The sequence below is a fragment of the Solimonas soli DSM 21787 genome (assembly GCF_000474945.1).
Taxonomy (GTDB): domain Bacteria; phylum Pseudomonadota; class Gammaproteobacteria; order Nevskiales; family Nevskiaceae; genus Solimonas; species Solimonas soli.
Genome location: NZ_KI440836.1, coordinates 400,612 through 457,137, shown reverse-complemented (window position 1 = coordinate 457,137; position 56,526 = coordinate 400,612). Strand labels below are relative to the sequence as shown.

The 56,526-nt window shown below is 70.5% G+C and carries 51 protein-coding genes (1 of these 51 only partly in view); 31 read left to right on the top strand and 20 right to left on the bottom strand.

Features of this window, described 5'->3' with window-relative positions; genetic code table 11:
* Both K344_RS0114240 and K344_RS0114235 read left to right on the top strand, forming a co-directional pair.
* A protein-coding gene (locus tag K344_RS0114240; protein WP_051362245.1) for an adenosylcobalamin-dependent ribonucleoside-diphosphate reductase crosses the window boundary here: on the top strand, window positions 1–1,172 show its 3' portion. It extends 934 nt beyond the left edge of the window; only the last 1,172 of its 2,106 coding nucleotides appear in the window; the start codon falls outside the window, past its left edge; its stop codon occupies window positions 1,170–1,172.
* Window positions 1,173–1,174: 2 nt separating this feature from the next.
* Window positions 1,175–1,921, top strand: coding sequence for a hypothetical protein (locus K344_RS0114235; RefSeq protein WP_028081226.1), 747 nt, complete (start codon window positions 1,175–1,177; stop codon window positions 1,919–1,921).
* 96 nt (window positions 1,922–2,017) lie between these two features.
* Here the strand turns inward: K344_RS0114235 and K344_RS0114230 are convergent, their stop codons facing one another.
* On the bottom strand, window positions 2,018–2,623 hold the full coding sequence (locus K344_RS0114230; protein ID WP_028081225.1) for an OmpW/AlkL family protein: 606 nt from the start codon (window positions 2,621–2,623) through the stop codon (window positions 2,018–2,020).
* A gap of 176 nt (window positions 2,624–2,799) precedes the next feature.
* Between K344_RS0114230 and hemN the strand changes: the two genes are divergently transcribed.
* The 16 genes from hemN (at window position 2,800) to K344_RS0114150 (ending at window position 15,735) form a co-directional block, all read left to right on the top strand.
* A complete protein-coding gene (gene hemN / locus K344_RS0114225) occupies window positions 2,800–4,203 on the top strand; it encodes an oxygen-independent coproporphyrinogen III oxidase (protein WP_051362244.1) in 1,404 nt (467 codons plus the stop codon).
* Between the two features lie 93 nt (window positions 4,204–4,296).
* Window positions 4,297–5,730, top strand: coding sequence for a cytochrome-c oxidase, cbb3-type subunit I (ccoN, locus tag K344_RS0114220; protein WP_028081223.1), 1,434 nt, complete (start codon window positions 4,297–4,299; stop codon window positions 5,728–5,730).
* Entirely contained in the window at window positions 5,727–6,359 is a 633-nt protein-coding gene (ccoO, locus tag K344_RS0114215) for a cytochrome-c oxidase, cbb3-type subunit II (protein WP_028081222.1), read from the top strand. The genes ccoN and ccoO overlap by 4 nt, the downstream gene beginning before the upstream one ends.
* The gene (locus tag K344_RS21855; RefSeq protein WP_051362243.1) at window positions 6,356–6,628 is read left to right on the top strand and encodes a cbb3-type cytochrome oxidase subunit 3; all 273 of its coding nucleotides are present in this window, start codon (window positions 6,356–6,358) and stop codon (window positions 6,626–6,628) included. Before ccoO ends, K344_RS21855 begins: the two co-directional genes overlap by 4 nt.
* Window positions 6,625–7,524, top strand: a complete 900-nt coding sequence (gene ccoP / locus K344_RS0114205; RefSeq protein WP_028081221.1) for a cytochrome-c oxidase, cbb3-type subunit III — start codon at window positions 6,625–6,627, stop codon at window positions 7,522–7,524. The genes K344_RS21855 and ccoP overlap by 4 nt, the downstream gene beginning before the upstream one ends.
* Window positions 7,521–7,829 (top strand): hypothetical protein, encoded by a 309-nt coding sequence (locus K344_RS0114200; RefSeq protein WP_028081220.1) that lies wholly within the window; start codon window positions 7,521–7,523, stop codon window positions 7,827–7,829. The genes ccoP and K344_RS0114200 overlap by 4 nt, the downstream gene beginning before the upstream one ends.
* Entirely contained in the window at window positions 7,816–9,315 is a 1,500-nt protein-coding gene (gene ccoG, locus K344_RS0114195; RefSeq protein ID WP_028081219.1) for a cytochrome c oxidase accessory protein CcoG, read from the top strand. Before K344_RS0114200 ends, ccoG begins: the two co-directional genes overlap by 14 nt.
* Window positions 9,316–9,317: 2 nt before the next feature.
* Window positions 9,318–9,476 carry a hypothetical protein gene (locus tag K344_RS24125; protein ID WP_157622945.1) on the top strand — a complete coding sequence of 53 codons (159 nt, stop codon included), beginning with the start codon at window positions 9,318–9,320 and terminating at the stop codon, window positions 9,474–9,476.
* A gap of 19 nt (window positions 9,477–9,495) precedes the next feature.
* Complete coding sequence (locus K344_RS21850) at window positions 9,496–9,744, top strand: hypothetical protein (protein ID WP_051362242.1); 249 nt, start codon at window positions 9,496–9,498, stop codon at window positions 9,742–9,744.
* On the top strand, window positions 9,744–11,948 hold the full coding sequence (locus tag K344_RS21845; protein ID WP_051362241.1) for a heavy metal translocating P-type ATPase: 2,205 nt from the start codon (window positions 9,744–9,746) through the stop codon (window positions 11,946–11,948). The genes K344_RS21850 and K344_RS21845 overlap by 1 nt, the downstream gene beginning before the upstream one ends.
* Window positions 11,949–11,952: 4 nt before the next feature.
* Window positions 11,953–12,087, top strand: coding sequence for a cbb3-type cytochrome oxidase assembly protein CcoS (ccoS, locus tag K344_RS24120; RefSeq protein ID WP_157622943.1), 135 nt, complete (start codon window positions 11,953–11,955; stop codon window positions 12,085–12,087).
* A 62-nt stretch (window positions 12,088–12,149) separates the two neighbouring features.
* Window positions 12,150–12,491, top strand: coding sequence for a TraR/DksA family transcriptional regulator (locus tag K344_RS0114170; RefSeq protein ID WP_043114503.1), 342 nt, complete (start codon window positions 12,150–12,152; stop codon window positions 12,489–12,491).
* Window position 12,492: 1 nt separating this feature from the next.
* Entirely contained in the window at window positions 12,493–13,128 is a 636-nt protein-coding gene (locus K344_RS0114165; RefSeq protein WP_028081218.1) for a sulfite exporter TauE/SafE family protein, read from the top strand.
* Window positions 13,125–13,562, top strand: a complete 438-nt coding sequence (locus tag K344_RS23135; protein ID WP_051362239.1) for a thioredoxin family protein — start codon at window positions 13,125–13,127, stop codon at window positions 13,560–13,562. Before K344_RS0114165 ends, K344_RS23135 begins: the two co-directional genes overlap by 4 nt.
* 61 nt (window positions 13,563–13,623) lie before the next feature.
* Window positions 13,624–15,111 (top strand): PAS domain-containing sensor histidine kinase, encoded by a 1,488-nt coding sequence (locus K344_RS0114155; RefSeq protein ID WP_169729301.1) that lies wholly within the window; start codon window positions 13,624–13,626, stop codon window positions 15,109–15,111.
* Window positions 15,112–15,129: 18 nt separating this feature from the next.
* On the top strand, window positions 15,130–15,735 hold the full coding sequence (locus K344_RS0114150) for a response regulator transcription factor (protein WP_028081216.1): 606 nt from the start codon (window positions 15,130–15,132) through the stop codon (window positions 15,733–15,735).
* A 10-nt stretch (window positions 15,736–15,745) separates the two neighbouring features.
* Here K344_RS0114150 and K344_RS0114145 read toward each other — a convergent pair whose 3' ends face one another.
* The 8 genes from K344_RS0114145 to K344_RS0114110 all read right to left on the bottom strand — a co-directional run bounded on the left by K344_RS0114145 (window position 15,746) and on the right by K344_RS0114110 (window position 22,443).
* Complete coding sequence (locus K344_RS0114145; protein WP_028081215.1) at window positions 15,746–16,495, bottom strand: Crp/Fnr family transcriptional regulator; 750 nt, start codon at window positions 16,493–16,495, stop codon at window positions 15,746–15,748.
* A gap of 332 nt (window positions 16,496–16,827) precedes the next feature.
* Window positions 16,828–17,787 carry a universal stress protein gene (locus tag K344_RS21835; protein WP_051362238.1) on the bottom strand — a complete coding sequence of 320 codons (960 nt, stop codon included), beginning with the start codon at window positions 17,785–17,787 and terminating at the stop codon, window positions 16,828–16,830.
* Window positions 17,788–17,897: 110 nt separating this feature from the next.
* A complete protein-coding gene (locus K344_RS0114135; protein ID WP_028081214.1) occupies window positions 17,898–18,653 on the bottom strand; it encodes an SDR family oxidoreductase in 756 nt (251 codons plus the stop codon).
* A 137-nt stretch (window positions 18,654–18,790) separates the two neighbouring features.
* Entirely contained in the window at window positions 18,791–19,147 is a 357-nt protein-coding gene (locus K344_RS24485; protein ID WP_051362237.1) for a BON domain-containing protein, read from the bottom strand.
* A 52-nt stretch (window positions 19,148–19,199) separates the two neighbouring features.
* A complete protein-coding gene (locus tag K344_RS21825) occupies window positions 19,200–20,648 on the bottom strand; it encodes a chloride channel protein (protein ID WP_051362236.1) in 1,449 nt (482 codons plus the stop codon).
* A gap of 30 nt (window positions 20,649–20,678) precedes the next feature.
* Window positions 20,679–20,993, bottom strand: coding sequence for a pyrimidine/purine nucleoside phosphorylase (gene ppnP, locus K344_RS0114120; RefSeq protein ID WP_028081213.1), 315 nt, complete (start codon window positions 20,991–20,993; stop codon window positions 20,679–20,681).
* Window positions 20,993–21,166, bottom strand: a complete 174-nt coding sequence (locus tag K344_RS0114115) for a rubredoxin (protein WP_028081212.1) — start codon at window positions 21,164–21,166, stop codon at window positions 20,993–20,995. The genes ppnP and K344_RS0114115 overlap by 1 nt, the downstream gene beginning before the upstream one ends.
* A gap of 101 nt (window positions 21,167–21,267) precedes the next feature.
* Complete coding sequence (locus K344_RS0114110) at window positions 21,268–22,443, bottom strand: alkane 1-monooxygenase (protein ID WP_028081211.1); 1,176 nt, start codon at window positions 22,441–22,443, stop codon at window positions 21,268–21,270.
* Window positions 22,444–22,833: 390 nt separating this feature from the next.
* On the opposite strand from K344_RS0114110, the gene metH reads away from it, so the two are divergent.
* Together metH and K344_RS24480 are read left to right on the top strand one after the other, a co-directional pair.
* On the top strand, window positions 22,834–26,637 hold the full coding sequence (metH, locus tag K344_RS0114105) for a methionine synthase (protein WP_028081210.1): 3,804 nt from the start codon (window positions 22,834–22,836) through the stop codon (window positions 26,635–26,637).
* A gap of 73 nt (window positions 26,638–26,710) precedes the next feature.
* Window positions 26,711–27,505 carry a hypothetical protein gene (locus tag K344_RS24480; protein ID WP_028081209.1) on the top strand — a complete coding sequence of 265 codons (795 nt, stop codon included), beginning with the start codon at window positions 26,711–26,713 and terminating at the stop codon, window positions 27,503–27,505.
* Between the two features lie 67 nt (window positions 27,506–27,572).
* Here the strand turns inward: K344_RS24480 and K344_RS0114095 are convergent, their stop codons facing one another.
* Window positions 27,573–28,055: an FKBP-type peptidyl-prolyl cis-trans isomerase gene (locus K344_RS0114095; RefSeq protein WP_028081208.1), complete on the bottom strand. Its 483-nt coding sequence runs from the start codon at window positions 28,053–28,055 to the stop codon at window positions 27,573–27,575.
* A 285-nt stretch (window positions 28,056–28,340) separates the two neighbouring features.
* Here K344_RS0114095 and K344_RS0114090 point away from each other — a divergent pair, with 285 nt between their 5' ends.
* From K344_RS0114090 to K344_RS0114080, 3 genes are read left to right on the top strand one after another with little or no spacing between them, the layout of a single operon-like run.
* Entirely contained in the window at window positions 28,341–28,670 is a 330-nt protein-coding gene (locus K344_RS0114090) for a hypothetical protein (RefSeq protein WP_043114501.1), read from the top strand.
* Window positions 28,671–28,711: 41 nt separating this feature from the next.
* Window positions 28,712–30,169, top strand: coding sequence for a M20/M25/M40 family metallo-hydrolase (locus K344_RS21820; RefSeq protein WP_043114499.1), 1,458 nt, complete (start codon window positions 28,712–28,714; stop codon window positions 30,167–30,169).
* On the top strand, window positions 30,166–30,432 hold the full coding sequence (locus K344_RS0114080; protein ID WP_028081206.1) for a DUF167 domain-containing protein: 267 nt from the start codon (window positions 30,166–30,168) through the stop codon (window positions 30,430–30,432). The genes K344_RS21820 and K344_RS0114080 overlap by 4 nt, the downstream gene beginning before the upstream one ends.
* Window positions 30,433–30,452: 20 nt before the next feature.
* Here the strand turns inward: K344_RS0114080 and K344_RS21815 are convergent, their stop codons facing one another.
* The 3 genes from K344_RS21815 to K344_RS24850 all read right to left on the bottom strand — a co-directional run bounded on the left by K344_RS21815 (window position 30,453) and on the right by K344_RS24850 (window position 33,643).
* On the bottom strand, window positions 30,453–31,226 hold the full coding sequence (locus K344_RS21815) for a polysaccharide lyase family 7 protein (RefSeq protein ID WP_051362235.1): 774 nt from the start codon (window positions 31,224–31,226) through the stop codon (window positions 30,453–30,455).
* Window positions 31,227–31,815: 589 nt separating this feature from the next.
* Window positions 31,816–33,426 (bottom strand): OpgD/OpgG family glucan biosynthesis protein, encoded by a 1,611-nt coding sequence (locus K344_RS0114070; protein ID WP_028081205.1) that lies wholly within the window; start codon window positions 33,424–33,426, stop codon window positions 31,816–31,818.
* 91 nt (window positions 33,427–33,517) lie between these two features.
* Window positions 33,518–33,643: a hypothetical protein gene (locus tag K344_RS24850; RefSeq protein WP_281169460.1), complete on the bottom strand. Its 126-nt coding sequence runs from the start codon at window positions 33,641–33,643 to the stop codon at window positions 33,518–33,520.
* 356 nt (window positions 33,644–33,999) lie between these two features.
* On the opposite strand from K344_RS24850, the gene ttcA reads away from it, so the two are divergent.
* Both ttcA and K344_RS0114055 read left to right on the top strand, forming a co-directional pair.
* Window positions 34,000–34,899: a tRNA 2-thiocytidine(32) synthetase TtcA gene (ttcA, locus tag K344_RS0114060; RefSeq protein WP_043114497.1), complete on the top strand. Its 900-nt coding sequence runs from the start codon at window positions 34,000–34,002 to the stop codon at window positions 34,897–34,899.
* Window positions 34,896–35,915, top strand: a complete 1,020-nt coding sequence (locus tag K344_RS0114055) for a TraB/GumN family protein (protein WP_028081203.1) — start codon at window positions 34,896–34,898, stop codon at window positions 35,913–35,915. The genes ttcA and K344_RS0114055 overlap by 4 nt, the downstream gene beginning before the upstream one ends.
* Here the strand turns inward: K344_RS0114055 and K344_RS0114050 are convergent.
* Together K344_RS0114050 and K344_RS0114045 are read right to left on the bottom strand one after the other, a co-directional pair.
* On the bottom strand, window positions 35,902–36,873 hold the full coding sequence (locus K344_RS0114050) for a DMT family transporter (protein WP_028081202.1): 972 nt from the start codon (window positions 36,871–36,873) through the stop codon (window positions 35,902–35,904). The two genes, K344_RS0114055 and K344_RS0114050, sit on opposite strands and share 14 nt — an antisense overlap.
* A gap of 128 nt (window positions 36,874–37,001) precedes the next feature.
* Window positions 37,002–37,793 carry a glutathione S-transferase family protein gene (locus K344_RS0114045; RefSeq protein ID WP_028081201.1) on the bottom strand — a complete coding sequence of 264 codons (792 nt, stop codon included), beginning with the start codon at window positions 37,791–37,793 and terminating at the stop codon, window positions 37,002–37,004.
* Window positions 37,794–37,917: 124 nt separating this feature from the next.
* Between K344_RS0114045 and K344_RS0114040 the strand changes: the two genes are divergently transcribed.
* Window positions 37,918–39,660, top strand: a complete 1,743-nt coding sequence (locus K344_RS0114040) for an autotransporter assembly complex protein TamA (protein ID WP_043114495.1) — start codon at window positions 37,918–37,920, stop codon at window positions 39,658–39,660.
* Between the two features lie 10 nt (window positions 39,661–39,670).
* Window positions 39,671–43,081, top strand: coding sequence for a translocation/assembly module TamB domain-containing protein (locus tag K344_RS0114035; protein WP_028081199.1), 3,411 nt, complete (start codon window positions 39,671–39,673; stop codon window positions 43,079–43,081).
* 2 nt (window positions 43,082–43,083) lie between these two features.
* Here the strand turns inward: K344_RS0114035 and K344_RS0114030 are convergent, their stop codons facing one another.
* A complete protein-coding gene (locus K344_RS0114030) occupies window positions 43,084–43,263 on the bottom strand; it encodes a hypothetical protein (protein ID WP_028081198.1) in 180 nt (59 codons plus the stop codon).
* A 140-nt stretch (window positions 43,264–43,403) separates the two neighbouring features.
* Here K344_RS0114030 and K344_RS0114025 point away from each other — a divergent pair, with 140 nt between their 5' ends.
* Window positions 43,404–44,861, top strand: coding sequence for an aminotransferase-like domain-containing protein (locus K344_RS0114025; RefSeq protein ID WP_028081197.1), 1,458 nt, complete (start codon window positions 43,404–43,406; stop codon window positions 44,859–44,861).
* Between the two features lie 6 nt (window positions 44,862–44,867).
* Here the strand turns inward: K344_RS0114025 and K344_RS0114020 are convergent, their stop codons facing one another.
* A complete protein-coding gene (locus K344_RS0114020; protein WP_028081196.1) occupies window positions 44,868–45,545 on the bottom strand; it encodes an alpha/beta hydrolase in 678 nt (225 codons plus the stop codon).
* Between the two features lie 89 nt (window positions 45,546–45,634).
* On the opposite strand from K344_RS0114020, the gene lptM reads away from it, so the two are divergent.
* From lptM to polA, 3 genes are read left to right on the top strand one after another with little or no spacing between them, the layout of a single operon-like run.
* Complete coding sequence (gene lptM, locus K344_RS0114015) at window positions 45,635–45,928, top strand: LPS translocon maturation chaperone LptM (RefSeq protein ID WP_028081195.1); 294 nt, start codon at window positions 45,635–45,637, stop codon at window positions 45,926–45,928.
* 25 nt (window positions 45,929–45,953) lie between these two features.
* Window positions 45,954–47,201, top strand: a complete 1,248-nt coding sequence (gene lysA / locus K344_RS0114010) for a diaminopimelate decarboxylase (RefSeq protein ID WP_028081194.1) — start codon at window positions 45,954–45,956, stop codon at window positions 47,199–47,201.
* A 10-nt stretch (window positions 47,202–47,211) separates the two neighbouring features.
* Window positions 47,212–50,022, top strand: a complete 2,811-nt coding sequence (gene polA, locus K344_RS0114005) for a DNA polymerase I (RefSeq protein ID WP_028081193.1) — start codon at window positions 47,212–47,214, stop codon at window positions 50,020–50,022.
* A 532-nt stretch (window positions 50,023–50,554) separates the two neighbouring features.
* Here the strand turns inward: polA and K344_RS0114000 are convergent.
* The 3 genes from K344_RS0114000 to K344_RS0113990 are packed head-to-tail and all read right to left on the bottom strand — an operon-like array spanning window position 50,555 to window position 56,288.
* Complete coding sequence (locus K344_RS0114000; RefSeq protein ID WP_211234548.1) at window positions 50,555–53,665, bottom strand: efflux RND transporter permease subunit; 3,111 nt, start codon at window positions 53,663–53,665, stop codon at window positions 50,555–50,557.
* Window positions 53,662–54,756 (bottom strand): efflux RND transporter periplasmic adaptor subunit, encoded by a 1,095-nt coding sequence (locus K344_RS21810; RefSeq protein WP_051362234.1) that lies wholly within the window; start codon window positions 54,754–54,756, stop codon window positions 53,662–53,664. Before K344_RS21810 ends, K344_RS0114000 begins: the two co-directional genes overlap by 4 nt.
* Window positions 54,753–56,288, bottom strand: a complete 1,536-nt coding sequence (locus tag K344_RS0113990) for an efflux transporter outer membrane subunit (protein WP_028081191.1) — start codon at window positions 56,286–56,288, stop codon at window positions 54,753–54,755. Before K344_RS0113990 ends, K344_RS21810 begins: the two co-directional genes overlap by 4 nt.
* Between the last annotated feature and the right edge of the window lie 238 nt (window positions 56,289–56,526).

Below are 56,526 nucleotides of genomic sequence, written 5' to 3'. Positions count from 1 at the left end.
CCAATCCTTGTGGCGAACAGCCCTTGCCGCCGCACGGCGCCTGCCTGCTCGGGTCCGTCAACCTCGCCGCCTTCGTGCGCAAGCCGTTCACCGCACAGGCGCACTTCGACTTCGAGCATTACGCGAAGGTGGTGCGCGTGTTCGCGCGCCTGCTCGACAACGTCTGCGAGATCAGCGGCCTGCCGCTGCCCGAGCAGCGTGCCGAGATCGCCCGCAAGCGCCGTCACGGCATGGGCTACTTCGGGCTCGGCTCGTCGCTCACCATGCTCGGCCACGTCTACGGCGACACGCCGTCGCTGGCCTTCACCACGGCGGTCACGCAGACGCTGGCACTGGAGAACTGGCGCGCGGCGCTGGCGATCGCGCGCGAGAAGGGGCCGGCACCGGCGCTGCGCGAAGACATCGAACTGACGCCGCGCCACCTCGCGCAGAACCCGGCGCTGGCGCGCGACGGCCACAAGGCCGGCGAGCGGCTGCCGGCGCGCCTGCTGCACGCGCGCTACGCGCCGCACCTGCAGGCGATCGCCACGCTCGACGCCGCGCTGATCGACGATCTCGCGCAGGTCGGCGCGCGCTACACGCACGCCACGTCGATCGCGCCGACCGGCACCATGGCCGCGTCGGTCGGCAACAACGCCAGCAACGGCATCGAACCGTCGTTCGCGCACAGCTACGTGCGCAACATGATCGTGCCCGGCGAGAAGGCCAAGCGCGCCGTGCGCATGGAGTCGTATGAGCTGCTCGCCTACCGCGCGCTGGTCGACGCGAATGTCGATGCCGAACGGTTGCCGCGCGCGTTTGCGGCGGCCGGAGAGATCGCGCCGCAAGCGCACATCGCCGTGCAGGCGGCGGCGCAGGCCTGGATCGACTCGTCGATCTCCAAGACCATCAACGTGCCTTCGGACATCGGCTTCGATGCCTTCAAGGATCTCTATCTGCACGCCGTCGCCCAGGGCCTGAAGGGCTGCACTACCTTCCGCTTCAATCCCGAGGTGCACCAGGGCGTGCTGGTGCGCGAGGCCGACCTGGCGGCGACGACCTACGAATTCCAGCTCGCCGACGGCAGCCGCGTGCAGCTGCCGGGCGACGCGCTCGTCGAATACGAAGGCGGGCGCTACAGCGCCGCCAATCTCTACGACGCCCTCAAGGAAGGGTTCTACGGGAAGCTCTAGCCATGGCCGAAGAAAAAGCCCCGGTGCAAATCGCGCAGAAGATCGTCGGCTGGTCGGTGCGGCACAAGGCGCCGGCCAACGACGCCGCCGCCGACGTCGATCCGCGCACGCTGCGCATCGAGCGGCGCGAGGAAGGCAGCTGGGAATCGGTGACGACCAAGATCAACCTGACCTCGTCGAGCGGCAGCAAGACGCTCTACTTCGTCATCGGCTTCGGCGTGGTCTGCGGGCGCCAGAACGGCGAGCGCGTCTGCATCGAGCGGCCGCTGGAATTCTTCGTGCCGGCCGGACAGACCGCCGCCGAGCATCAATGGGTGTCGGCGACCATGCGCACGCTCTCGCTCGCCGCGCGCGGCGGCTTCCTCGTCAAGGCGCTCGCCGATCTGCGCAAGGTGTCCTGGGACCGCGGCCCGGTGTGGTACGGCAAGAGCCGCAGCGGCAAGGGCATGGTGCACGATTCCGAAGTCGCGGCCATCGCCTGGGCGATCGAGCAGGAACTCTACAAGCGCGGCTATCTCGACGAAAGCGGCGACGAGCGCCCGCTCGCCGAGCTGATCGCGCAGTACGCGAGAACCCGCCGCTACCGCGACACGCTGCCGCTCGACAATCCGAGCGCCGCCGCGGCACCCGACGCCGCGCCGCACACGCCGTTCACCCTCGCCGAGCGCTGCCCGCAATGCCGCGGCGAGATGGCGATGAAGGACGGCTGCCCGACCTGCCTGGATTGCGGCTATTCGAAGTGCGGCTGAGGCTCGACGTCGGCTTCCGCGCCGTGGCGTCGCCGCTGCGGCGCGCGACGGCATGCGGCGCAGGCGGCGTTGCGGACGCCGCCTGCGTCGTGATCCTCAGAAGCGATAGCCGACGCTGATGCCGTAGCCGAGCGGATCGATCGCGACGTCGCCGATCGATTCGCCGTTGACCTTCGCCTTGGTGTCGATGTCGAAGTAGCGCACGTCGGCGACCACGCTCCAGCGCGGCGCGACATCGACGGCGAGGCCGACCACGCCGGCGAGGCCGAAGGAATCGTCGAGCTCGAGCTTGGCGCCTTCCAGCGCGCCGCGCGTTTTCTCGTCGAAGAACATCGTGTAGTTGAGGCCGGCGCCGATGAACGGATGCACGGTCTGGCTGACGTTCGGATACCAGACGAGCGACAGCGTCGGCGGCAGGTGGCGCGTGCTGGCGACCTTGTCGCCGCCGTCCTTGAGCTTGATGTCGTGCTTGAACGGCACGGCGACGAGCAGGTCGACGGCGAGCTGCGGCGTCACGAAGTAGTCGACGCTGCCGGTGAGGCTGAAGGCGCCGTCGACGCTGACGACGTCGCTGTTGTCGCTCTTGGGATCGACGTAATGCCCGCCGACGCGCACCGCCCACGGCGTCTCGGCGGCGGTGGCGACGGTGGAGGCGAGCAGCGCGGCGCAGGCGGCGGCGACGGCGGTCAGTGTTCTGTTCATGCTGGTTTGCTCCTTTGCAGTGTGGGCGCAGTCTTCATGTCGACGCCATGCACCGCATTGACGCGCATCAGTGCGATATCGGGCATTGCCGCGTACGCGCGCCGTGCTTGATCGCGATCAAGGCGCCGGCTTGAACACGCTTCGAGAATCGCGGCGTTTTCCCACCGGACGCCGTCATGAAACCCGTTCCAGATTCCCGCCGCGATGCCGATCTCGACGCGGAACTGATCTATCGCTACGGCGGCTCGCTGCCGCGCTACACCTCGTATCCGACCGCGCTGCAGTTCACGCCGTCGTTCGGCGTGGCGGCCCTGCGCGAGGCGCTCGACCGCCGGCGCGCGGATCCCGCGGCGCGTCCGCCGTCGCTCTATGTGCACGTGCCGTTCTGCGCGAATCCCTGCTTCTACTGCGCCTGCACGCGCGTCATCACGCGGCAGCGCGAGATCGTCGAGCGTTACGCCGAGCGGCTGCTGCGCGAAGCCGTGCTGTGGGGCGCCTTGTGGGACGGCCTGCCGCGCGGCGTGCGCCAGCTGCACTTCGGCGGCGGCACACCGACCTCGTTCGACGATACGCAGCTGGCGCGGGTGATGACGGCGCTCGACCGGCAGTTCGGCTTCGATGCCGGCGAGGCGCGCGAGTTTTCCGTGGAGGTCGATCCGCGCACGGTGGACGCGGAACGCCTGCAGGTGCTCGCCCGGCTCGGCTTCAACCGCATCAGCTTCGGCGTGCAGGATCTCGACGCGCGCGTGCAGGCGGCGATCAACCGTGAACAGCCGGCGGCGCTGAGCGCGGCGGCGATCGACGCGGCGCGCGCGGCCGGCTTCCGCTCGGTCTCGGTCGATCTGATCTACGGTCTGCCGCTGCAGACGCCGGAGTCCTTCGCGCGCACGCTCGCCGAAGTGGCGGCGATGCAGCCGGACCGCATCGCCGTCTACGCCTACGCGCATCTGCCCGCGCAGTTCGGCGCGCAGCGGCAGATCCGCCCGGAGCAGCTGCCGAACGCGGCGGCGCGCCTGGCGCTGTTCAGGCGCGCCGTCGAGGTGTTCGGCGCGGCCGGCTACCGGCGCATCGGCATGGACCATTTCGCGCTGCCCGGCGACGAGCTGGCGCGCGCCCTCGACGACGGCACGCTGCAGCGCAATTTCCAGGGCTATTCGACGCAGGCCGGCCAGGACCTGATCGGCCTCGGCATGAGCGCGATCAGCCGCATCGGCGACTGCTACGCGCAGAACAGCAAGCAGCTCGACCGCTACATCGCCTGCATCGACGACGGCGTGCTGCCGACCGAGCGCGGCCTGCGGCTCGACGCCGACGATCTCCTGCGCCGCGACGTGATCGATCGCGTGATGTGCGGCGGCGTGGTCGACGCGGAGGCGATCTCCGGCGCCCACGGCGTCGAGCTGTGGGCCTATTTCGCGGACTGTCTGCCGCAGCTGCTCGACTTCGAGCGCGACGGCCTGCTGCGCGTCGACGCCGACGGCCTCACCGTGACGCCGCGCGGCCGGCCGCTGGTGCGCAACATCGCCCGCGTCTTCGACCGCTACGCCAGCGGGCCGGCGCGCCACTCGTCGGCGATCTGAGTGCGCAGGCACACAGATTGACGGCGATCAATGCCGCCCCCCGCGCCGTCCCCGACACTGCCGCGGCAATTCGTATTAAAGGGATAACCCGAGATGAGTACAACGCTCGCTGTCACGCCGCAGTACCACGACGAGGTCGTGCGGCGCTTCACGGTGATGACCGTGGTCTGGGGACTGGTCGGCATGACGGTGGGCGTGTTCATCGCCGCCGAACTGCTGTGGCCGCTCCTCAACTTCGACATTCCCTGGCTGACCTACAGCCGCCTGCGCCCGCTGCACACCAATGCGGTGATCTTCGCGTTCGGCGGCTCCGGGCTGATCGCCACGTCCTACTGGGTCGTGCAGCGCACCTGCCGCGCGCCGCTGTTCCTGCCCAAGCTCGCCATGTTCACCTTCTGGGGCTGGCAGGCGGTGATCGTCGCCGCGGCGATCACGCTGCCGCTGGGCATCACCCAGGGCAAGGAATACGCCGAGCTGGAATGGCCGATCGACCTGCTGATCGCCGTCGTCTGGGTCGCCTACGCGGTGGTGTTCTTCGGCACCATCGCCAAGCGCACGGTGAGCCACATCTACGTCGCCAACTGGTTCTACGGTTCGTTCATCATCGCCGTGGCGGTGCTGCACATCGTCAACAGCGCGGCGATCCCGATCTCGCTGACCAAGTCGTACTCGGCCTACGGCGGCGCCGTCGACGCCATGGTGCAGTGGTGGTACGGCCATAACGCGGTCGGCTTTTTCCTCACCGCCGGCTTCCTCGGCATGATGTATTACTTCGTGCCGAAGCAGGCCGGCCGGCCGATCTACTCCTACCGCCTCTCGGTCGTGCACTTCTGGGCGCTGATCAGCGTCTACATGTGGGCCGGCCCGCACCATCTGCACTACACGGCGCTGCCGGACTGGGTGCAGTCGCTCGGCATGGTGTTCTCGCTGATCCTGCTGGCGCCGAGCTGGGGCGGCATGATCAACGGCATCATGACGCTGTCGGGCGCCTGGCATAAGTTGCGCGAGGACCCGATCCTCAAGTTCCTGATCGTCTCGCTGTCGTTCTACGGCATGTCGACCTTCGAAGGTCCGATGATGTCGATCAAGACCGTCAACGCGCTGTCGCACTACACCGACTGGACCATCGGCCACGTGCACAGCGGTGCGCTCGGCTGGGTGGCGATGATCACCTTCGGCTCGGTCTACGCACTGATTCCGAAGCTGTGGAACAAGCCGGCGATGTACAGCGTGCCGGCCATCAACCTGCACTTCTGGCTGGCGACCATCGGCACCGTGCTCTACATCGTCGCCATGTGGATCGCCGGCGTCATGCAGGGCCTGATGTGGCGCGCCACCGAGGCCGACGGCTCGCTGACCTACAGCTTCATCGAGAGCCTGAAAGCGACGTATCCCTTCTACGCGATGCGCCTCGCCGGCGGCCTGATCTTCCTGGCGGGCATGGTGATCATGGTCTGGAACACCTGGAAAACCATCATGTCGCCGACGGTCGCGAGCGTCGGCGTCACCGCGGAGGCGCACGCATGAACCACGAAAAGATCGAGAAGAACGTCGGCCTGCTCGCCGTGCTCACGGCGGTCGCCATCAGCTTCGGCGGTTTCGTCGAGATCGTGCCGCTGATGTCGGAACAGGCCAAGACGCAGCCGGCCGCCGGCATGAAGACGCGCACGCCGCTCGAAGTCGCCGGCCGCGACATCTACATCCGCGAGGGCTGCTACAACTGCCACTCGCAGATGGTGCGCTCGCTCGCCGAGGAGGTGCTGCGCTACGGCCCGGCCGCTCAGGCCGCCGAATCGGTCTGGGACCATCCGTTCCAGTGGGGCAGCAAGCGCACCGGCCCCGACCTGTCGCGCGTCGGCGGCCGCTACTCGGACGACTGGCACCGCATCCACCTGATGAACCCGCGCGACGTGGTGCCGGAATCGAACATGCCGGGCTACCCCTGGCTTGCCGAACAGGCGCTCGACGGCGCCGACGTGCAGGCCGAGATGCGCGCGCTGTCGCGCGTCGGCGTGCCGTTCAGCGAGGCCGACATCGCCGCCGCGCCGCAGGCCGTCGCCGGCAAGACCAGGCTGGAGGCGCTGATCGCCTTCCTGCAATCCCTCAAGGCGCCGGTGCCGCCGGCCGCCGCTTCCACACAAGGAGATGCGTCATGATCAGCGGCATCATCACCGCGGCGCTCCTGCTGTCCTTCCTCGGCATCGCGGCCTGGGCGTACTCGGCGCGCAACCGCGAGCGCTTCGCCGACGCCGCTTCACTGCCCTTGACGGACGAAACGCCCGCAGGGCGGCCATCGTCCCTCGCCCGCGTAGCGGGAGAGAGGCGGACGGCGCGCGGACGCAGGCGGTGGGGCGAGGGGGACGACGTGCCGCTCGGCGTCGAATCCGCCTGCTGCCCGCCGGCGCGGCAGGGAGAGCGCTCATGAGCGGCCTCGATCTCGTCTGGCACTGGACCGTCATCGTCATCACGGTCGCCTCGATCGTCGGCGCGCTGTGGCTGCTGTTCGCCAACGCGCGCGGCAAGCCCGGCGAAGCCGACACCGGCCACGTCTGGGACGACGACCTGCGCGAGTACAACAATCCGCTGCCGCGCTGGTGGCTGAACCTGTTCGTCATCACCATCGTCTTCGGCGTCGGCTACTTCGCGCTCTATCCGGGGCTCGGCAACTTCGCCGGGCGTCTCGGCTGGACCTCGCAGCAGCAGATGCAGCAGAGCCTCGATGGCTACCGCGCGCAGCGTGACCACCAGTTCGCGGCCTTCCACGAGCGCGATGTGGCGACGCTGGCCGGCGATCCGGCGGCGCGTGCCGCCGGCCGCAGCGTGTTCCTCAACAACTGCGCCGGCTGCCACGGCGCCGATGCCAAGGGCGCGCTCGGTTTTCCGAACCTCACCGACAAGGACTGGCTGTACGGCGGCACGCCGGAAGCGATCGTTGCCTCGGTCACCTTCGGTCGCAACGGCACCATGCCGCCGTTCAACGGCGCGATCGACGCCGCGACGGTGAAGGCGCTGGTGCGCTACGTCGGCCACTGGAACGATCCGGCGCTCGACGCGGCGACGCGCGAGCAGGCGCAGAAGCAGTTCGCGATCACCTGCGCCGCCTGCCACGGCCCGGACGGCCACGGCAACCCGGCGCTCGGCTCGGCCAATCTCACCGACGACATCTGGCTGCACGGCGGCAGCAGCGAGCGCATCCGCGAGACCATCCTGTTCGGCCGCAAGAGCGCGATGCCGGCGCACGAGAAGATCCTGACCGCGGACGAGATCAAGGTCGTCTCCGCCTACGTGTACAGCCTGTCGCAGAACGGGACACAGCCTTGAGCGAGCCGCACGAGCACGGCCCCGAGGACGCCGCGGCGATCGTCGCCGCGGCGCGGCGGCGCGCGCTCGGCGGCAGCCGCGAGTTCCGCCAGATCAGCGCCGTGCTGTGGGCTTCGTTCCTCGGCGCCACGGCCTCGCTCTGCACCCTGCTGCTGCTGCCCGGCGAAGGCTGGCTGCCGCTCAACACGCCGCCGAAGCTGGCGATCGGCTTCATCGTGCTGTGGCTGCTGGCGCTGATTCCGGCGCTGATCGCCGCCGTGCTGGCGGCGCCGTCCGTGGCGGAGGACGACGATGGCACACGGTGAGCGCGGCGCGCCGGCGGAGCAGCCGGTCCTGCTCTATCAGTCGTCGGGCAAGATCTACCCGCGCGACGTGCACGGCCGCTACGCGCGCCTGCGCGTGGCGGCGATGCTGGCGCTGCTCGGCCTGTTCTACGGCCTGCCGTGGCTGCGCTTCGGCGGCACGCCGCTGGTGCTGTTCGACCTGCCGGCGCGCCGCTTCCACGTCTTCGGCCTCACCATCGTGCCGCAGGATTTCTATCTGCTCGCGGCGCTGCTGCTGGCCGCCGCGCTGACGCTGTTCTTCTTCACCACGCTGGCCGGCCGCCTGTGGTGCGGCTACGCCTGCCCGCAGACGGTGTGGACCGAAGCGTTCCTGTGGATCGAGCGCCTGTTCGAGGGCGACCGCCACATCCGCATGAAGCTCGACCGCGGGCCGTGGGACGCCAACAAGCTGCTGCGCAAGGGCGGCAAGCATCTGGCGTGGGCGGCGTTCGCGCTGTTCACCGGCTTCAGCTTCGTCGCCTACTTCGTGCCGACCACGACCCTGATCGACGAGATCGCGCACGGCGCGCTGTCCGGCTGGTCGCTGTTCTGGGTGCTGTTCTACGCCTTCGCGACCTGGGGCAACGCCGGCTTCATGCGCGAACAGGTCTGCAAGTACATGTGCCCGTATGCGCGCTTCCAGAGCGCGATGTTCGATCGCGACACGCTGATCATCGCCTATGACGAGAAGCGCGGCGAACCGCGCAAGAGCGTGTTCAGGAAGCTCCTGCAGCAGCGCGCGCCGAGCGCCGCCGCGGTGCTGGCCGGCGAGCGCGCCGAGCACGAGTTCGACGCTGCGACGCTCAAGCAGGGCGACTGCATCGACTGCTCGCTGTGCGTGCAGGCCTGCCCGGTCGGCATCGACATCCGCAAGGGCCTGCAGTACGAATGCATCGCCTGCGCCGCCTGCATCGACGCCTGCAACGAAGTGATGGACCAGGTGCACAGGCCGCGCGGCCTGATCCGCTACAGCAGCGCCCGCCACGACGCCGGCGGCCGGTTCCATATCGTGCGCGGCCGCGCGCTCGGCTACGGCGCCGTGTGGCTCGCGGTGCTGATCGCCACGGCGACGCTGATCGTCACGCGCAGCCCCTTCGATCTCGACGTGGTGCGCGACCGCAAGCAGCTCTATCGCGAGCTCGCCGACGGCAGCATCGAGAACGTCTACGCGGTCAAGCTCTCCAACAAGCAGGAGCGCGAGCGCCGCTACGCGATCCGCGCCGAGTTCATCGACGGCACGCCGGCCAGCGTCGAGCCGGACCGCTTCAGCGCCGGCCCCGGCCAGCACGTGTCGATGACGGTCGCCGCGCGCGCACACGGCGCGCATCCGAGCGTCGCCCGGCTGCGCTTCACGGTGACCGCCGACGACGGTCCCGGTACGCGGCGCAGCCGCACCGCCACTTTCCTGTCGGACGGTCGTGAACACGACGCCGACGCCGACGAGCCTCACGAACACCCCGGAGACTGACCATGGAACGCGCACAAGCCTCACGCTTCGGCATCGAATTCTTTCTGCTCATCGCCCTGCCGCTCGCGGTCATCATCGCCGGCGCGGCGACCATGACGCTGGCCTACAACGGCGGCTTCACGCCGTTGCCGGAGAGCCAGCACCTCGTCAATCCGCGCTGAGCGCGGTGCAGGCATCGCCATGTCCACGCCGGATGCCGCGCGTCGCTACAGCGGCCCGAGCCTGGCCCTGCACTGGCTGACCTTGCTGCTGCTCGCCGCGGTCTACACGTGCGGCGAGTTGCGCGAGGACTATCCGGAGGGCAGCGACATGCGCCGGCTGCTGAAGACCCGGCACTTCATGCTCGGCCTCGGCGTGCTCGTGCCCGGCCTGCCGCGGCTCGCCCTGCGCCGCATGCCGTCGGCGCGCCGCCGGGACGGAGCGCGCTGATGACGTCGGCCGCCGCCGACTGGTCGGTCTACGACCGCCCGGAGCTGCGCGACAGCGTCAGCGCGATGGCCGGCGACGGCCTGCGCGAGGTGCTGCTCGGCATCGACGGCATGCATTGCGCGTCGTGCGCCGCCAGCATCGAGCGCGCGCTGGCGCCGCTCGCCGCCCAGGTGCAGATCGACGTCGCCGCGCGCACCGCGCAGCTGCGCTTCGATCCGCGGCAGAGTTCACTGTCGGCGCTGCTCGGCGCCATCGAGGCGGCCGGCTTCAAGCCCAGGGTGTTCGCGCAGGACGCGTCGCTGAACCGCGACCGCCGCGCCGCGCGCGAGGAGCTGGCGCGCATCGGCGTCGCCGTGCTGTGCGCGATGCAGGTCATGATGCTGGCCTGGCCCACTTACGGCCGCGAGGCGAGCGGCATCATGGCGCCGATGCTGGCGCTGCTGCGCTGGACGCAATGGCTGTTGGCGACGCCGGGCGTGCTCTACGCCGGCTGGCCGTTCTTCGTCCATGCCGCGCGCTCGCTGCGCGCGCGCCGCGTCGACATGGACGTGCCGATCGCCGTGTCGCTGGCGATCGCCTACGGGGTCTCCGCCTGGCGCGTGCTGGCCGGCGGCGGCGAGCTGTATTTCGACTCGGCGACCATGTTCGTCATGCTGCTGTCCGGCGCGCGCTGGCTCGAAGGCCGCTCGCGCGGCGTCGCCACCGGCCATCTGCGGCGCCTGCTCGGCGCGCGCAAGCTGACCGCGACCCGCGTCGGCGCGGCCGGCGACGAAACCGTCGCGCTCGCGCAGATCGCGCGCGACGACATCCTCAGGATCGCGCCCGGCGAGGCGGTGCCGGTCGACGGCCGCCTGCTCGACGACGACGCCGAGCTCGACGAAGCGCTGCTCAGCGGCGAGGCACGGCCGGTGCAACGCCACGCCGGCGCGACGCTGCTCGCCGGCAGCCTCAACGTCGGCGCGACGGCGATCCGCGTGCGCGCCGAGGCGCTCGGTCACGACACCTGGCTGGCGCAGATCACCGCCGTGCTCAACCGCGCGGCGCGCGAACGCCCGCCATTCCAGCAGACCCTCGACCGCATCGCCGGCGTGTTCTCGCTGCTGATCCTCGGGCTCGCCGCGCTGACGGCCGCGCTGTGGTGGCCGCTGAGTCCCGAGCACGCCCTGTCGGCGGCGCTCGCCGTGCTGGTCGCCAGCTGCCCGTGCGCGCTGTCGCTGGCCGGGCCCCTGGCCTTCGCCGCCGGCAGCGGCCGCCTTGCCCGCCTCGGCGTGCTGGTGGCACGGCCGCGCGTGCTCGGCCGGCTCGCCGCCGTCGACACCGTGATCTTCGACAAGACCGGCACGCTGACGCGCATGCAGCCGGTGGTGGAGGACACCGAGCTGCTGGGCGGCGCGCGCGCCGGCGACAGCGCCGCGCGCTGCCTGGCGATCGCCGCCGCGCTCGAACGACCCTTCACGCATCCCATCGCCCTGGCCTTTCGCGCCTACGACCGGCAGTTGCCGGTCGCCGCCCTGCACAGCGTCGCCGGGCGCGGCATCAGCGGCCGCGTCGAGGACGTCGCCTACAGCATCGGCGCCGACGACGGCATGCTGGCGCCGCTCGCCGATCCGGCCGCGACCGCCATCGTGCTGCGTCGCGACGGCCGGCCCCTGGCGCGCTTCGCGCTGCGCGCGCCGGCGCGCGAGGACGCCGTCGCCGCGGTCGCCGCGCTGCGCGAGCAGGGCTGCGACGTGCAGCTGCTGACCGGCGACGCCGAAGCCCCGGCGCGGGCGCTGGCGCAGGCGGTCGGCATCGATCACCTGCGCGCGCGCATGAGCCCGCAGGGCAAGCTCGCGCATCTGCGCCAGCTGCAGGGCACCGGACACGTGGTGATGGCGGTCGGCGACGGCATCAACGACGCACCGCTGCTGGCCGGCGCCGACGTCGCCTGCGCGATGCCGCAGGGCGCGGCGCTGGCGCAGGCGCAGGCCGATCTGCTGCTGGTCGGCGATTCGCTGCGGCCGCTGACCGCGGCGCCGGCGCTGGCGCGCGTCATCCGCCGCCGCATCGTGCAGAACATCGCCTGGGCACTGGCCTACAACGCCTTCGTGCTGCCGCTGGCCATGGGCGGCGTGCTGCTGCCGTGGATGGCGGCGCTCGGCATGTCGCTGTCCTCGCTGCTCGTGGTGTTGAACGCGCTGCGCCTGCCGCGCGTGGAGGGATGAGGTCATGGAAATCCTGTACCTGATGATTCCGCTCGGCGTGGTGCTGGTCGCCGCCGCCGGCGCGGCGCTGATCTGGGCGGTGCGCGACGGCCAGTACGACGATCTCGACGGCGTCGCGCGGCGCATGCCCGACGACTGACGCAGATCAAGGCGCGCGGGGGGGCGCGCGGCGACACTGCCAGCATGGAGGCATTGTTTCCCATGTGCACATCGACCCGGATTCCCGACCCCCGCGCCCGCCTGCTGGCCTTGCGCGCCGACTACGCGGCGCGCCTCGAACGTCTCGAACGTGACGGCGCGCACCGCGACGCGCCGCTGCCGGCCGGCTTCGCCGAACAGGCGGTCGCCACCGAGAACGACGAAACGCTGACCGCGCTCGCCGACGCGGCGCGCGCCATCCTCGGGCAGATCGACCACGCGCTGCAGCGCCTCGACGCCGGCCTCTGGGGGCTTTGCGAACAATGCGGCGAGCGCATCGCCGAGGCGCGCCTGCGGCATCTCCCGGAAGCGACGCGCTGCCAGCACTGCGCAGGCAAGGCCTGAGATGCTGGAACTCGGCGTACCCGGCATGCTGGCCGCGGGCCTGGCGCTGTCGCCGCACTGCAGCCTGATGTGCGGCGCCGTGCAACGCCTGGCGCTGCCGCCGTCGCGGCGTTCGCTGTGGCGCGCGCTGCTGCCGCTGCACGCCGGCCGTGTCGCCGGTTACGCATCGTTCGGCGCGCTGGCCGGCGGCAGCGGACCGCTGCTGACGCGCGCGCTGCCGTCGCCGGCGCTCGGACTCGGCCTGCAGCTGGCCGGCGCCGCGCTGCTCATCGTCTTCGGCATCCGCCAGCTGCGGCGCCGCGTGCCGGCCTGCTGCGGGCCGAAGCCGGCGCCCGGCGTCGCCCGGCAGTTCGTCGCCGGCCTCGGCTGGGCGCTGCTGCCCTGCGCGCAGCTCTACTTCGCGCTGTCGGCCGCCGCGCTCGCCGGTTCGGCGCGGCACGGCGGCGCGCTGCTCGCCGCGTTCGCGATCGGCGGCAGCCCCTTGCTGGCGGCCAGCGGCTACAGCTTCGCCGGCATGGATCGCCTGCGCCAGGCGCCGGGCCTGGCGGCCGCGCTGATGATCGGCGTCGGCCTCGTCGGCTTCGTCGCCTCGGCGCTGTTGCCGCTGCTGCATCCCGCCTGGTGCCTGCCGCGATGAGCGCGCTCAAGCCGGCGGACCCCTGCCTGGCCTGCGCGGCCACCGATGCCGCACCGCTCACCGAGCGCTGCGAGCGCTGCGGGGCCGAGGCGCCCGCCGTGCCGCCGTTCGCCCTGCGCGCCGACAACTTCGTCGCCGAGCTGCGTGCGACGGCGGTGACCATCGCCCTCTACCGCTCCGACGACTGCGCGCCCTGCCGCAAGCTCGCGCCGGTCTTCGACCAGGCGGCGGCCTGCCGGCGCCATCTGCGCTTCGCGGTCTGCGACGTCGACGCCGATCCGCTGCTCGCCGAGGCCCAGCACATCGCCAACCTGCCGACGATCGTCGTCTATGCCGGCGGCCGCGAGCGGGCGCGGATCAGCGGCACCATGCGCCTGTCGGCGCTGCTCGACTGGATCGCCTTCCAGACCGATGCGCTGGTCGCCGCCCGCTGACGGCGCGGCGCCGCCGGGCGTTAAGATGCGCCGGTCCGGTCCGCCGAGTTTCGGGACGTTCATGGCGTCATACCCTTCCATTGCCGACGATCCGCTGCGCGCCCTGCTCGACGCGGCGGTCGACGCCATCGTGCTGATCGACGCGCAGGGGCTCGTGGTCGGCTTCAACCGCTCGGCCGAGCAGCTGTTCGGCTACCGCGCGGCCGAAGTGCACGGCTGCAACGTCAGCATGCTGATGCCGCAGCCGTACCGCGGCGAGCACGATGCCTACATCGACCGCTACGCGCACACCGGCGAACGCCGCATCATCGGCATCGGCCGCGAGGTGGTGGCGCAGCGCAAGGACGGCAGCACCTTCCCGATCGATCTTTCGGTCGGCGAGTTCAGCAACGCCGGCGTGCGCGGCTACGTCGGCATCCTGCGCGACATCTCCGAGCGCAAGCGTCACGAGGCCATGCTGCGGCAGAACGGCGAGGAGCTGCGCCGCATTTTCGAGTACGCGCCGACGGCGATGACGACGACCGACCTCGAAGGCCACATCCTGCGCGCCAACCGCGCCTGCGCCGAGCTGCTCGGCTGCCGCATCGAGGAGCTGGTCGGCAAGCGCCACAGCGATCTGGTGCACGCCGAGGATCGGCCGCGGCTGCTCGCCGCCTACGCGCAACTGCGCGAGGAGGGCGGCGAGTTCCGCCAGGAATTCCGCTATCCGCGCCGCGACGGCACCGAGATGCAGGCGCTGCTCTACAGCGCGGCGGTCGCCGACGACGGCCGGCAGCAGATGATCATCAGCGAGCTCGTCGACCGCAGCGCGCTGCTGGCCGCCAACCGCGAGGCGGAGGCGCTGCGCGGCAGGCTGACGCACGCGGCGCGCGTCGGCCAGCTCGGCGAGATGGTCAGCGGCATCGCGCACGAGGTGAACCAGCCGCTGACGGCGATCGCCAACTACGCGCATGCCTGCCGGCGCCTGCTGCAGTCCGGCGACGCGACGCCGGCCGACCTGATCGCGCCGCTCGAGAAGATCGCCACGCAGGCCGAACGTGCCGGGCAGGTGATCCGCGGCCTGCGCACGCTGGCGCGCCGCGGCGAGACGCCGCGCCAGACCCTGCAGGTCAACCAGCTGGTGCGCGAGGTGCTGCCGCTGATCGAGTTCGACGCGCGCCAGGCCGGCATCCGCCTGCGCATGCAGCTCGCCACCGGCCTGCCGCCGGTGCATTGCGACGAGGTGCAGATCCAGCAGGTGGTGCTCAACCTGGTGCGCAACGCGGTCGAGGCCATGAACGGCGCGCGCAGCAGCGATGTCATCGACATCGTCACCTCGACGCAAGAGCCGCGCTTCGTCGAGATCGTGGTCATGGACAGCGGCCCCGGCATCGCGCCGGAAGCGGCGGACCGCCTGTTCGAGCCGTTCTACACCACCAAGCCGCAGGGCATGGGCCTGGGCCTGTCGATCTGCCAGTCGATCGCCATCGCCCATGGCGGCGAACTAAGCTATTACGTCAACGAACGCGCCGGCGCCACCTTTGCTCTGCGCCTGCCGCGCCTCGACTGAGGTGGAGCGGGGGGATTCATGAGCGATGGCCTGGTCTACATCCTCGACGACGAGGAGGCGGTCTGCGACAGCGTGACGCTGCTGCTCAAGAGCGTGCGCCTGCCGGCCCGCAGCTTCAGCGATCCCGACGCCTTTCTTGCCGACTGGCGCGCCGACTGGCGCGGCTGCCTGCTGCTCGACGTGCGCATGCCGCGCATGAGCGGCCTCGACGTGCAGCGCCTGCTCCGCGAGCGCGGCAACCGCCTGCCGATCATCTTCATGACCGGCCACGGCGACGTGCCGATGGCGGTCGAGGCGATGCGCGCCGGCGCCTTCGACTTCCTGCAGAAGCCGTTTCACGACGAGGATCTGCTCAGCCGCGTGCGGCGTGCGCTGAGCAGCGACGCCAAGCAGGCCGAGGCCGGCCGCCAGCGCGCCGACATCGAGCGGCGCTATGCCGCGCTGACGCCGCGCGAGCGCGAGATCGCGCAGCGCCTCGTCGACGGCCACGCCAACAAGGTGATCGCCATCGAGCTCGGCCTGTCGGAGCGCACGGTGGAACTGCATCGCGCGCACATCATGCAGAAGATGGACGTGCGCGCGCTCGGCCCGCTGGTGCAGATGCTGCTGTCGCTGCGCGGCTGACCGCCGGGCCTCAGGCGGCGCGCGCCATCTTGTCGGCGGCCGGCCGGTCCTGCGCGCAGCGCCGCAGCGCCTCGGCGTCGAGAACCTGCACCGAAGCACCGTCGCAGACGATCACGCCATCCAGCTGCAGGCGCGTGAACATGCGCGACACGGTTTCCGTGGCCAGGCCCAGGAAGCGGCCGAGATCGACGCGCGTCATCGGCAGCGTGAAGCGGTCGATCTGCGTGCCGAACAGGCGCTGGCGGCGCTGCAGCTGGGCGAGCAGGAAGCCGGCGATGCGCGACGGCGCCGAACGCCGTTCGTTCTGCAGGCGTTCGTGCAGGCGCTCGAACTCGTGGCCGAGATCGTCGTAGAGATGTTCGGCGACACGCTCCGACTGCTGCATTTCCGCGCGCAGCACGTCGAGCGGCAGGCGGCAGACGCGCGTCGTGCACAGCGCCACGGCCTCGGTGCCGCGCACCTTCTGGCCGATCTCGTCGAGGCCGATGGCGTCGCCCGGCAGACGGAAGGCGACGATCTCCTCGTCGCCCTGCAGGGAATGGCGCCGTGACTTCAGGGCGCCGCTCTGCACGATGTAGACCGCGTTGGCGTTGTCGCCGATGCGATGCAGGCTCTGCCCGCGCTGCAGCGTCAGCACGCCGATCACGCCGGCGTCGGCATGGTGCTCGGCTTCCTGCAGGGCGGCGCCCAGGCAGCCGCCGTGGCGCAGGCAATTGCGGCAGGGATCCGCGCTGCCGGCGTGGTCAATGTCTTGCGTCATGGCGGTTTCTCCCGAACCTCGAATGTGCAGCTAAGGTAGGCTCGGGGCCGCTCGCCGCCCATACGGAATTCCGCGTACAGCTCTTGCGGCAACTACGTGGGCGCCTGTCGCCTGCCAGGGGTCTGTTGCCGTGATGAGCGTCGCCGTGACCGGGATCGTTTCGGCCCGGCGCAAGGCACGCGGCGCGCCATGTGCGCGATGTGCATGAACGGCGAGAGACGCCGCGCTGGGCCCAAAATGGTCCGGCCCTCGGAAAGTCGCCCGGCGGCTTGCCCTTGGACGGGGACCCGGTGCCGGACGGCTTCACGCCCACGCGCAACGCGTCAACGGGCCTAGGCCGCCTCGCGCATCGCGGCGGCGCGGCGGGCGGCGATCGCGTCGCGCAGCGCCCGCTCCGTTGCGTCCGGCTTGATGACCAGCACGCTGCAGCTCAGCTCGTCGAGCACGGCCGCCGCGGTGCTGCCGAACAGCAGCCGTTCCAAGCCGCTGTGCTGCGCCGCGCCGAGCACCAGCAGATCGGCGTCGCACTGCCGCGCGAAGCGCGCCAGCGCCGCGGCCGGCGGTCCGCCGAGGAAGTGGCGACGTTCGGGCGGCACGCCGTGCGCGTCGGCGAGCGCCGTGAAGGCATCGAGATGCGTCTCGCGCAAGGTCTCGTACAGCTCCTGCGTGACCATCACCGCGGGATCGGCGGCGGCCGCCGCCGGCAGCGCGAAGGCGTAGGCCAGGTGCAGGCGCGCCTGCGTCGCATAGGCGAGGCCGAGCGCGTGGTCGAACAGCTTGTTGTTCAGCGCATCGTCGGCGCCGCGCAGGGCGTCGGCGGCGACGATGACGCGGCGCGGCGTGATCTGCTCGCTGTGCACCAGCAGCAGCGGGACCGGACACTCGCGCAACAGCTGCCAGTCCAGCGCGTGCATCAGCACGCGGCGCAGGCCGCTGCGCATCTCGACGTCCTTGACGACCAGCGCGGCGCCGGATTCGACGACGTGCGCGAGGATTTCGTCGAGCGCGTGCCGGCTCCACACCGCCTCGGTCGTCACCTCGATGCCGTCGGCGCGCAGGTCGGCGGCCTGCCCGGCGAGCCAGTCGCGGCGCTGGCGCAGGAAGGTGTCGCGCAGCCCGCGCTGGTCCTCGGCGCGCAGGCGCGCGACCAGATCGAGCGTCGCGCTGTGGTCGAACACGGCAATGTGCAGCGCCGCGCCGGTGGCGCGCGCCAGGACCGCCGCCTGGCGCAGGGCCGGCGAGCGCTGCAGGTCCGGTCGGGCGATCAGGAGGATGCGTTCATACGGTTTCATGGCGGACGCGGCGACAGGCAGGGACGCCGCAGCATCGCCAGCGCGGCGCGGCCCCGCCATGACCCGGATCAATGCCCTGCGGCGGCCGATGTCCGCCGGAAAAGGTCCGCTCAGAAATGCGCGAGGTAGCCGCCGTCGACCGCGAGCGTCTGGCCGGTGATGTAGGAGGCCGCCGGCGAGGCGAGGAAGACCACCGCGCCGGCGATCTCCCGCGGCTCGCCCCAGCGACCGAACGAGGTGCGTCGCGCCAGCCAGCCGGCGACGCCGGCGTCGGCCACCATCGCGGCATTCGCCTCGGTGGCGAAATAGCCGGGCGCGACGGCGTTGACGCCGATGCCGCGCGGGCCGAGTTCGGCGGCGAGCGCGCGCGTCAGCGCGTCGAGCCCGCCCTTGGCGGCGGTATAGGCGGCGTCGCCGCCGCGCGCGATCGGTCCGGCGATCGACGTGATGTTGACGATGCGGCCGCCGCTGCGCATCAGTGCCGCCGCGCAGCGCGCGAGATGGAAGGGCGCGACCAGGTCGATCTCGAGCAGCCGGCGCAGCGCGGCCGCATCGAGCGCGTCGAGGGCGCGGCGGTCGCGCGCGCTGGCGTTGTTGACGAGGACGTCGAGGCGGCCGTGCCGCTCGGCGACGCCGCGCAGGGCGCCTTCGGCGGCGGCTTCGTCATCGAGCGCGAAGACCAGGGGCGCCGCCGAGCCGCCTTCGGCCACGATCGCCCGCACCGCCGCGTCGACGCGCGCACGGTCACGGCCGTGCACGCAGACCTGCGCGCCGGCCCGCGCCAGGGCCAGCGCGATCTGCAGGCCGAGCCCGCGCGAAGCGCCGGTCACGACGGCGACGCGATCGCGCAACGAGAAATCGGACATGCGTGCACCGGCGGACGGGGGCCGCCATCGTAGCGGCTGCGCGCGGCGGGCAAAAATCAGGCGGCCGCCGATGCCGACGGCCGCCTCAGGGCTCCGGTGAAGGAGCGGGGCAAGGGTGCCGTTTCGAGTGCCCGGTTTCAGGCCTCGAGCTGGTCGTCCTTGACGGCGCGCACGCCGGCGACCCGGCGCGCCAGCTCGACGGCGCGGTAGACGCGCGTCGGCGAGCTGACGTGGCCGCTGAGCATGACCACGCCGTTGACCGTGGTGACGCCGATCGTCTCGTCCTGCAGGCGATGATCCTGCGCGAGCAGCGCGACGACGCGCTCGGTGATCGCCATGTCCTCGGCGCTCGAACGCGGCAGCGGGTGGGTATAGAACGTGCCGGGTCGCACGTAGACGGTGTCCGGATGGGCCCGGAGGTCCCCGGCCTGCGCGCCGGCGCACAGCAGCAGGGCGGCGGCGGCCAGCAGGCTGGCGGCGTGCGGAATCTTCATACGTCCTCCTCGCGCAGTGGCGGCGCCCCGATGCGGGCGCCCCTGCGAGCTCTTACGGGCCGCCGTCGATTCTGGATGCGCGACCCGTATCGCCGCTGAACGCCGAGGGCGTATCGCCGGAAGACGCAGCCTCGCCGGCGGGCGGCGCCGGCACGGCTGTTGCCGCCGCCGAGGCGGTATCTGCCTCCTGCGCATGCGCGGCCGGAGCCGGCGCGCGCTCGCCGGGGGGCGCCAGCAGATCGCCCATCAGGGCCTGGTACAGCGAGTTGCGCCAGACCAGCCTGGCGGTGCCGGCGCCGAGCAGCGCGGCGCCCATCAGCGGCAGGATCATCTTCTGGCCCAGCGTCATCTCGGCGACGATCACCGCCGCCGTCAGCGGCGCCTGCGTGGCGCCGGCGAAGTACGCCGCCATGGTCAGCAGGACGATGGCGGCGGCCGGCGCGAAGTCCACGCAGCGTGCGATGTCGGCGCCGAGCCCGGCACCGATCGCCAGCGAGGGCGAGAAGATGCCGCCGGGAATGCCGCTGACGTAGGACAGCCAGGTCGCCGCCGCCTTGAGCAGCGGAAACCAGGCCGACAGCGCGTCGGGCGCGCCGAGCAGCGCGCGCGTCTCGCCGTAGCCGCTGCCGTAGGTGGCGCCGCCGGCGACCAGCCCGATCAGGCCGACGAGCAGCCCGCACAGCAGCGCCCAGCGCAGGCCGATGCGCTGCAGGTAATGTCGCGCGGCGCGCGTGCCGGCGAACAGGAAGCGGCTGAACAGGCCGCCGCAGAGCCCGCCGGCGAGGCCGCAGATCAGCACCGCGCGCCACTGCGAAAGATGCGTGACGTGGGTGTCGACGATGCCGAGATAGACGCGGTCGCCGAGCACGGCGATCGCCACCATGGCGGCGATGATGACCAGCATCAGCAGGGTGCCGCTGGCCTTTTCCTCGAGGCTCGAGGCGAGCTCCTCGAACGCGAAGACGATGCCGGCGATCGGCGTGTTGAACGCCGCGGCGATGCCGGCCGCACCGCCGGCGAGGATCAGGCTGCGCTGCACGCGCGGGCTGTAGCGCGCGCCGGCGAGATTGGCGATCGCCGCGCCGATCTGCACGGTCGGCCCCTCACGGCCGACCGAGGCGCCGCAGAGAATGGCGATCACCGTCAGCAGCGGTTTCAGCAGCGCGACCGGCAGGGCCAGCATGCGGCGTCGCAGTTCGGCGTCGTGGTGCCGCAGCACGGCGAGCACCTGCGGAATGCCGCTGCCGGCGGCGCTCGGCACGAAGCGGCGCGTGAAGCCGACGATGGCGACGAGGCCGATCGGCACGGTGAGCAGCGACAGCAGCGGCAGCCACTGCGTCGCCTCGACGATGCGCGCGTGCGCCCAGTCGGCGCCGCGCGCGAACAGCGCGGCGATCAGGCCGATCGCCGCTGCCGCCGTCCAGTAGCGCACGCGTGGCCGCCACAGCAGCCAGTTGCGCGCCAGATGCCTCCGCCAGCCTGCCAGCCTGCCGGCGTTCACCGCGAGCGTTCCGACTCGCGGCGCATGGCGTCAGCCGAAGTGGCAGACGTAGTGCAGGGTTTCGAGCGTTTCAATGTCGAACGACGAGTTGCCGGGCGCGTCGAAGCTCTGGCCGCCGCGGTACTCGTTCCAGTCCTGATGGCCGGCCAGGCGCACGCGGCAGCGGCCGTCGAGCAGCTCCATGCGCTCCGGCGCGCCGGTGCCGAAGTTGAGGGTCGACGGCAGGATCACGCCGACCGATTTCTTGGTGCCGTCGGCGAACAGCACGGTGTGGCTGACGCACTTGCCGTCGAAATAGACGTTGGCCTTCTTGACGACCGAAACAGCGTCGAATTGCGTGCTCATCAGTCGGTCTCGACCATCTCGAAGTCGGCCTTGGACGCGCCGCAATCCGGACAGCTCCAGTCGGCCGGCACGTCGGCCCAGCGCGTGCCCGGCGGGATGCCGTCGTTCGGCGCACCGAGTTCTTCGTCATAGACCCAGTCGCAGATCACGCAGCGCCACTTCTTGAACGGCATAACTCTCTCGCTAGCTTCGGTTGCTGGTTGCACAAAAAAAGGCGGCGCATCTTAGCCGATGCGCCGCCCTCGATCAGGGTGTTAACGCGACGGACGAGCCGCTATGCCACGGCTCCGCCGCGGCGTTGCGGCGCATACCGGGCGATCACGGCGTCGCGGATCTCCGGCTTGATGTTGGCCCGGCTCATGTCGCCTTCGTAGTGCGCGACGACCCGGGGGTTCATGATTTTAAACCACAGCGGCGGCAGGTAGGCGAGCAGGATCATGCCGGCGTAGCCCGTCGGCAGCTGCGGCGCCTCGTCGAAGTGGCGCAGCGACTGGTAGGAGCGCGTCGGATTGGCGTGGTGATCCGAGTGCCGCTGCAGCTGGTAGAGGAACACATTGGTGACGATCTGGTTGCTGTTCCACGAATGCCGCGGCTGGCAGCGCTCGTAGCTGCCGTCGGCGCGCCGCTCGCGCATGAGGCCGTAGTGCTCGAGGTAGTTGACGACCTCCAGCAGCGAGGCGCCGACGAAGGCCTGCAGCAGCAGGAACGGCAGCACCTGCCCGCCCAGCCAGGCCGCCAGGCCGCCGAACAGCACGACCGTCATCGCCCAGGCATTGAGGTTGTTGTTCTGCAGCGACCATACCGGCTTGCCGTTGCGCCGCAGGCGCCGGGCCTCGATCTCCCAGGCCGACTTCAGGCTGCCGACCATGGTGCGCGGCAGGAAGGCCCAGAAGCTCTCGCCGAAGCGCGAACTGGCCGGATCCTCCGGCGTCGCCACGCGCACGTGGTGGCCGCGGTTGTGCTCGACGAAGAAATGGCCGTAGGCGGTCGGCGCGAGCGCGATCTTGGCGAGCCACTGCTCGAGCTTGTCGGTCTTGTGGCCGAGTTCGTGGCCGGTGTTGATCGACACGCCGGTGACCATGGCGATGGTCATTGCCAGGCCGACGATGTGGTACCAGGGCAGGCCGCCGTTGGCCGCCATCCATGCGCCCCAGATCACCGACACGTATTCGCAGGCGACGGCGAGATACACCGCCCAGCGGTAGTAGCGCTCCTTCTCGAGCGAGGGCACGCGCGCCTCGGGCGGATTGTTGGTGTCGGAGCCGACCAGCAGATCGGCGAGCGGAATCAGGCCGTAGACCACCATCGGGCCGAGCCACCACCAGCCGCCCCAGCCGGTCGCCTGGTACAGCACGCCGGCGATCGGCACCAGCAGCATGATGATGCCGCCGAGCGGCCACAGGTAGCGCTTGTTGTCGCGCCACGCCGGTGCGAGGCTGGCTGTATGCATGGTTCTCTCCTCATACGGTTCGGTTCGGTCACGGCAAGGTGACGGAGGCGAAATTATCCGATCGTTTAATTAAAGTCAAAAGGTCGGCGACGGGCGGTCGCGGCGCGGCCGGGCAAGGCCGGAAAAAGGCGGCGGGAAAAAGAAAGGACCAGATCGAAGACCTGGCCCTCAGTAACCCGGAAAGGTTGGGGAAATCCGGGTTGGGGGAACCGTGCCGGCGTCGGCAAACGCCGGCATCGGTAACTTACGGGCGCGGCGGACGCGATGGCGCCCGCACGGGATGCGAGGTCCTTGCCGGCGGACGAACGGCTACGGCGGCCGCTTACGATCCGTTCATCCGCATAAGCAGATATACTCGGCCGCTTCCTCCGCCGCGATCCGTCCGCCGCCATGTCGTCGCATCCCGCCGCCGCTTCCGTTGCCGATTCACTGACCGCCGCGCTCGGTCGCCGCATCCTCGTGCTCGACGGCGCGATGGGCACGATGATCCAGCGCCACAAGCTGGAAGAGGCCGACTACCGCGGCACACGCTTCGCCGATTGGCCGCGCGATCTCAAGGGCAACAACGATCTGCTGGTGCTGACGCAGCCGGACATCATTCGCGAGATTCACGCCCAGTACCTGGCGGCCGGCGCCGACATCATCGAGACCAACACCTTCAACGCGCAGCGCATCTCGATGGCCGATTACGGCATGGAGGCGCTCAGCCACGAGATCAACGTCGCCGCCGCGAAGCTCGCGCGCGCCGCCGCCGACGCGGCCGCGACGCCGCAGCGGCCGCGCTTCGTCGCCGGCGCGCTCGGCCCGACCAATCGCACGGCCAGCATCTCGCCCGACGTCAACGACCCGGGCAAGCGCAATGTCAGCTACGACGAACTGGTCGACGCCTATCTCGAACAAGTGCGCGGCCTGGCGCTCGGCGGCGTCGATCTGCTGCTGATCGAGACGATCTTCGACACGCTCAACGCCAAGGCCGCGATCTTCGCCTGCGAGAAGTTCTTCGACGAAAGCGGCACGCGCCTGCCGGTCATCATTTCCGGGACGATCACCGACGCCTCCGGGCGCACGCTGTCCGGCCAGGTCGTCGAGGCGTTCTGGAATTCGCTGCGTCACGCGCGGCCGCTGGCGATCGGCCTGAACTGCGCGCTCGGCGGCAAGGACATGCGCCCGTACATCGCCGAGCTGTCGCAGCTCGCCGACACCTTCATCTCCTGCTACCCGAACGCCGGCCTGCCGAACGCCTTCGGCGAATACGACGAGCGCCCCGAGGACACCGCCGCGATCGTCGGCGAGTTCGCGCGCGCCGGGCTGGTGAACATCGTCGGTGGCTGTTGCGGCACCACGCCGCCGCACATCGCGGCGATCGCCGAGGCCGTCGCCAGCGTCGCGCCGCGCACGGTGCCGGTCGCCGAACCGATCGCGCGTCTCGCCGGCCTGGAGCCGCTGAACCTCACGCGCGCGATCAATTTCTGCAATGTCGGCGAGCGCACCAACGTCACCGGCTCGGCGAAGTTCCGCGAGCTGATCAAGGCCGGCGATTACGCGCCGGCGCTGGCGATCGCGCGCCAGCAGGTCGAAGCCGGCGCGCAGGTCATCGACGTCAACATGGACGAGGGCATGCTCGACGGCGTCGCGGCGATGACCACGTTCCTCAACCTGATCGCCTCCGAGCCGGACATCTCGCGCGTGCCGATCATGATCGACTCCTCGAAGTGGGAGGTGATCGAGGCCGGCCTGAAGTGCGTGCAGGGCAAGCCGATCGTCAATTCCATTTCGATGAAGGAGGGCGAGGAGAAGTTCATCGAGCAGGCGCGGCTGTGCCTGCGCTACGGCGCCGCCGCCGTGGTGATGGCCTTCGACGAGCAGGGCCAGGCCGACACCCTGCAGCGCCGCAAGGAAATCTGCTCGCGCGCCTACCGGATTCTCGTCGAGCAGGTCGGCTTCCCGCCGGAAGACATCATCTTCGACCCGAACATCTTCGCGGTCGCCACCGGCATCGAGGCGCACAACAACTACGGCGTCGACTTCATCGAGGCGACGCGCTGGATCAAGCAGAACCTGCCGCACGCCAAGGTGTCGGGCGGCGTGTCGAACGTATCGTTCTCGTTCCGCGGCAACAACTTCGTGCGCGAGGCGATCCATTCGGTGTTCCTCTACCACGCCATCCGCGCGGGCATGGACATGGGCATCGTCAACGCCGGCGTGCTGCCGGTGTACGAGGACATCGAAGCCGAGCTGCGCGAGCGCATCGAGGACGTGATCCTCAACCGCCGCGCCGACGGCACCGAGCGACTGATCGAGATCGCCGAGCGCTACAAGGCCAGCAGTGGCGAGAAGAAGTCCGGCGACGAACTCGTCTGGCGCGAGCAGCCGGCGCGCGCGCGCATCACGCACGCGCTGGTCAAGGGCATCGACGCCTTCGTCGAGACCGACGTCGAGGAACTGCGCGCGCAGCTCGCCGCCGACGGCAAACGGCCGATCGAGGTGATCGAAGGCCCGCTGATGGAAGGCATGAACGTGGTCGGCGATCTGTTCGGCGCCGGCAAGATGTTCCTGCCGCAGGTCGTCAAATCGGCGCGCGTGATGAAGAAGGCGGTCGCCTATCTGATTCCGTTCATCGAGGCGGAGAAAGATCCGGGCGACGTGCAGAAGTCCAACGGCCGCATCGTCATGGCGACGGTCAAGGGCGACGTGCACGACATCGGCAAGAACATCGTCGGTGTCGTGCTCCAGTGCAACAACTACGAGGTCTTCGACCTCGGCGTGATGGTGCCGCCGCAGAAGATTCTCGATGCCGCGCGCGAGCATCAGGCCGACATCATCGGCCTGTCGGGCCTGATCACGCCGTCGCTCGACGAGATGGTCACGCTGGCCAAGGAGATGCAGCGCCAGGGCTTCGACGTGCCGCTGCTGATCGGCGGCGCCACGACCTCGCGCGCGCATACGGCGGTGAAGATCGATCCCGCATATCACGGCCCGGTGATCTGGGTGAAGGACGCCTCGCGTTCGGTGCCGGTCGCCGCGGCGCTGCTGTCGGCCGAGCAGAAACCGAAGCTGCTCGCCGACACCAAGGCCGAGTACGACCAGATCCGCGAGCGCCACGCCAGCAAGGATCGCCAGGAAAAATTCGTCACGCTCGACGCCGCGCGCGCCAACCGCACGCCGATCGACTGGTCCGCCTACCACCCGCCGCGGCCGCGCCTGCTGCTGCAGCAGGCCCGGGATGTCTGCAACGGCGCGGCCTGCGACCACCCGCATCACGCGGCGACGCAGTTCGTGAAGACCTTCCGCGACTACCCGCTGGCCGAGCTGCGCGAGTTCATCGACTGGCAGCCGTTCTTCATCGCCTGGGAACTGAAGGGCCGCTTCCCGGACCTGCTCAACAATCCGGCGACCTCGGAGGCGGCGCGCAAGCTCTACGAAGATGCGCAGCAGATGCTCGACCGCATCATCGACGAGAAGTGGCTGAGCGCGAACGGCGTCATCGGCCTGTTCCCGGCGCGCCAGGTCGACGATGACGACATCGCCGTATACAGCGACGAGACCTACGCCCACGAGATCGCGCGCCTGCATCACATCCGCCAGCAGAGCGAGCATCGCCCGGGCGTCCCGCACCGCTGCCTCGCCGACTACGTCGCGCCGGCGGCGAGCGGCCTGCACGACTACATCGGCGGCTTCGCCGTCACCGCCGGCCTCGGCGCCGCCGAACGCGTCGCCGCTTTCCGCAAGGCCAACGACGACTACAGCGCGATCCTGCTCGAAGCGCTCGCCGACCGTCTCGCCGAAGCGTTTGCCGAGCGCCTGCACCAGCGCGTGCGCAAGGAATTCTGGGGCTACGCGGCCGACGAGCATTTCTCGAACGACGAGCTGATCGCCGAGAAATACATCGGCAGCGGCGGCGGCATCCGCCCGGCACCGGGCTACCCGGCCTGCCCCGAGCACACCGAGAAGCAGACGCTGTGGCGGCTGCTCGACGTCGAGAGGAACGCCGGCATCGCCTTGACCGAGAGCATGGCGATGTGGCCGGGCGCCGCGGTGTCCGGCTGGTACTTCTCGCATCCGCAGTCGCAGTACTTCGTCGCCGGCCGCATCAACAAGGACCAGGTCGCCGACTACGCGCGGCGCAAGGGCTGGACCCTGGCGCAGGCCGAGAAGTGGCTGGCGCCGAACCTGGGGTATGAGCCGGAGGACTGAAGCGGCGCCGCGCCGGTAGTGCGGGCCACGCCCCTTCGCTATGCTCGATGACCGAACGCGAGGGGAGAGCGCCTTGACGACGCAGGGGAAACCGCCGCAGAGCGCGGCGACGCGCGGCACGCCGAACCAACCGCCGGCCTGGTGGGCGCGCTGGCGGCCGCTGCGCTGGCTGGCCGCGCTGCTGGCGCTGGTCGTCATCGGCCTGCTGGCGCGCGCCTGGTGGCCGCAGAAAGCGCCGGCCCCGACCGCGCCGGCGTCCGCCAGCGTCGCCGCGCCGACTCCATCGGCACCGGCCGCCGGGCCCGCGCCCGGCGCGGCGCCGCCGGCCGAAGAACCGATCACCGTCGACGGCGTGCGCGCGGCGTACATGGGCGTGGTGCCCGAAGCGCAGCGCCTGAGCTTCTTCCCGCCGTTCCGCAGCTACGCCGGCGTCGACGAGGTCTACAAGGCGCTGGAGCAGGCGCACTACGCGCCGCAGCTGAGTTCGCGCCACGCCAAGGTGCCGGAAGGCGTGCCGCCGAGCGACCTCGACCTCATCGAGGTCGACGATTACCAGCACCTCGATCAGCCCGGCAAGCTCGAACTGCAGTTCTTCAACGACCGCCTCTACCAGATCGAATTCCAGCCGCGCGATCCGGACGCCTACCGGCCGCTGTTCCGCCGCCAGTGGCCGCAGCTGCGCCACGAGAAGAGCGGCCGCTCGGAATACGTCAGCGGCGCCCTGCGCATCGCCAGCAGCCTCGACCTCTCGGTCAGCGAAGTGGGGCAGATCCTGCACACGCGCCCGTTCGTGCTCTGGCAGGACCTGCGTCTCGTGCGTCAGCGCGACGACTGGAACTACCAGTTCGCGCGCGAAGTGGCGCCCTGAGCGCGGGCCGCGCCTCAAACGAAGAAGGGCGCCGCCAGGCGCCCTTTTCGCTGCCGCGGCTTGCCCCTCAGTGGTGATGGCCGCCGGCGCCGTGCACGTGGCCGTGCGACATCTCCTCGGCGGTCGCGGCGCGGACTTCGGTGACTTCGACATCGAAGTTCAGCGTCTCGCCGGCCAGCGGATGGTTGCCGTCGACCGTGACCATGTCGCCGACCACGCGCGTCACCGTGACCTGCATCGGGCCATTGGCGCCCTGCGCGTGGAAGCTCATGCCCGGCTGGATGTCCTTGACGCCCTGGAAGGCGCGGCGCGGCACCTGCTGGATCAGCTGCTCGCTGCGCTCGCCGTAACCTTCGGCCGGCGACACCTTGACCGTCAGCTTGTCGCCGATCGTCTTGCCGATCAGCGCCTTTTCGAGACCCGGAATGATGTTGCCGGCACCGTGCAGATAGGCCAGCGGCTCGCTGCCCTGCGAGCTGTCGAGCACTTCGCCCTTGTCGTTGGTGAGCGTGTAGTGGATGTAGACGACGCGCTGGTCTGCGATTTCCATGATGGGACCGAATCTGCGTGAAAAAGGAGGGGCATGGTAGCAGATGGGTCCGCGCCGCCCGGGCATGCCCCGACGGCGCGCGCGGCAAATGCCTACGCTGGCCGGCCTTGCGGTGCCTCGGTCTTCTCGCCGAAGATCGCCGCGGGGACCCATTCCGCACGTCGCACACGGCGTGCCCGCCGGCAAGGAACTCGGCGGCCGCGGCCTGCAAAGGGCGCGGGCATGGGCAAGGGCCGCGCGAGCGGATCGTCACAGGGACTTGTGACGAACAGCGGAGGGTTGGGAATGGGCACGATCACCTTCACGCATCGCGGCGACATCGCCGCGGGCATGTCGCTGATGCTGATGCTGAGCATCCTGCTCAGCTGGATTCCGGGTCTGGGCACGCTGTGCGCCGGCGTCGTCGGCGGCAAGATCGCCAACGGGCCGCTCGCCGCGCTGTGCGCGGCGCTGCTGCCGGCGCTCTTGATCGGCAGTCTGCTGTTCTTTACCGCCAGCCTGTTCGCCGGCCTGCCGCTGATCGGCGTCGTCGCCAGCATGGGCGCGCCGGTGCTGGTTGCGCTGCAGGTCGGCGGTCTGCTGCTCGGCGCCGTGATCGGCGGCCTGCTCGGCTAGGCCCGCCGCGCGGCGCGGCAGGCGCTGCCTATACTCGGCGCATGCGCGCCCTCATCACCGCCTTCGCGATCATTCTGCTCGGCCTTGCCGCGGTTCTCGGCGTCGGCCTGCTGCGCCTGCCGGCGGCGGTCGGCAGCAGCGTCACGGCGACGCCCCTGGCCGTCGACGCCGATGCCGCGGCGGCGCGACTCGCCGCCGCCGTGCGCATCGCCACCGTCTCGCCGAGCGCCGACGCAGCGAACGATGCGGCCTTCGCGGCGCTGGCGGCGCTGCTGCGCAGCCAGTATCCGCGCGTGCACGCGACGCTCGGCGTCGAGACGGTCGGCGCGCACGGCCTGCTGTATCGCTGGGCCGGCCGCGACGCGAGCCTGCCGCCGGTGCTCATGCTCGCGCACCAGGACGTGGTGCCGGTCGACGGCGCATCGCGCTGGCAGCACGCACCGTTCTCCGGCGACATCGCCGACGGCTACATCTGGGGCCGCGGCACGCTCGACGACAAGGGCAGCCTGATCGCGCAGCTCGAAGCGGTCGAGGCGCTGCTCGCGCAGGGCTACGTTCCGCGGCGCACGCTGTACTTCGCCTTCGGCCACGACGAGGAAAGCGGCGGCGATGACGGCGCCGGGCGCATCGCCGCGCTGCTGAAGGACCGCGGCATCCGCGCGCGTTTCGCGGTCGACGAGGGCGGCGCGATCACGCGCGGCGTGGTCGCCGGTGTCAGCGCGCCAGTGGCGTCGATCATGGTCGCCGAGAAGGGCTACGTGTCCTTCGAACTGCGCACGCACGAACGCGGCGGGCATTCCTCGATGCCGCCGGCGGTGACGGCGATCGGCCGGCTCGCGCGCGCCGTCGCCCGTCTCGAAGCGCAGCCGATGCCGGCGCATCTGACGCCGGCCACCGCGACGATGCTGGAAACCCTGGCGCCGCGGCTGCCCTTCGTGCAGCGCCTGGCGATCGCCAACCGCTGGCTGTTCGAGCCGCTGCTGCTGCGCCAGTTCGCACGGCAGCCGGTCACCGATGCGCTGATCCGCACCACGACCGCGCCGACCGTGTTCCGCGCCGGCGTCAAGGACAACGTGCTGCCCGGCGAGGCGCTGGCCATCGTCAACTTCCGCCTGCTGCCGGGCGACACGATCGCCGACGTCGAGCGGCACATCGTCGGCACGATCGCCGATCCGGCCGTCGACGTCCGCGCGCAGCAGAAGTTCGCCAACGAAGCCTCGCCGGCGTCGGACGGCCACGGCCCGGGCTTCGCGCTGCTGCGCGACAGCATCGCCGCCGTGTATCCGGACGCGGTGACCGTGCCCGGCCTCGTGGTCGGCGCGACCGATCTGCGTCACTACGCGGAGGTGGTCGACGAGCGCTGCAACTTCCTGCCGGGCCGCCTCGACGCGCGCGATCTCGAACGCATCCACGGCACGGACGAACGCATCGCGGTCAGCGAGTTCGCCGGCATGGTGCGCTTCTACGCGGACCTGCTGCGTCGCGCGTCGGCGTCGTGAAGCTCGCCGTCAAGGTCACGCCCGGGGCTTCGCGCAATGCGCTGCTCGGCTGGCATGGCGAGGCCCTGAAGCTCGCCGTCACCGCCGTGCCCGAACGCGGCAAGGCCAATGCCGCCGTGCAGGCGCTGCTCGCCGAGACGCTGCGCCTGCCGAAGTCGGCGATCAGCCTGCGGCGCGGCGACACGCAGAGTCAGAAGTTGTTCGAGATCGCCGGGCTCGACGACGCGACGGCGCGGCACCGCATCGACGAAGCGCTGCGCTGAGCGCGGCTTGCGATGGACGCTCAGTGCGCGACGGCGAGCCGGTAGAAGCGCGCCACGGCGCCATCGAGGCTGCTGTTGCCGCTGGCCTGCACATAGACGCCGGCCTTGAAGTAGAAGCGGTAGGCGGACCAGTCGCCGGCGATCGGCAGGCGCACCGTTTCGCCACCCGCCGCCTGCAAGGTCATCACGCCGCCCTCGACGGCGATGCGATAGTCGAAGGCCTCGCGCAGGGCGATGCCCTCGGCGAGCGCGTAGGCCGTGCTGCCGGCATCGGTCGGATGCGTGTTGACCAGCGCGTCGAGGCGGCCGCCCTTGCCGGCCCCCTGATACTGGTAGCGCAGCTTGAGCAGCGGCGGGCCGTCGAAGGCGTGGATCTGGCCGATGACGAGCTTGCCGGTGCTCGAGGGCACCCGCAGGATCGCGCAATTGGCCGCGAGCTCCGCCTTGCCGGCGGCGGACCAGTTCTGGTTGTCGTCGTCCGGGTTCAGCATCTCGCGCAGTTCCGAGCGCGGATAGTCGGAGCCCGCGGTGGTCGCGCCGTCGACCGGCGCGCGGAATTCGAGGCCGCCGTCGAGCGCGGTATGGAACCAGGTCGAACGGTAGCCGGCAGCGAGCATCGACGGCGGAATCTCGGCGGCGACGCCATGCTTGCCGCCCATGCCGTCGACCGGCAAGGTCAGCTTCCAGTGGCCGAGCGCGAAATTCGCGGACGGTGCCGCCTCGGCGTCGAGGGCGTGCGCCGGCAGGCAGGCGGCGAAAGAGAGCAGCAGCAGGCAGCGAATGGCGGCAGGCATGGTGTTCCGTGGTCGGCGGTCGCGGCGCGGGTCCCGGGCAGGCGACGATCGCGTCAGCATGCGCGGTCCGCATGACCGCTGCGCGGCATGGCGGCCTGCGGCAGCCAGCGCGTGACGAATGGTCGCATGTCGCCGCCGATACGCGCAGGCGAGCCGCTGCCGGTCGCAGCGAAGCGCCGTGGCGCATGGCAGGATGCATCGCCGTCTTCGGCGGCGCACCGCGAGCGATTCCCCCATGACGGACCCGCAGACTTTTGAAACCGAAAAAATCCCGCGTCCGAGCTGGGCGCCTTCGCGCTATGGGGCATTCCGTTCGTGCTGATCGGCGCCTACATGATCGTCGGTCGCTTCTTCGTCGATGCGTATCAGCGCTCGCGCACGTATTACGGCCTCACCACCGAGCGCGTGCTGATCATCAGCCGCCTGTTGCGGCGCGCCGTCAAGGGCGTGGACCGGCGCGGCCTCAGCGACGTCTCGCTCAGCGAGCGCGCGATCGGTGCGGCACCGTCACCTTCGGCCCGAGCATCCCGATGCAGGCGATCTGCGCGCAACCGCCTGGCCGGGCGCCACGCGACAGCCGGCGCCGGCCTCAGCCGTGACTCTTGCTCGGCGCGAACGGGTGGTACTGGTAGAGCCAGGTCTCCGATAGCGTCTGCTCGCCGCTCTTCAGGTACAGGCGCATGTCGACCGGCTCGTCGCCGGTCGTCGTCAGATCGAACTGCGCGCGCCAGTGGCCGGGCACGCCGTCCGGCACCGCTTCGCAGAACACGTAGGAGAACGAGCCGCGCGAGCTGCTCAGCACCGCTTCCGGCCTGACGCCGAACGGCAGCTTTTCGAGCGGTCCGCCGAGGAACTCGACCATGAACTTGCGCACGCCGAGCGGACGCGGCTTGCCGGGTTCGCCGCCGTTGCCGAGGCGCGTCGCCACGCAGCGGGCGAGCGGCGTCGGGTAGGGTTCATCGGCGAGCCAGTGCAGGCGGTACTTCAGCCGGTATTCGCTGCCGGCGCTGGCCGGCGCCTTCGGCACCCACATGGCGACGATGTTGTCGTGGATCTCGTCGTCGGTCGGGATCTCGATCAGCTGCACGCTGCCTTCGCCCCAGTCGCCGAGCGGCTCGACCCACAGGCTCGGACGGCGGTCGTAGTTCACGCCGTCCTGGTAGTGATCGAAGTTGCGGTCGCGCTGCAAGAGACCGAAGCCGCGCGGGTTCTTGTCGCCGAACGCCGAGGCCATGGTGCGCGGCGGATTGTTGAGCGGCCGCCAGATGCGCTCGCCGTTGCCGTTCCAGATGGCGAGGCCGTCGGAATCGTGCACTTCCGGCCGCCAGTCGATGCCGGTGGCCTTCACCGTCTCGGAGAACCAGTACATCGAGGTGGCCGGCGCGATGCCGAAGCGCGCCACGTCACGGCGCAGGAACAGCGCGCACTCGATGTCCATGACCACCGCCGCGTCGCGCCGCATGACGAAGCGATAGGCGCCGGCGAGGCTCGCGCCTTCGAGCAGCGCGAAGACGGTCACCGTATCGCTGCCGTCCTTGGGCGGCAGGAAATAGAACTGCGTGAAGCTCGGGAACTCCTCCGGGCGATCCGGCTGCGCCACCTCGAGCGCGATGCCGCGCGCCGACAGGCCGTATTGGTAGAGCGCGCCGATGGCGCGGAAGTACGAGGCGCCGAGGAAGGCGACCCAGTCGTTCTTCTGCCAGGGCAGCCTGGCCTGGTCGCCGAGCCTGCTCTCCTGAAAACGGAAGCCGGCGAAGCCGGCGCCCTTCGGCAACAGCCGCGCCGGGCTGTCGGCCGGCATGTCGAAGTAGCGCGGGTCGTAGACGATCTCCTGCGCCGCCGTGCCGGCCGCGTCGAGCAGGTGCATGTGCACCGGCGTCTGGAAGTAGCGGCCGAGATGGAAGAAGGTCACGGGAAACGGGCCGGGGCCGTGGGCGAACAGGGCCTCGTCGGTCTTGAAGTGGATCTTGCCGTGCGCTTCGTAGTCGATCTTCTCGAGCACCTCGCGCGGCAGCTTCGGCGGCGGCGCGTATGGCGCGGCCGCCAGCGCGCGCGCCTGCGCAACGAGCGCGTCATACGAAAAAGCCCGGGCCTTGCCGAGGCGCAGGCCCTGCGCGGCGAAGGCCTCCGGCGTCAGTCCGAGTGCGGCGAGCGTGGCGAACGAGGAAGAGGCAGCGATGAAACGGCGGCGGCTGAGCATGCGTCGCGATCCTGTATGACGGTCCGGGGTGCCGGCGAGGGCGGCCGATTTTTACAGATCGCGCGATGAACCGGCCATGAGCGGCGGCACCTCATTTGACGCGCACGGTGACGACGCAGCCGCGCGGATCGATGACGAGGCTGACCTTGCGGCCGTCGTCGGTGGCGACGCGCGACAGATACAGCTTGCCGTCGCCGCGCTTCTCGACCCCCTTCATCGCCGCCAGATCGGCCTAGGTGAGCGGACGCCCGCCGAGCAGTTCGGACAGATGCGTCTTGCACTGCGCCTTCTCGCGTTCGAGCTGCGCGGCACGCGCCCGGCGCCGCGGCGCCGGGCGCAGCGGGGGTCCGCCGGCCGGCGGCGGCAGGGCGCGCAGTCTCTTCCCTCACGCATGCGACGACTCCCCCGGGGGATGGGTTGCGGCCGCTCGCCTCGCGACGTTCCCTGCAGTCCGCCCCGGATGTGTGCATGCCGCCGCCGTGGCCGCATCGGGACAATCCCGGTATCGCGCCAAATTTTTGACGTGCGGCGCGTCGTGCGACAATGCGCATCGCCTTGTCACCGGGTTGCACGATGTCCGCTGTCGCCGCCGAAGCCCTCGCCACGCCACCGCTCGCCGACGCCATGGCGCCGCTCGCGCCGGAAGACCGCCGCGAGCAGAACAAGCTCGCCAAGCGTCTGCGCCGCCAGGTGGGCCAGGCGATCATGGACTACAACATGATCCGCGACGGCGACAAGGTGATGGTCGCGCTGTCCGGCGGCAAGGACAGCTACACCATGCTCGACCTGCTGCTGCAGCTGCAGGCCAAGGCACCGGTGAAGTTCCAGCTCACCGCCGTCAACCTCGACCAGAAGCAGCCGGGCTTTCCCGAGCACGTGCTGCCGCAATACCTGAGGTCGCTCGGCGTCGACTGGCACATCATCGAGCAGGACACGTATTCGGTGGTCAAGCGCGTGATCCCGGAAGGCAAGACCATGTGCTCGCTGTGCTCGCGCCTGCGCCGCGGCGCGCTGTACAGCTACGCCGCCGAACACGGCTACACCAAGATCGCGCTCGGCCATCACAAGGACGACATCGTCGCGACCTTCTTTCTCAATCTGTTCCACGGCGGCAAGCTCGCGGCGATGCCGCCGAAGCTGCAGTCCGACGACGGCCGCAACGTCGTCATCCGCCCGCTCGCCTACTGCCGCGAGCGCGACATCGCCGAATACGCGCGTCTCCGCGAGTTCCCGATCATCCCCTGCAATCTGTGCGGCTCGCAGGAGCAGCTGCAGCGCAAGCAGGTGCGGCGGATGATGGAAGCCTGGGAAAAGGAGCACCCGGCCCGCATCGAGCAGGTGTTCGCCTCGCTGACCAACGTCGCGCCCTCGCAGCTCGCCGACACCCGGCTGTTCGACTTCGCCGCGCTCGGCGGCGACGGACCGGCCGGCGCGAACTGGCTGATCGGCGACGCGGCCGGGGCCGGGGCATGAAGCGCGCGCTGCGCGCGACATCGAGCCCCCGTTGCCGTCGCGGCCGCGGGGGTTTCGTCCTTCTGGGCCTGATCCTGGCGCTGTGCCTCGGCGCGCCGGCGGCCGCGGCCGCGCCGGTGCCGGCGGCGCCCGCTCCGGCCGCGCGGGTCGCCGCGCCGTTTCTCTGGGAAGTGCATGTCGGCGCCATCACCCATTACCTGCTCGGCTCGGTGCACCTGCTGCCGCAGGCCGCGCATCCGCTGCCGCCGGGACTGGAAGCGGCCTATGCGAAAGCCGACACGCTGGTGTTCGAGAGCGATCTCGCCTCGCTCGACGCGCCGGAAATGCAGAAGGAGCTGCTCGCCGTGGCGCGCAGCAAGAACCTGCACGAGGAGGTCTCGCCGGAGCTGTACGCCCGCGTGCAGGCGCGTGCCCGCCAGTACGGCCTGCCCGACAACATCTGCGATCCCTACGCGGCCTGGTTCTGCGCGATGACGCTCGACGTCTTCAGCTTCCAGGCGCAGGGCTTCGACGCGGCGCTCGGCCTCGACCAGCATTTCTACGCGCGCGCCGCGGCCGACAACAAGACCATCACCTGGTTCGAGGCGCCGCGCGATCACCTCAAGCTGTTCGCCGGCATGGGCGCCGAGCTCGGTCGCGAGTTCCTGACCGCCACGCTCGACGAGGACAGCGATCCCGACGAGCAGCCCGCAGCGCTGTTCAGGGCCTGGCAGAACGGCGACTGGAGTTTCGTCGAGTCGCTGGTCACCGACATGCAGCGCGAGCACCCGCGTCTCTACGAACGCCTGCTCGCCGAGCGCAACCGCAACTGGCTGACCGCGCTGGGCGCGCGGCTGCAACGGCCGGAGCCACAGTTCGTCATCGTCGGCGCCGCCCATCTCGTCGGCCCCGACGGCCTGGTGCCGGCGCTGCGCCAGCGCGGCTTCGACGTGCGACCTTACGGCGCGACGCAGGCGGTGGAGCTGAAGGGCGAGGCGCCGGCGCCCGTCGAGGCAGCGCCGCCTACGGCTCGCTGAGCGTCGCCGGCGGCGGCGGCGGCTTGAGGCGCGTCGTCGCCCACAGCACGCCGCACACCAGCAGCGCGATGCCGAGCAGGGTCAGCGCCGGCGGCCATTCGCGCCGCAGCAGATAGGCGTAAGCCAGCGCGGCAAGCGTCTCGAAGACGATCAGCTGGCCGGCGAGCGCCGTCGGCAGGCGCTGGCTCGCGGCGTTCCAGCACAGCGTGCCGAGCCAGGACGCGCACAGACCGATCGCCAGCATCATCGCCACGAAGAACAGCGGCCGCGGGCCGAGCGGCATCGCGAAATCGGCGCGCAGCGCCGGCATGAACAACCACAGCAGGCCATAGCCGAGCAGGGCCAGCGGCAGGGTCGCGAGGCCCTGTGCCGTCGCCCAGCCGCGCGGACTGCGGTCGGGATGGCGGCGCAGCCAGTCGGCGTTGCGCAGCGGATACCAGGTCCAGCAGGCGACGGCGACGCCGGCCAGCAGCGCGCCGGAGAGGTAAGGTCCGGGATCGGCGTGCGGCGCGGCGCGCAGCGCCTGCCATTCGGCACGGTTGACGCAGGCGATGCCGGCGGCGATCAGCAGCAGCGAGGGCGCCAGCCGCGCCCAGGGCAGGCGGCCGTCACGCCGCGCGTCGCGCAGGTTCGCGCAGATGGCGATGACCACCGGCAGGGTGCCGATGATCATGGTCGGCAGCGGCGCGCCGGCGCGCTGGATGGCACTGGCCAGGCACAGGTAGTAGAGCAGGTTGCCGATCGCGGCGAGCTTCAGGGCCTCGCTCCAGTCGGCGCGCCGCAGCCGGCGCAGCGTCGCGCGGTCGAACCAGGCGAGGCCGAGCGCGAGCAGGCCGAAGGCGAGGTAGCGGCCGACCGACAGCAGCGCCGCCGGATAGTCCGCCAGCAGCAGGGGATTGACGAAGACCAGGCCCCACATGAGGCCGGCGGCGAGCGCGTAGAGTATTCCGGCGAGCATCGGTCAGGTCCGGCTGCCGGTTCCTGGGCGGCGGCAGGACCGGGCTGAGGATTCGGCGAATCGCGGCGCGCGGCGTGTGCGACGCCGCGCCCGATCCTCGTGCCCCGCCGGCGCGGCGGACGGGCTGTTCAGTCGCTCGGCAGCTGGAACGAACGCACCTTCGGCAGCTCGGCCTTGCCGTTGATGGCGGCGGCGGCGGCGGCGATCGGACTGCTCGGCGGCAGACTCTCGGGCGGCGGTTCCGCCTGGTCGTCGTACTGCACTTCCTGGGTGCGCTCCATCGGCGAATCGGCCTGCTCGAGCGTCGCCGCTTCCATCCATTCCTGCACGGCCGGATGCAGGATCACGCTGTGCATGTAGTCGCGCTCGACGCCGTCGAGGGCGATGTCATAGATGAAGAAGCGGATCGCCACCGGCGCGTACATCGCGTCGGCGATGCCGAACTTGCCGAACAGCCATTCGCCGTCGGTGCCGTACTGGCGGCGCGCCTCGCGCCAGATCTGGCGGATGCGCACGATGTCGGCCTCCACCGCCGGCGATACCGCGGTACGGCCCGGCGCGCGGGTGGCGTTGAACGGCAGCTCGCGGCGCAGATCGGCGAAGCCGCTGTGCATCTCGTGACTGATCGAGCGCGCCATCGCCCGCGCCGCCGGCTGCAACGGCCAGGCGCGCGGCAGCGCGTAGGTCTCGGCGAGGTATTCGCAGATCGCCAGCGATTCCCAGACGCGCAGCTCGCCGTGTTCGAGCGCCGGCACGCGGCCGCTGGGCGAGTGCAGGAGGATCTGCGCGTGCGTCTCCGGCGTGTCGAGGGCGATGACCTTTTCGTCGAACGGCAGTTCGTGATGGCGCATCAGCAGCCAGGGCCGCAGCGACCACGACGACAGCCTCTTGCTGCCGATATACAGCGTCATCGGATTCATCGCACACCCCGGACAGACGGAACATCGCGCGGCCCGAACGGCGCGGCAGGCAATTCGGGCGGCACATGGATAATACTGCGGCTCCGACCGGCCGTAACGTCAACAAAGTCCGCTCCTTCCCTCCGTGTCGACCTTTTTTCGCGCCTTGCTGTGCTGTGCCCTGCTGCTGCCGTCGCTGGCGCGCGCCGAGATCCGCGTCGAGGTGCTCGGCGTCAGCGGCGAGCTGAAGAGCAATGCGGAGGCCTATCTGACGATCCGCGACGAGGCGGCGCGCAAGGACCTCGACCAGGCCACGGTCGAGCGCCTGCACCGCCAGGCCGGCCCGCAGCTGCGCGAGGCGCTGCGCCCGTTCGGCTACTACAACCCGTTCATCGACGCGCATCTCGAAGGCGAGGCGCCGCAATGGCGCGCCACGTACACCATCGACCCCGGCCCGCGCACGACGCTGACGCACGTCGACCTCGACATCAGCGGACCCGGCGCCGAGGACTTCGAGCGCGAGCAGCGCCGCATGCGCCGGCGCCTCGAAGAAGGCCAGCCGCTGCTGCACAGCGATTACGACGAGGCCAAGTCGCTGCTCGCCAGCGCCGCCTACGCCAAGGGCTACCTCGACGCGCACTACATCCTCTCCGAGCTGCGCGTGAAGCCGTCGGACAACACGGCCGAGGCGGTGCTGCACTTCGAGACCGGGCCGCAGTACCGCTTCGGTGATTTCACCATCGTGCAGCAGGACGGCTCGCGCAAGCTGGACGACGGTTTCCTGCGCCGCTACGTGCCGATCAAGCCGGGCGCGGTCTACGACCCGCAGGTGCTGCTCGACACGCAGTTCGCGCTCGGCGATCTCGGCTATTTCGACAGCGTCGAGATCGTGCCGCAGCGCGACGCCGCGGTCGACCGGCGCGTGCCGCTCGTCATCAACACCACGCCGCGCAAGTCGCAGCGCTACGAGTTCGGCCTCGGCTACGGCACCGATACCGGCGCGCGCGGCCTGTTCGGCGTCGACTTCCGCCGTCTCAACGACACCGGCCACACCCTGCACATCGAGACGCAGATCTCCGAGATCAAGGACGAGGCGCTGGTCGAATACCGCATTCCGCTCGGCAACAAGGCCGGCGAGCTGTTCTCGATCACCGGCAACGTCGGCGAGCAGGACTACAACGCCGGCACCAGCTATCTCCGCGGCGTCGGCATCGGCCTGGCGCGCTCGCCCGGCAAGTGGCAGCGCCGCTACTACCTCAAGTACCTGCACGAGAATTCCAATCTCGGCACCGACACCGTCATCGCCGATCTGCTGATGCCGGGCCTGACGCTGAACCGTGCCGAGCTCAACGACACGATCTACACGCGCAAGGGCTGGTCGCTGTTCGGCGACGTCCACGGCGGCGCGCGCAACATGGCGTCGACGGTGAGCTTCATCCAGCTGCACCTGATCGGCAAGGCGGCCTGGCCGGTGGACTGGAATCGCTCGCGCCTGCTGCTGCGCTACGAGTACGGCGCCAACTCGGTCGAGGACTTCGGCCGCCTGCCGGCCTCGCAGCGCTTCTTCGCCGGCGGCGACGAGTCGGTGCGCGGCTACGGCTACCAGTCGCTCGGCCCGAAGGACAGCGAAGGCAATGTGATCGGCGGCAATTACCTGACGACGTTCAGCGGCGAGTTCGAGACGCCGGTATGGAAGAACTGGGGCGCCGCCGTGTTCCTCGACGGCGGCGGTGCCGACGACCATCCGGCGCCGGAACTGCACTACGGCGTCGGGGCCGGCGTGCGCTACCGCTCGCCGGTCGGCTCGGTCCAGCTCGATCTCGCGCACCCGCTCGACCGCGACGAATCGCCGGTGCGCCTGCACTTCGGCGTGAGGATCGGCCTGTGAGGCGCGCACCGTGAACGCGAGCCTGCGACAGGGCCTGTGGCTGGCGCTGGCGGTCGTGCGCGCCGCGCTCGGCATCGGCCTGGCGCTGGTGGTCGGCGCCGCCGTCTTCGCGCTGTACACCGGGCCCGGCGCGGCGCTCGGCCTGCGCATCGCCGAGCGCGTCACCGCCGGCATGATCAGCGCCGACGGCGTCGAAGGCAGTCTCTGGGGGCCGCTGAAAGTGGCGCGCCTGCGCATCACGCTCGATGCCGTCGACATCGAGATCGACGATGCCGAGCTCGACGCCGACCTGCCGCAGCTGGCGCGGCGGCGCATCGACGTGGCGACGCTGCGCGCCGCGCGTGTCACGGTGACGATCAAGCCGACGCCGCCGCAAGCCGAACCGACGCCGCCGCAGGGCGCGCTCACGCAGCTGCCGTTCGCGCTGGCCGTGCACGACGCGCGCGTCGGCGCGCTGCGCATCGTCAGCGGCGGCGAGGCCGCGCCGATCGCCATCGACGACATCGCCCTCGCCGCGACCTGGAGCGGCCCGCGCGTGGTGCTGGAAAGGCTCGCCGCGACCACGCCCTGGGTCGGCCGCGCGCGCCTCGACGGCATCGCCGTGCTGCACCCGGACGCGATCGAGCTGCAGCCGCTGCATACCGACGGCTTCGCGGTGGCGACGCTCGAAGGCCGCTTCGGCTACGGCACGCCGAGCGATCTGACGCTGCGCTGGCGCAAGATCGCCTGGCCGCCGGCGGCCGATGCCAAGTCCGGCGGCGCCAGCGAATTCGCCAGCGGCGGCGGCGAGGCGCACTGGCGGGGCCTGCTCGACGATTACCGCTTCGACGTCGACGGCAGGCTGAGCCTGCCGCGGCTGCCGCTCAGCCTCAGCGCCGAAGGCAAGGGCTCGCTGTCCGCCGTGCATCTGGCGCGGCTCGACGCGCAGGCGCTCGGCGGCACGCTGCGCGCGCAGGCCGACGTCGCCTGGCGCGAGGGCCTGCGCATCGACGGCAGCGGCCGCGTCGGCGGCCTGCAAGCGGAGCAATACCTGCCCGATCTGCCCGGTATCGTCAACGGCCGCTTCGAGGCGAAGACCGCGATCGTCGGCGGGCGGCCGGACGTCAGTTTCACGGTGCAGCTGGAGAATTCGAAGCTGCGCGACTATCCGCTCGATGCCGAGGCGCGCGGCCATTACGCCGGCGACACGCTGCGCTTCGACGTGCTGAAGGCGCGCAGCGGCCGTGTCGCGCTCGACGCGCAGGGCCAGGTGTTGCCGACGCTCGATGCGCAGGCGCGGATCGACGCGCAGGACCTGGCCGATGCTTGGCCGGGCCTGGCCGGCAGCCTGCGCGGCGAGTTGCGCGCGCGCGGGCCCTTGCCGGGCGCCGGGGACTTTCCGCAGCTGGTCGCCGATCTGCAGGCGACGCGGCTGTCGTATCCCGGCGTGCATGTGAGCGGCGCGCGGCTCAAGGCCGACATCGACCCGCGCCGCCGGCTCGACCTCGATCTGCAGCTGCAGGACGCCGACGTCGGCGCCACGGTGCATACCGCGACGCTGGCGATCCACGGCCCGGCGGACGCGCACGACATCCGCATCGACGTCGACGGCGAGCCGGCGCGGATCGAGCTCGCCGCGCACGGCGCGCTCGACATCGAACACCTCGCCTGGCGCGGCACGATCGCCAGCGGCCGCGTCGCGCCGGCGGAACTGGCGCCGTGGACGCTGCAGCAGCCGGTGCCGCTGGCGGCCGATGCGCAGGACGTGACGCTGGAGCCGATGTGCTGGTCGTCCGGCGAGGCGCGCGCCTGCGCCGGCATCAAGCGCAACGGCCCGGTGCGGCGCATCGACTTCGCGCTGTCCGACTTCTCGCTCGCCTATCTGCAGCCGCTGCTCGGCGGCGCCAACGTCGACGTCGTGCTGCAGGCCAGCGGCTTCGCCGAACTCGGCGCGCAGGGCCTGCTCGACCTGCGTCTCGACGCCAGCACCGGCGGCGGCCGCTGGCAGCTCGGCGGCCTGCCGCCGATCGCGCTGCAGCCGGCGCGGCTGGCGATCGACGACGAGGGCGCGGCGGGCACCAGGCTCGATCTCGAGCTGCCGTTCGCCGGCGGCGCGGTGCGCGGCGCGGCGACGCTCGCCGCCGGGCCGGTGTTCATGCAGCGCGCGCTGTCGGGCACGCTCGATCTGTCGATGCCGGATCTGTCCTGGCTGCGCCAGGTGAACACCGAGGTCGGCCGCTCGGCCGGCGCCGCGCAGGCGCATTTCCAGCTCGAGGGCACGCTCGGCGCGCCGCGCCTGCACGGCCATCTCGAACTGCGCGACGGCGAGGTCGATCTGGTGACGCCCGGCATCGCGCTGAAAAAGATCGGCCTGCGCGCCGACGCCGACGGTGACGGCAACGTGCAGCTCGACGGCGAGGCGACGTCCGACAGCGGCACCTTGCGCCTCTCCGGCGCGATCAATCCGCTGGTCGAGCCGCTGAAGTTCGACCTGAAGATCAGCGGCGAGAACTTCCAGGCGATGAAGACCAGCGATGCGCGCGTCTGGGTGTCGCCGGACCTGCACGCGGCGCTCGGCGAGCAGCGCCTGGTGGTCGACGGCACGGTGCTGGTGCCGAAGGCCGAGATCACGCCGAAGAAGCTCGGCGACGGCAGCGTCTCGGCGAGCGGCGACCAGGTGCTGGTCGGCAACGATCCCGGCGCGCAGCAGCGCAAGGACCTGCGCATCGACGCCAAGGTCACGCTCAAGCTCGGCGACGACGTGCGCTTCGAAGGCTTCGGTCTCAAGTCGCAGCTCAAGGGCCAGGTGCAGGCGATCGAGCAGCCCGGCGTGCCGACGCGCGCCAACGGCGAGATCAATCTCGTCGACGGCAAGTACAAGGCCTACGGCCAGGACCTGACGATCGAGACCGGCAAGCTGATCTTCAACGGCGGCCCGGTCACCGAGCCGGCGCTCGAGGTGCGCGCCACGCGCAAGCCGACCGACGACGTGACGGTCGGCCTCTACGTGCGCGGCACGCTGAAGAAGCCGGAGTTCAAGCTGTTCTCGACGCCGACCATGCCGCAGCAGCAGCAGCTCGCCTGGCTCGTGCTCGGCCATCCGCTCAGCGACACGGCGAGCAGCGACCAGAAACAGATGGTCGGCAACGCCGCCACCTCGCTCGGCCTCGCCGGCGGCGAATGGCTGGCCTCGCAGCTCGGCGCCAAGATCGGCATCGACGAGGTCACGGTCGGCGCCAAGCCCGGCGAGACCAACGACCAGGCGATGTTCACGGTCGGCAAGTATCTGTCGCCGAAGCTGTTCATCAGCTACGGCATCGGCCTGTTCCAGCCCGGCCACACCTTCCGCATCCAGTACGACATCGGCGGCGGCTTCAAGGTCCGCACCGAGACCGGCGTCGAATCGGGCGGCGACGTGCTGTACAGCTTCGAGCGCAAATAGCCTCAGCCGCCCAGCAGCGCGCGCGCGATGCCGGCGCCGCCGATGACGATGCCGAGCACGACCAGGGCCAGCGTCAGGCGTTCGATGGCGCCGGGACGCGCCATGCCGCGGCCGGCGCGCGGCGCCAGCGGGCGCGCCGGCTGGCGCTGCAGGAAAGGGGCGTGGCGGATCAGGCTGTGCATGGGTCGCTCCGGTGGCGACCCTCTATTCTGGGCATCCGGCTGTTAGATAACAGATACATAACTGTGCATTTACAGCAGCACAGATGCAGCACAGAATCGCCGCGACATGGCCGCGAAGGCCGCCCGCCCCGGACCCGGCGATGGATGACACGCACAGCGGCAGCCTGCAGCTCGACGGCCGCGATCCCCACTACGCGGCCGTCGCGCAGCAGCTGCTCGCGCAGATCTCCAGCGGCGGCCTGCGCCCCGGCGACCGCCTGCCCTCGGTGCGCGAGCTGGCGCGGCAGACCGGCCGCAGCATCACCACCGTGCTGCGCGCCTACGAGCATCTCGAGGCGCTCGGCGCCATCGCCGCGCGGCCGCGCTCCGGCTATTTCGTCAACGCCGGCCGCCACGCGAACGGCCTGCCGCAGACCCTCGCCGCGCCGGCCGGCGCGCCGAGCCTGATCGCCGGCGATCTGGTATCGGACTTTCTCGAAGCGCGCATCGCCGGACCGCTGACCTTCGGCGATTCGGTGCCGGTGCCGGCGCTGCTGCCGGTCGCCAGCCTCAACCGCATCACCCGCCAGCTGCTGCGCGACGCACCGGAACTGGCGATGCCATACCTGATGTCGCCGGGCCTGGAACGCCTGCGCCAGCAGCTCGCCGGCCGCCTCGCCGCGCATGCGGTGCCGGTCGGCGCCGAGGACGTCGTCATCACCACCGGCGGCATGGAGGCGATCAATCTCTGTCTGCGCGCGCTGACGCGGCCGGGCGACACGCTGCTGATGGAGGCGCCGACCTTCTACGGCCTGCTGCAGGCCGCCGAGGAGCACGGCCTGCGCGTCGTCGAGGTGGCGAACGATCCGCTGCGCGGCATCGATCCCGACGAGGTGCGCCGCGCCGTCAGCCGCCACCGCATCGCCGCCGCGCTGTTCGTGCAGAACTTCAACAACCCGACCGGCAGCCTGCTGCCCGACGAGGCCAAGCGCGACGTCGTGCGCACGCTGGGCGCGCGCGGCATTCCGCTGATCGAGGACGACGTCTACGGCGAGCTCGGCTTCGTGCACGGCCGGCCGACGCCGCTGAAGACCTACGACGAGGCCGACCTCGTGCTGTACTGCGGCTCGCTGAGCAAGACCCTGGCGCCGGGCCTGCGCATCGGCTGGATCGCCAGCCGCCGCCACGCGCGCGAGCTGCGCCGCCGCAAGTTCACCCTGTCCTGCGCCAGCGCCTCGCTGCCGCAGCTGGTGGTCAGCCGCTATCTCGAAACCGGCGGCTACGAGCGCCACCTGCGCGGCCTGCGCGCGGCGCTGGCGCGCTCGATCGCGCGCATCTCCGAAGCGGTGCTGCAGACGTTTCCGCCGGGCACCAGCGTGTCACGGCCGCAGGGCGGCTTCGTGCTGTGGATCGAGCTGCCGCCGAACGTCGATTCGGTCGAGATGTTCCGTGCCGCGGCCCGCGCCGGCATCGCCATCCGTCCCGGCACGCTGTTCTCGGCGAACGCGCAGTACGCGCATCACATCCGCCTGAATTGCGCGATGCCATGGAGCGCGGCGGTCGCCGACGGCATCGTCACGCTCGGCCGCATCGCGCACGCGCTCGCCGCGGCGCGCTGACGGCGGTCAGCCGGCAAGACGCTCGCGCAGGAAGGCGCCGATATCGGCGATCTCTTCCTCGCAGACCTCGTGCGCCATCGCGTAGCGGTGCCAGCGCACGTCGTAGCCGCGCTCGGCGAGGCCCTGCGCGGTGCTTTCGCCCCAGGCGTAGGGCACGATCGGATCGTGCTTGCCGTGGGCGATGAAGATCGGCGTCGCCAGACCGGCCGAGGTCGCTTCGTCCGCCAGCGTCTCGTGCAGCGGCAGATAGGCGGACAGGGCCATGAGCCCGGCGATCGGCCGCTCGAGACGCAGACCGCTGTGCAGGGTGACGGCGCCGCCCTGCGAGAAGCCGGCGAGCACGATGCGCGCGTCGGCGATGCCGGCGGCGCGCTGCGCGGCGATGTAGCCGAGCACGCGTTGCTGCGAGGCACGGATGCCGGCGGCGTCCTGCTTCTGGTCGACCGACAGCCCGGCGATGTCATACCAGGCGCGCATCGGCAGGCCGCCGTTGAGCGTCACCGGCCGCACCGGCGCGTGCGGGAAGACGAAGCGGATCGCCGCATCGCGCGGCAGGTCGAGCTCGGGAATGAGCGGCACGAAATCGTTGCCGTCGGCGCCGAGGCCGTGCAGCCAGATCACGGCGGCCTGCGCCGGGCGTTCGGGTTCGAGCGTGACGTCGCTGGCGGTCTGCTGGAGCTTCATGGGCGGATTGTCGGCTACGCCTACGGCGGCTGCCAATGGCCGCGACGACGAAGCAGGCTACACTTTGCAACTCGTCCCCTGCTTGCGCCATGCCGAAGACGATCGTCCCGCTCTGCGTCGCCCTGCTGCTGTCCGCCTGCGGACAGACCGGCGCGCTGTACCTGCCCGACAAGGGCGCGCCGAAGCGTCACGCCAAGGCCGTGCCGGTGAAAGTCGTCGCGCCGAACAGCGATACCGACAGCGAGGCGACGGCCGCACCCGCCGCGCCGTCGCCGGCCCCGAATGCGACGCCCGACGGCAATGCCACGCCGCCGGCGCAGCCCGACGCCGCCGGCGCGACGACGCCTCCCCAGGACGCCCGTGCCGAACGACCGGCGCAGTAACCCTTCGCTTCAAAGCCGATACCCCGTGGATCATTTCGAATCGCGTCACGGCACGCTATACGCCGAAGAACTGCCGGTCACCGAACTCGCCGAGCGCTACGGCACGCCGCTGTACGTCTATTCGAAGGCGACGCTGACGCGGCATTTCCATGCCTTCGACGACGCGCTCGCCGGCCTCGACCATCTCGTCTGCTACGCGGTCAAGGCCAACTCGAACCTCGCCGTGCTGCAGACCCTGGCGCGCCTCGGCGCCGGCTTCGACATCGTGTCCGGCGGCGAGCTGCAGCGCGTGCTGCGCGCCGGCGGTGACGCCGGCAAGGTCGTGTTCTCCGGCATCGGCAAGAGCGAGGAGGAAATCCGCCTCGCGCTGAGCGCCGGCATCTACTGCTTCAACGTCGAATCCGAATACGAGCTGGATCTGCTCGACGCCACCGCGCGCCTGATGAACAAGCGCGCGCGCATCGCCCTGCGCGTCAACCCGGACGTCGACGCGAAGACGCATCCGTACATCTCGACCGGCCTGAAGAACAACAAGTTCGGCGTCGACATCGCCAGCGCCGAGCGCCTCTACGTGCAGGCGGCGCAGCTCGACGGCATCGAGATCGTCGGCATCGCCAATCACATCGGCTCGCAGCTCCTGCGGGTCGAGCCTTTCCTCGACGCGCTCGACCGCGTGCTGGCGCTGGTCGAGCGCCTGCGCGGCCACGGCATCACGCTGCGCCATCTCGACGTCGGCGGCGGCCTCGGCGTGCGTTACCGCGACGAGCGGCCGATCGAGCCGCGCGAGTGGGCGACTGCGCTGCGGCCGAAACTCGAGCCGCTGAACCTGAAGATCCTCACCGAGCCGGGCCGCGCGATCGCCGGCAACGCCGGCATCCTCGTCACCCGCGTGCTCGGCCTCAAGGGCACCGACGACAAGCGTTTCGCGATCGTCGACGCGGCGATGAACGATCTCTTGCGGCCGACGCTGTACCAGGCCTGGATGGACATCGTGCCGGTCGTCGAGCGCCACGACGTGGCGGCGGAGACTTACGACATCGTCGGGCCGGTCTGCGAATCCGGCGACTGGCTGGGCAAGGACCGCAGCCTGGCGATCCGCGCCGACGATCTGCTCGCCGTGCGCACCGCCGGCGCCTACGGCTTCACCATGGCCTCGAACTACAACACGCGCGGCCGCGCCGCCGAGGTGATGGTCGACGGCCGCCACGCGCATCTGATCCGCGCGCGCGAAACCTTCGACGACCTCGTGCAGAACGAGCGTTTGCTGCCCTGAGATCGAGACGATGACCGAGCCCGCCCGCAAGCCGCTGATCCTCATCGACGGCTCGTCGTGGCTGTTCCGCGCCTTCTTCGCGCTGCCGCCGCTGTCGAACGCGCGCGGCGAGCCGACCGGCGCCGTCTACGGCATGGGCAACATGCTGCGGCGCCTGCTCAAGGATTACGCGCCGGAGGAAATCGGCGTGATCTTCGACGCGCCGGGCGACAACTTCCGTCACCAGATCTATCCCGACTACAAGGCCAACCGCGACGAGACGCCGGCCGATCTGTCGGCGCAGTACGCGCCGATCGTCGAGATGCTCGAAGGCATGGGCCTGCCGGTGATCGCGGAAGCCGGCGTCGAGGCCGACGACGTGATCGGCACGCTGGCCAAGCAGGCCGCCGCGCGCGGCCAGCCGGTGCTGATCGTCACCGGCGACAAGGACATGGCGCAGCTGGTGCACGACGGCGTGCACCTGCTCGACACCATGAAGAACCGCACGCTCGATCGCGCCGCGGTGATCGAGCGCTTCGGCGTGCCGCCGGAACGCATCGTCGACTACCTCGCGCTGATGGGCGATTCGGTCGACAACATTCCCGGCATCGACGGCGTCGGCCCGAAGACCGCGGCGAAGTGGCTCAACGAATACGGCACGCTCGATGACGTCGTCGCCAACGCCGACAAGGTCAAGGGCAAGATCGGCGAGAAGCTGCGCGCCGCGCTCGGCCAGCTGCCGATGGCCAGGGACCTGGCGACGATCCGCTGCGACCTGAGCCTGCCGATCACGGTCGATGCGCTGAAGCCGCGCGCGCCGGATGTGGCAAAGCTGGTGAATCTCTACACGCGGCTCGGCTTCCATCGCTGGGTCGAGGAACTGCGCCAGCAGAGCGGCGAGCTGCCGCCGGTCGCCGAGCGCCAGGAGCTGCCGACGTCGCTGATTTCCTCGGCGCCCGAGCTGCCCGAAACACCGGCGGCCGACCAGCCGCCACCCTCGCAGCCGACGCGCGCGACCCTGGTCACCGACGAAGCGACGTTCGCGGCGATGCTCGCGAAGCTGCGGGCCGCGCCGCTGATCTGCGTCGACACCGAGACCGACAGCCTCGATGCGAATCGCGCCAATCTGGTCGGCATCGCCTTCGCCGTCGACGCCGGCAGCGGCTGGTACGTGCCGCTCGCGCACGACTATCTCGGCGTGCCGGAACAGCTGCCGCGCGACGCGGTGCTGGCGCGGCTCAAGCCGCTGCTGGAGGACGAGAGCAGGCCCAAGCTCGGTCAGCACATCAAGTACGACCTCAACGTCTTCGCGCGCCACGGCGTGCAGGTCGCCGGCGTGGCGCACGACACCATGCTGCAGAGCTACGTGCTCGATGCCGCCGGCAACCGCCACGACATGGACACGCTGGCCGAGAAGTATCTGGGCCACCAGACGATCGCCTTCGCCGACATCGCCGGCAAGGGCAAGAACCAGCTGACCTTCAACCAGATCGCGCTCGACCGCGCCGCCGACTACTCGGCCGAGGACGCCGACATCACGCTGCGCCTGCACCAGACGCTGTATCCGCGCGTGAAGGCGGTGCCCGCACTGAACAAGGTCTACGAGACCATCGAGATGCCGCTGGTGCCGGTGCTGGCGCAGGTCGAACAGACTGGCGTCAAGGTCGACGTGCCGCTGCTCGGCAAGATCTCGCTCGAACTCGCCGCGCGCATGGAGGCGCTGCAGCGCGAGGCCTTCGTCGAGGCCGGCACCGAGTTCAATCTCGGCTCGCCGAAACAGCTCGGCACCATCCTCTACGAACAGCTCAAGCTGCCGGTGCTCGGCAAGACGCCGAAGGGCGAACCGTCGACCGCCGAGGACGTGCTCGAGAGCCTGGCCGCCGAGCACAAGCTGCCGCGCCTGATCCTCGACTGGCGTGCGCTGCAGAAGCTGCGCTCGACCTACACCGAGCTGCTGCCGCAGGCGGTCAATCCGCAGACCGGCCGCATCCATACCTCGTATCACCAGGCGGTCGCCGCAACCGGGCGCCTGTCGTCCTCCGATCCGAACCTGCAGAACATCCCGGTGCGCAACGCCGAAGGCCGGCGCATCCGCCAGGCCTTCATCGCCGAACCCGGCAATGCGCTGACGTCGATCGACTACTCGCAGATCGAGCTGCGCCTGATGGCGCATTTCTCCGGCGATCCGCGCCTGCAGGGGGCCTTCCGCGATGGCCTCGACATTCACCAGGCGACCGCCGCCGAGGTGTTCGGCCTGTCGCTCGAACAGGTCTCGTCCGATCAGCGCCGCGCCGCCAAGGCGATCAACTTCGGCCTGATCTACGGCATGTCGGCGTTCGGCCTTGCGCGCCAGCTCGGCATCGCGCGCGGCGAGGCTCAGGATTACATCACGCGCTTCTTCGCGCGCTATCCGGGCGTCAAGCAGTTCATGGACCAGACGCGCGTCAACGCGCGCGAGACCGGCTACGTCGAAACCCTGTTCGGCCGCCGCCTGTACCTGCCGAACATCGCGTCCGGCAACCAGGCCCTGCGCGGCTACGCCGAGCGCACGGCGATCAACGCGCCGCTGCAGGGCACCGCCGCCGATCTGATCAAGCTGGCGATGATCGACGTCGCCGCCTTCCTGGGCCGCCGCGCGCCGGACATCCGCATGATCATGCAGGTGCACGACGAACTGGTGTTCGAAGGCCCGCAAGCGCGCCTGCGCGAGCTGGCGCCGGCGATCGCCGATCGCATGGTGCGCATCGCCCGCCTGCAGGTGCCGCTGGTCGCCGATTTCGGCTTCGGCACGGAATGGGATGCCGCCCATACCGCCTCCGGCCATGCAAACAGCGGAAAATGAAAGAAATTTAGTCGAAAAACGCGGTCGCTGACCTTGTCATCAGTTGCTGTAACTACCTGATTTTGATGAAGCTCGGCGCGGCGCTGCGGCAATGCAAAATTTTTTGCCCGCGCGGCGTTGAACTTCATCCCCGGCGCCGCGTCTAAGTTTGCGAGCGGCGATTCTCCCTGTCCCGCTCCCCGCCTCCACTCCCTGGGCGGGTCCGGCAGCCCCAAGCCGGAAAGCGTAGCCCGGTGATTCCCCCGATCGCCGGGCTTTTTTATTGCCGATTCGCGGGCTTGCCGCGCAGGCGAAAATTTTTCGCGGCTTCCTTGAACTTTCCCCGGCCGGCCGCATCAAAGTTCTGCGAGCGGCGATTCTCCCTGTCCCGCTCCCCCGCCTCCACTCCCTGGGCGGGTCCGGCTCTCCCCAAGCCGGAAAGCGTGCCCGGTGACTGCCCCCCACGGTCACCGGGTTTTTTATTGCCCGCGAGGGCCCGCCTCGCGCGGCATTGCTGCGCCGCCGCAGGCGGGGCGGCGGCGCGGATGCCGTCTCAACTGAGGTGCAGTTCCGCCGGCGTCGCCTCCGGCTTGTGGCGGAACACGCGGCGGCGCAGCCAGCCTTCGAAGTCGTCGACGAGCTCGTAGACGACCGGCACGACCAGCAGGCTCAGCACCGTCGAGGTCAGCAGGCCGCCGATCACCGCCACCGCCATCGGCGCGCGAAAGCCGGCGTCGGTGCGCGAGATGTTGAGCGCCATCGGCAGCATGCCGGCGACCATCGCCACCGTGGTCATCACGATCGGCCGCGCGCGCTTGTGGCAGGCGTCGATGATCGCGTCGAAGCGCGACAGGCCGCGCTGGCCGCGCGCGGCGATCGCGTACTCGACGAGCAGGATCGAGTTCTTGCTGACGATGCCGATCAGCATCAGCAGGCCGATCAGCGAGGCCAGCGACAGCTCCATGCCGAACACGACGAGCCCGCCGAGCGCGCCGCCCGCCGCCAGCGGCAGCGCGGTGAGCACGGTGAAGGGCTGCGCGAAGTCGTGGAACAGCAGCACCATCACCGCGTAGACGCAGAAGATGCCGGTCAGCATGGCGATCGCGAAGTTGCCGAACAGATCGTTCATGAATTCGACGTCTCCGCCTTCGCCGCGCCGCACCTGCGGCGGCAGGTGCTTCATCGACGGCAGCGCTTCGATCTGCTTGTTGACCTCGCCGAGCGGCCTGCCCTGCAGGTTCACCGTCAGCGTCACGTTGCGGGCGCGGTCGTAGCGGTCGATCTGTGCCGGGCCGCCTTCGACGTTGACGCTGGCGACGTTGCCGAGCGGCACCGGACCGTGCGCCGACGCGACGCGCAGCTGGCGGAGGGTCTCGAGATCGGTGCGCGCGGCCGGATCGAGCATGGTGCGGATGTAGATCTGGCGCTCCGGCAGATTGAGCTTGGGCAGGATCACGTCGTAGTCGCCGGACGTGGCGACGCGCACCGCATCGCCGATCGCCTCGGCGGTCACGCCGAGCTCGGCGGCGCGCGCGAAGTCCGGGCGGATCACCAGCTCGGGGCGCAGGATGCTCGCCGATGAGGTGGCGCCGCCCAGGCCCGGAATCGTGCGCAGCTCGCGCAGCACCTGGTTCGAGGTCGCGGTCAGCATCACCGGGTCCTCGCTGGTCAGCTGCACGGTGAGCTGCTGGCCGTTGCCGTTGCCGCCGACGGTGACGCGCACGCCCGGCAGCTTGCTGAGCCGTTCGCCCATCTCCTTCTCGATCTGCTGCTGCGTGCGCTCGCGCTCCTTCTGCGGCTGCAGCGGAATGAGGTAAGTCAGCACGGTGACATTGCCGCCGCTCTGCACCGTGCTGCTGGCGGTGACACCATTGCCGAGGATCATGTAGACGTGCCGGATCTCCGGGATCTCGTGCAGCGTCTTCCAGGCCTGCTGGTCGAGCGCCAGCGTCTGCTGCAGCGTCGAGCCGGGCGGCGCCTCGACGGTGACGAGCGTCAAAGCGACGTCCTCGGCGGCGAGAAAGGTCTTCGGCAGCAGCGTCGACAGCCACAGCGACATGAAGAAGAACAGCGCGGCGCCGAAGCTGGTCCACCAAGGATGACGCAGGCAGACGCGCACCGCGCGCATGTAGCGGCGCATGATCCAGCCGTCGTCGCTTTCGTGGTCGTGACCCTTGCCGAGTCCCGCCGCGCTGAGCATGTAGGCCGCCATCATCGGCGTCAGCAGGCGCGCGACGACCAGCGAAGCGAAGATAGCGATCGCCGCCGTCCAGCCGAACTGCTTGAAGACCAGGCCCGAGATGCCGGGCATCAGCGCCACCGGCAGGAACACCGAGATCAGCGTCAGCGAGGTGGCGATGACGGCGAGGCCGATCTCGTCGGCGGCGTCGAGCGCGGCCTGCTTGGGCGTCTTGCCCATGCGCAGGTGGCGCATGATGTTCTCGACCTCGACGATGGCGTCGTCGACGAGGATGCCGATGACCAGCGTCAGCGCCAGCAGCGTGATGGTGTTGAGCGTGTAGCCGGCCCAGTGGATGAAGGCGAAGGTCGGCAGGATCGACAGCGGCAGGGCGACCGCCGAGATCAGCGTCGCGCGCCAGTCGCGCAGGAAGATCCAGACGACGATGACGGCGAGGATCGCGCCTTCGAGCAGCGCCTGCATCGAAGCATGGTACGAGTGCTCGATCGGACCGACGGTGTCGTAGACCTTCTCGAACTTCACGCGCGGATATTTCTTCTGCAGCTCGTCGACCTCGCGGCCGATGGCCTTCGCCACTTCGGCCTCGGCCGAACCGTTGGCGCGATAGGCGCGGAAGGAGATCACTGGCTTGCCGTCGAGCGTCGCCGCCTGGCGCGGCTCGGTGGTGGTGTCGCGCACGCTGGCGAGCTGATCGAGGCGCACGCGGCGGCCGTCGGCGAGCGGGAAGCTGAAGGCGGCGAGCTGCTGCGCGGTCTGCACGTTGCCGATCGTGCGCACGGCCTGTTCGAGGCCGCCGAGATCGCCGCGGCCGCCCGGCGCTTCCTGCTGCATGCTGTTGATCTGCCGCGACACCTCGCCGGCGGTGACGCCGTAGGCCTGCAGCTTCACCGGGTCGAGTTCGACGCGCACCTCGCGCTGCACGCCGCCGTAGCGCACGACCTTGCCGACGCCGGGAATCGGCATGATGGCCTTGCTGACGATGTTGTCGACGAACCAGGACAGGTCCATCTCGTCCATGTTCTCGGAGCTGATCGTGTAGGTGGCGATCGAGCTGCCGTTGGTGGTGACGCGCTGCACGGTCGGCTCGAGGATGTCGGCCGGCAGCGCCGAGCGCACGCCGGTCACCGCGTCGCGCACGTCGTTGAGCGCGTCCTGCACGTTCTTGCCGATCTCGAATTCGATGAAAGTGTTCGAGTCGCCGTCGGAGACGGTCGAGGTGACGTGGCGCGCGCCGGGAATGTTGGCGGTAGCGTCCTCGATCTTGCGCGTCACCTCGGTTTCGAGCTGCGACGGCGTCGCGCCCGGCAGCTGCACGTCGACGATGATGCCGGGGAAGTCGAAGTCCGGCATCTTGGCGATCTGCAGCGCGTTGAAGCCGAGAAAGCCGGCGACCGTGGCGAGGAAGAACAGCAGCACCGCCGGCGTCGGCCGATGGATCGACCAGGCCGAGAAGTTGATGTTCATTTGCCCTCCACGGCGATCAGGTCGCCGTCGCCGATGAAGCTGCCGCCCGAGCGCACGATGCGCGTCGCCGCGCTCAGCGCCTGGCTGGCCACGGCGATCAGATCGCCGTGGCGCGCGCCGGTGTCGACCTTGAGCTGGTGCACGATGTTCTTGTCGTCGATCGTCATCACGTAGCTGTGGCCGTCGCGCAGCACGATCGCCGATTCGGGCAGCGCCAGCACCGGCTGCGTGCCGAACTCGAACGCGCCCTCGACGAACTGGCCGGCGGCGAGCCCGGCGTTCTTCGGCAGGTCGACGTAGACGATGGCGTTGCGCGTCTGCAGATCGACGGTCGGCGCCAGCTGGCGCACCGTGCCGGCGACGATCGTGCCGTCGCCCGGACGGCGCAGCTCGGCGCGCATGCCGGGATGCAGCCGCGCGAGCGCGTCGCCCGGCACTTCGGCGCGCCATTCGAGGCGCTGGCCGCGGATCAGGCGGAACAGCTCGGTGCCGGCGGCGACCACCGTGCCGACCGTCGCCGTGCGCGCCGAGATCACGCCGTCGTCCGGCGCGACCACGCGCGCGTAGCGCAGCTGCAGGCCGGCGACGGCGCGCTGCGCGCGTGCCAGCTTGAGCTGCGCCTCGGCGGTCGCCGCCGCGGTGCGGTACTGCTGGATGTCCTGCTGGCTGATCGAACCGGTCTTGTCGAGCTGCTCGGCGCGCTCGGCGTCGGCGCGCGCCTTGGCCAGCGTCGCCTCGGCCTGCGCGACGGCGGCATCCTGCTGCGCCGCCTGCGCCTGCAGCGTCGCCGGATCGAGCACGGCGAGCACGTCACCCTTTCTGACAACGTCGCCGACGTTGACCTTGACCTCGACGAGACGCGCGCCGCCGACCTCGGCGCCGACCACGGCCTCCTGCCAGGCGGCGACATTGCCGCTGGCGGCGAGGCGCTGCGGCCATTCCTGGGCCTGCGGCGCGACGGTTTCCACCGTCATCACCGGCTTCGGCGCTTCCGGGGCGCTCTCCTTCTTGCCGCAGGCCGCGAACGCCGCGAGCAGCGGCACGGCAATGACCAGCCGCAGGGTATGACGAGGAAAGGAAGAGGCGTTCATGCACCAGCTCCTGCTGGGTTCTGTGCGGCGGCGGCGCCGCCCGATGGGGAAGAAGCCTGGCCGACGGCGGTGCCGGCATCGTCGCGCCAGCCGCCGCCGGCGGCCTTGTACAGCGCGATCCAGGACTGGCTGATCTCCAGCTCGACGGCGGCCAGCGATTCGCGGCTCGCCAGCGTCAGGCGCCGCGTGTCCTCGAGATCGAGCAGCGAAGTCGCGCCGAGGCGGTAGCGGTTCTCCTGCGAGGCGAGCAGCAGGCTGTAGTTCCGCTCGGCCTGGCGCGCCGCGTCGGCGCGGCGCACCGAGGCGTCGACGCGGGTCAGCGCGTCCTCGACCTCCTGCACGGCGACCAGCACCTTGCCGCGATAGCCGGCCAGCGCCTGGTCGTACTGCGCGCGGGCCGTCTCGACGCGCGCCACGCCGGCGCCGCCCTCGAAGATCGGCAGCGTCAGCTGCGGCGACCACGACCAGCTGCGCACGTCCTGGCCGCTGTGCGCGAGATGGTTGATGCCGATCGAGCCGCCGAGACTCAGCGACGGCAGGCGGCTGGCGACGGCGACGCCGATGTTGGCGCTCGCCGCGGCCAGCGTGCGTTCGGCCGACATCAGGTCCGGGCGCTGCGAGAGCAGCGCCGCCGGCACCGCCGGCACCGCCGGATTCGTCGGCACCGGAATGCCGCTGCGATCGGCGCTTTCCGCCGCCGCGCCCGCGGCCTGCGCGCCGCGGTCGGGCGTGGCGGCGAGGCGCGCCTCGAGCTGCGCGGCCGGCAGCGCGGTGAGCTGCGCGAGACGGTTGAGATCCTGCTGGCAGACGCCCTCCTGCGCGATCAGCTGGTTCTCGCTCTCGTAGCTGCCGGCGCGCGCCTGCGCCTCGTCGGCGGGCGCCACGAAACCGGCCTTGAGCTTGAGCGTCGTCAGCCGCTCGGTCTCGCGGCGCGATTCGAGCGTGTCGCGATACAGCGCCACGAGGCGCTCGCAGTAGCGGCGCTCGACGTAGGCGTCGGCGACTTCGGCGGCGAGGGTCACGCGCGCCTCGTGCCAGTCCGCCTCGGCAGCCTGCAGGCGTGCGCGGCTCGCCTCGAGGCCGCGCCGCGCGCCGCCGAACAGATCGAGCTCCCAGCTGGCGTCGAGCGAGCCGTTGAACAGCGTGAACGGCGGCGTGTCGGCGCCGCCGCTGTCGCCGGAACCGGAACTGCGCGTCATCACGCCGTTGCCGCTGATGCCCGGCAGCAGGCCGGCGCGCGAGCCGGTCACCGCGGCGCGCGCCTCACGCACGGCGGCCACCGCGGCGTCGATGTCCGGATGCCGCGCCTCGGCCGCGTCGACCAGTTCGGCGAGCAGGGGATCGTCGAACTGCCGCCACCACTGCGTCAGCGCCGAAACTTCACCGCCGTGCGGCAGGCGCGCATGCCACTGCGCCGGTACGTTGTCGTCGGGCGGCGGCGTGCGGTATTCGGGGCCGACGGCGCAAGCGCCGCACAAGGCGGTGGCCATGGCCAGCAGCAGCCGGCGGCCGATGCGGATCTGCGTATTCATGGATGGAAAGGAAGGGGTCCCAGCAACTTGGATGCACGAGTGAACCATTTGGATGCCATGCTTCTGCACGGCCGATGCCATTCCCTGGCCTCGAAGGAACTCCTTTTCACATCAACGCCTTGGCCGTCTCTTGCGGAAGCCGCGCCGGAACCGGGGCGGCGAAACTCGCCATGTCTTTGCGTGTTTGCGCAAGAAGTGGGGAAGCGCGGCGCCCCCCGTCCGCGTCCGCCACGCTATG

Excerpts from the sequence above, each read along its gene's own strand:
- ccoP (WP_028081221.1), top strand. The coding sequence starts at position 6,625 with ATGAGCGGCCTCGATCTCGTCTGGCACTGGACCGTCATCGTCATCACG.
- metH (WP_028081210.1), top strand. The coding sequence starts at position 22,834 with ATGTCGTCGCATCCCGCCGCCGCTTCCGTTGCCGATTCACTGACCGCC.
- ccoG (WP_028081219.1), top strand. The coding sequence starts at position 7,816 with ATGGCACACGGTGAGCGCGGCGCGCCGGCGGAGCAGCCGGTCCTGCTC.
- K344_RS0114000 (WP_211234548.1), bottom strand. The coding sequence starts at position 53,665 with ATGAACATCAACTTCTCGGCCTGGTCGATCCATCGGCCGACGCCGGCG.
- K344_RS24850 (WP_281169460.1), bottom strand. The coding sequence starts at position 33,643 with ATGAAGGGGGTCGAGAAGCGCGGCGACGGCAAGCTGTATCTGTCGCGC.
- K344_RS0114165 (WP_028081218.1), top strand. The coding sequence starts at position 12,493 with ATGCTGGAACTCGGCGTACCCGGCATGCTGGCCGCGGGCCTGGCGCTG.
- K344_RS0114170 (WP_043114503.1), top strand. The coding sequence starts at position 12,150 with ATGTGCACATCGACCCGGATTCCCGACCCCCGCGCCCGCCTGCTGGCC.
- K344_RS0114030 (WP_028081198.1), bottom strand. The coding sequence starts at position 43,263 with ATGCACAGCCTGATCCGCCACGCCCCTTTCCTGCAGCGCCAGCCGGCG.
- K344_RS0114090 (WP_043114501.1), top strand. The coding sequence starts at position 28,341 with ATGGGCACGATCACCTTCACGCATCGCGGCGACATCGCCGCGGGCATG.
- K344_RS21855 (WP_051362243.1), top strand. The coding sequence starts at position 6,356 with ATGATCAGCGGCATCATCACCGCGGCGCTCCTGCTGTCCTTCCTCGGC.
- K344_RS21835 (WP_051362238.1), bottom strand. The coding sequence starts at position 17,787 with ATGAAACCGTATGAACGCATCCTCCTGATCGCCCGACCGGACCTGCAG.
- K344_RS0114020 (WP_028081196.1), bottom strand. The coding sequence starts at position 45,545 with ATGAAGCTCCAGCAGACCGCCAGCGACGTCACGCTCGAACCCGAACGC.
- K344_RS24125 (WP_157622945.1), top strand. The coding sequence starts at position 9,318 with ATGGAACGCGCACAAGCCTCACGCTTCGGCATCGAATTCTTTCTGCTC.
- K344_RS0114155 (WP_169729301.1), top strand. The coding sequence starts at position 13,624 with ATGGCGTCATACCCTTCCATTGCCGACGATCCGCTGCGCGCCCTGCTC.
- K344_RS0114095 (WP_028081208.1), bottom strand. The coding sequence starts at position 28,055 with ATGGAAATCGCAGACCAGCGCGTCGTCTACATCCACTACACGCTCACC.
- ttcA (WP_043114497.1), top strand. The coding sequence starts at position 34,000 with ATGTCCGCTGTCGCCGCCGAAGCCCTCGCCACGCCACCGCTCGCCGAC.
- K344_RS0113990 (WP_028081191.1), bottom strand. The coding sequence starts at position 56,288 with ATGAATACGCAGATCCGCATCGGCCGCCGGCTGCTGCTGGCCATGGCC.
- K344_RS21820 (WP_043114499.1), top strand. The coding sequence starts at position 28,712 with ATGCGCGCCCTCATCACCGCCTTCGCGATCATTCTGCTCGGCCTTGCC.
- K344_RS0114025 (WP_028081197.1), top strand. The coding sequence starts at position 43,404 with ATGGATGACACGCACAGCGGCAGCCTGCAGCTCGACGGCCGCGATCCC.
- ccoO (WP_028081222.1), top strand. The coding sequence starts at position 5,727 with ATGAACCACGAAAAGATCGAGAAGAACGTCGGCCTGCTCGCCGTGCTC.
- ppnP (WP_028081213.1), bottom strand. The coding sequence starts at position 20,993 with ATGAGCACGCAATTCGACGCTGTTTCGGTCGTCAAGAAGGCCAACGTC.
- K344_RS21810 (WP_051362234.1), bottom strand. The coding sequence starts at position 54,756 with ATGAACGCCTCTTCCTTTCCTCGTCATACCCTGCGGCTGGTCATTGCC.
- K344_RS0114110 (WP_028081211.1), bottom strand. The coding sequence starts at position 22,443 with ATGCATACAGCCAGCCTCGCACCGGCGTGGCGCGACAACAAGCGCTAC.
- K344_RS24485 (WP_051362237.1), bottom strand. The coding sequence starts at position 19,147 with ATGAAGATTCCGCACGCCGCCAGCCTGCTGGCCGCCGCCGCCCTGCTG.
- ccoN (WP_028081223.1), top strand. The coding sequence starts at position 4,297 with ATGAGTACAACGCTCGCTGTCACGCCGCAGTACCACGACGAGGTCGTG.
- K344_RS0114055 (WP_028081203.1), top strand. The coding sequence starts at position 34,896 with ATGAAGCGCGCGCTGCGCGCGACATCGAGCCCCCGTTGCCGTCGCGGC.
- hemN (WP_051362244.1), top strand. The coding sequence starts at position 2,800 with ATGAAACCCGTTCCAGATTCCCGCCGCGATGCCGATCTCGACGCGGAA.
- K344_RS21850 (WP_051362242.1), top strand. The coding sequence starts at position 9,496 with ATGTCCACGCCGGATGCCGCGCGTCGCTACAGCGGCCCGAGCCTGGCC.
- K344_RS0114145 (WP_028081215.1), bottom strand. The coding sequence starts at position 16,495 with ATGACGCAAGACATTGACCACGCCGGCAGCGCGGATCCCTGCCGCAAT.
- K344_RS0114235 (WP_028081226.1), top strand. The coding sequence starts at position 1,175 with ATGGCCGAAGAAAAAGCCCCGGTGCAAATCGCGCAGAAGATCGTCGGC.
- lptM (WP_028081195.1), top strand. The coding sequence starts at position 45,635 with ATGCCGAAGACGATCGTCCCGCTCTGCGTCGCCCTGCTGCTGTCCGCC.
- K344_RS0114050 (WP_028081202.1), bottom strand. The coding sequence starts at position 36,873 with ATGCTCGCCGGAATACTCTACGCGCTCGCCGCCGGCCTCATGTGGGGC.
- K344_RS21845 (WP_051362241.1), top strand. The coding sequence starts at position 9,744 with ATGACGTCGGCCGCCGCCGACTGGTCGGTCTACGACCGCCCGGAGCTG.
- K344_RS0114230 (WP_028081225.1), bottom strand. The coding sequence starts at position 2,623 with ATGAACAGAACACTGACCGCCGTCGCCGCCGCCTGCGCCGCGCTGCTC.
- ccoS (WP_157622943.1), top strand. The coding sequence starts at position 11,953 with ATGGAAATCCTGTACCTGATGATTCCGCTCGGCGTGGTGCTGGTCGCC.
- K344_RS0114115 (WP_028081212.1), bottom strand. The coding sequence starts at position 21,166 with ATGCCGTTCAAGAAGTGGCGCTGCGTGATCTGCGACTGGGTCTATGAC.
- K344_RS0114045 (WP_028081201.1), bottom strand. The coding sequence starts at position 37,793 with ATGAATCCGATGACGCTGTATATCGGCAGCAAGAGGCTGTCGTCGTGG.
- K344_RS23135 (WP_051362239.1), top strand. The coding sequence starts at position 13,125 with ATGAGCGCGCTCAAGCCGGCGGACCCCTGCCTGGCCTGCGCGGCCACC.
- K344_RS0114150 (WP_028081216.1), top strand. The coding sequence starts at position 15,130 with ATGAGCGATGGCCTGGTCTACATCCTCGACGACGAGGAGGCGGTCTGC.
- K344_RS0114070 (WP_028081205.1), bottom strand. The coding sequence starts at position 33,426 with ATGCTCAGCCGCCGCCGTTTCATCGCTGCCTCTTCCTCGTTCGCCACG.
- K344_RS21815 (WP_051362235.1), bottom strand. The coding sequence starts at position 31,226 with ATGCCTGCCGCCATTCGCTGCCTGCTGCTGCTCTCTTTCGCCGCCTGC.
- K344_RS0114135 (WP_028081214.1), bottom strand. The coding sequence starts at position 18,653 with ATGTCCGATTTCTCGTTGCGCGATCGCGTCGCCGTCGTGACCGGCGCT.
- polA (WP_028081193.1), top strand. The coding sequence starts at position 47,212 with ATGACCGAGCCCGCCCGCAAGCCGCTGATCCTCATCGACGGCTCGTCG.